The sequence below is a fragment of the Sphingorhabdus sp. genome, from assembly GCF_044374345.1.
In the GTDB taxonomy this organism is placed as follows: Bacteria; Pseudomonadota; Alphaproteobacteria; order Sphingomonadales; family Sphingomonadaceae; genus Sphingorhabdus_B.
The window spans coordinates 1-43,797 of sequence record NZ_JBILOS010000005.1; the positions used below are offsets into that span (position 1 = coordinate 1).

The 43,797-nt window shown below is 55.1% G+C and carries 36 protein-coding genes and 1 pseudogene; 16 read left to right on the forward strand and 21 right to left on the reverse strand.

Annotated features, from left to right (window positions below):
- Positions 1-1,103: NAD(P)/FAD-dependent oxidoreductase (locus ACIQ5B_RS01020; RefSeq protein ID WP_397597385.1), on the reverse strand; the 1,103-nt coding region annotated here is incomplete at its 3' end.
- A gap of 114 nt (positions 1,104-1,217) precedes the next feature.
- Between ACIQ5B_RS01020 and ACIQ5B_RS01025 the strand changes: the two genes are divergently transcribed.
- The 4 genes from ACIQ5B_RS01025 (at position 1,218) to ACIQ5B_RS01040 (ending at position 5,454) form a co-directional block, all read left to right on the forward strand.
- Entirely contained in the window at positions 1,218-1,979 is a 762-nt protein-coding gene (locus ACIQ5B_RS01025) for a uracil-DNA glycosylase family protein (protein ID WP_397597386.1), read from the forward strand.
- 41 nt (positions 1,980-2,020) lie between these two features.
- Complete coding sequence (locus tag ACIQ5B_RS01030) at positions 2,021-3,763, forward strand: lytic transglycosylase domain-containing protein (RefSeq protein WP_397597387.1); 1,743 nt, start codon at positions 2,021-2,023, stop codon at positions 3,761-3,763.
- Between the two features lie 4 nt (positions 3,764-3,767).
- Positions 3,768-4,277: a molybdenum cofactor biosynthesis protein B gene (moaB, locus tag ACIQ5B_RS01035; RefSeq protein WP_397597388.1), complete on the forward strand. Its 510-nt coding sequence runs from the start codon at positions 3,768-3,770 to the stop codon at positions 4,275-4,277.
- Positions 4,278-4,365: 88 nt separating this feature from the next.
- Entirely contained in the window at positions 4,366-5,454 is a 1,089-nt protein-coding gene (locus ACIQ5B_RS01040) for a PA0069 family radical SAM protein (RefSeq protein ID WP_397597389.1), read from the forward strand.
- A gap of 34 nt (positions 5,455-5,488) precedes the next feature.
- Here ACIQ5B_RS01040 and ACIQ5B_RS01045 read toward each other — a convergent pair whose 3' ends face one another.
- The 5 genes from ACIQ5B_RS01045 to ACIQ5B_RS01065 form a co-directional block, all read right to left on the reverse strand.
- Entirely contained in the window at positions 5,489-7,087 is a 1,599-nt protein-coding gene (locus tag ACIQ5B_RS01045; RefSeq protein ID WP_397597390.1) for a long-chain fatty acid--CoA ligase, read from the reverse strand.
- Between the two features lie 65 nt (positions 7,088-7,152).
- Positions 7,153-10,629: a DNA polymerase III subunit alpha gene (dnaE, locus tag ACIQ5B_RS01050; RefSeq protein ID WP_397597391.1), complete on the reverse strand. Its 3,477-nt coding sequence runs from the start codon at positions 10,627-10,629 to the stop codon at positions 7,153-7,155.
- A 62-nt stretch (positions 10,630-10,691) separates the two neighbouring features.
- A complete protein-coding gene (locus tag ACIQ5B_RS01055; protein WP_397597392.1) occupies positions 10,692-11,183 on the reverse strand; it encodes a glutathione peroxidase in 492 nt (163 codons plus the stop codon).
- Between the two features lie 13 nt (positions 11,184-11,196).
- Positions 11,197-11,868 (reverse strand): ABC transporter ATP-binding protein, encoded by a 672-nt coding sequence (locus ACIQ5B_RS01060; protein ID WP_397597393.1) that lies wholly within the window; start codon positions 11,866-11,868, stop codon positions 11,197-11,199.
- Positions 11,861-13,111, reverse strand: a complete 1,251-nt coding sequence (locus ACIQ5B_RS01065) for a lipoprotein-releasing ABC transporter permease subunit (RefSeq protein ID WP_397597394.1) — start codon at positions 13,109-13,111, stop codon at positions 11,861-11,863. Before ACIQ5B_RS01065 ends, ACIQ5B_RS01060 begins: the two co-directional genes overlap by 8 nt.
- Positions 13,112-13,562: 451 nt before the next feature.
- Here ACIQ5B_RS01065 and ACIQ5B_RS01070 point away from each other — a divergent pair, with 451 nt between their 5' ends.
- Positions 13,563-14,048 (forward strand): Hsp20 family protein, encoded by a 486-nt coding sequence (locus ACIQ5B_RS01070; protein ID WP_397597395.1) that lies wholly within the window; start codon positions 13,563-13,565, stop codon positions 14,046-14,048.
- 151 nt (positions 14,049-14,199) lie between these two features.
- Here the strand turns inward: ACIQ5B_RS01070 and ACIQ5B_RS01075 are convergent, their stop codons facing one another.
- From ACIQ5B_RS01075 to tpiA, 3 genes are all read right to left on the reverse strand, one after another.
- Positions 14,200-15,834, reverse strand: a complete 1,635-nt coding sequence (locus tag ACIQ5B_RS01075) for a CTP synthase (protein ID WP_397597396.1) — start codon at positions 15,832-15,834, stop codon at positions 14,200-14,202.
- A 101-nt stretch (positions 15,835-15,935) separates the two neighbouring features.
- Positions 15,936-16,289, reverse strand: a complete 354-nt coding sequence (secG, locus tag ACIQ5B_RS01080) for a preprotein translocase subunit SecG (RefSeq protein WP_395628520.1) — start codon at positions 16,287-16,289, stop codon at positions 15,936-15,938.
- An 84-nt stretch (positions 16,290-16,373) separates the two neighbouring features.
- Positions 16,374-17,120 carry a triose-phosphate isomerase gene (gene tpiA / locus ACIQ5B_RS01085; protein WP_397597397.1) on the reverse strand — a complete coding sequence of 249 codons (747 nt, stop codon included), beginning with the start codon at positions 17,118-17,120 and terminating at the stop codon, positions 16,374-16,376.
- Positions 17,121-17,274: 154 nt separating this feature from the next.
- Between tpiA and ACIQ5B_RS01090 the strand changes: the two genes are divergently transcribed.
- The 9 genes from ACIQ5B_RS01090 to lexA all read left to right on the forward strand — a co-directional run bounded on the left by ACIQ5B_RS01090 (position 17,275) and on the right by lexA (position 26,596).
- A complete protein-coding gene (locus ACIQ5B_RS01090) occupies positions 17,275-19,215 on the forward strand; it encodes a SurA N-terminal domain-containing protein (protein WP_397597398.1) in 1,941 nt (646 codons plus the stop codon).
- Positions 19,202-20,677, forward strand: a complete 1,476-nt coding sequence (locus tag ACIQ5B_RS01095) for an anthranilate synthase component I family protein (protein ID WP_395628513.1) — start codon at positions 19,202-19,204, stop codon at positions 20,675-20,677. Before ACIQ5B_RS01090 ends, ACIQ5B_RS01095 begins: the two co-directional genes overlap by 14 nt.
- Before the next feature lie 35 nt (positions 20,678-20,712).
- On the forward strand, positions 20,713-21,777 hold the full coding sequence (locus ACIQ5B_RS01100) for an alpha/beta fold hydrolase (protein ID WP_397597399.1): 1,065 nt from the start codon (positions 20,713-20,715) through the stop codon (positions 21,775-21,777).
- A gap of 42 nt (positions 21,778-21,819) precedes the next feature.
- Entirely contained in the window at positions 21,820-22,404 is a 585-nt protein-coding gene (locus tag ACIQ5B_RS01105; RefSeq protein WP_397597400.1) for an anthranilate synthase component II, read from the forward strand.
- Positions 22,401-23,396 (forward strand): anthranilate phosphoribosyltransferase, encoded by a 996-nt coding sequence (gene trpD / locus ACIQ5B_RS01110; RefSeq protein WP_397597401.1) that lies wholly within the window; start codon positions 22,401-22,403, stop codon positions 23,394-23,396. The genes ACIQ5B_RS01105 and trpD overlap by 4 nt, the downstream gene beginning before the upstream one ends.
- Complete coding sequence (trpC, locus tag ACIQ5B_RS01115) at positions 23,396-24,178, forward strand: indole-3-glycerol phosphate synthase TrpC (RefSeq protein WP_397597402.1); 783 nt, start codon at positions 23,396-23,398, stop codon at positions 24,176-24,178. The genes trpD and trpC overlap by 1 nt, the downstream gene beginning before the upstream one ends.
- On the forward strand, positions 24,171-24,638 hold the full coding sequence (moaC, locus tag ACIQ5B_RS01120) for a cyclic pyranopterin monophosphate synthase MoaC (protein ID WP_397597403.1): 468 nt from the start codon (positions 24,171-24,173) through the stop codon (positions 24,636-24,638). The genes trpC and moaC overlap by 8 nt, the downstream gene beginning before the upstream one ends.
- Complete coding sequence (locus tag ACIQ5B_RS01125) at positions 24,635-25,816, forward strand: molybdopterin molybdotransferase MoeA (RefSeq protein WP_397597417.1); 1,182 nt, start codon at positions 24,635-24,637, stop codon at positions 25,814-25,816. The genes moaC and ACIQ5B_RS01125 overlap by 4 nt, the downstream gene beginning before the upstream one ends.
- Before the next feature lie 93 nt (positions 25,817-25,909).
- Complete coding sequence (gene lexA / locus ACIQ5B_RS01130) at positions 25,910-26,596, forward strand: transcriptional repressor LexA (RefSeq protein ID WP_397597404.1); 687 nt, start codon at positions 25,910-25,912, stop codon at positions 26,594-26,596.
- Here lexA and ACIQ5B_RS01135 read toward each other — a convergent pair.
- The gene (locus tag ACIQ5B_RS01135) at positions 26,590-28,740 is read right to left on the reverse strand and encodes a ComEC/Rec2 family competence protein (protein WP_397597405.1); all 2,151 of its coding nucleotides are present in this window, start codon (positions 28,738-28,740) and stop codon (positions 26,590-26,592) included. The genes lexA and ACIQ5B_RS01135 overlap by 7 nt on opposite strands.
- 250 nt (positions 28,741-28,990) lie before the next feature.
- On the opposite strand from ACIQ5B_RS01135, the gene ACIQ5B_RS01140 reads away from it, so the two are divergent.
- Positions 28,991-30,277, forward strand: coding sequence for a citrate synthase (locus tag ACIQ5B_RS01140; protein ID WP_397577722.1), 1,287 nt, complete (start codon positions 28,991-28,993; stop codon positions 30,275-30,277).
- On the opposite strand, the gene ACIQ5B_RS01145 is transcribed toward ACIQ5B_RS01140, so the two are convergent.
- The 4 genes from ACIQ5B_RS01145 to ACIQ5B_RS01160 all read right to left on the reverse strand — a co-directional run bounded on the left by ACIQ5B_RS01145 (position 30,278) and on the right by ACIQ5B_RS01160 (position 34,224).
- Positions 30,278-31,624, reverse strand: coding sequence for a sensor histidine kinase (locus ACIQ5B_RS01145; protein WP_397597406.1), 1,347 nt, complete (start codon positions 31,622-31,624; stop codon positions 30,278-30,280).
- Entirely contained in the window at positions 31,621-32,403 is a 783-nt protein-coding gene (locus ACIQ5B_RS01150; RefSeq protein WP_397597407.1) for a hypothetical protein, read from the reverse strand. Before ACIQ5B_RS01150 ends, ACIQ5B_RS01145 begins: the two co-directional genes overlap by 4 nt.
- 224 nt (positions 32,404-32,627) lie before the next feature.
- Positions 32,628-33,854 carry a hypothetical protein gene (locus ACIQ5B_RS01155; protein WP_397597408.1) on the reverse strand — a complete coding sequence of 409 codons (1,227 nt, stop codon included), beginning with the start codon at positions 33,852-33,854 and terminating at the stop codon, positions 32,628-32,630.
- Between the two features lie 58 nt (positions 33,855-33,912).
- Entirely contained in the window at positions 33,913-34,224 is a 312-nt protein-coding gene (locus ACIQ5B_RS01160) for an Hpt domain-containing protein (RefSeq protein ID WP_397597409.1), read from the reverse strand.
- Between the two features lie 69 nt (positions 34,225-34,293).
- On the opposite strand from ACIQ5B_RS01160, the gene ACIQ5B_RS01165 reads away from it, so the two are divergent.
- The gene (locus tag ACIQ5B_RS01165) at positions 34,294-36,582 is read left to right on the forward strand and encodes a hypothetical protein (RefSeq protein WP_397597410.1); all 2,289 of its coding nucleotides are present in this window, start codon (positions 34,294-34,296) and stop codon (positions 36,580-36,582) included.
- A gap of 3 nt (positions 36,583-36,585) precedes the next feature.
- Here ACIQ5B_RS01165 and ACIQ5B_RS01170 read toward each other — a convergent pair whose 3' ends face one another.
- From ACIQ5B_RS01170 to ACIQ5B_RS01200, 7 genes and pseudogenes are all read right to left on the reverse strand, one after another.
- Positions 36,586-36,858, reverse strand: coding sequence for a DUF1467 family protein (locus ACIQ5B_RS01170; RefSeq protein ID WP_397597411.1), 273 nt, complete (start codon positions 36,856-36,858; stop codon positions 36,586-36,588).
- Positions 36,855-38,498: a ribonuclease J gene (locus tag ACIQ5B_RS01175; protein ID WP_397597412.1), complete on the reverse strand. Its 1,644-nt coding sequence runs from the start codon at positions 38,496-38,498 to the stop codon at positions 36,855-36,857. The genes ACIQ5B_RS01170 and ACIQ5B_RS01175 overlap by 4 nt, the downstream gene beginning before the upstream one ends.
- The gene (locus ACIQ5B_RS01180) at positions 38,498-39,280 is read right to left on the reverse strand and encodes a type III pantothenate kinase (protein ID WP_397597413.1); all 783 of its coding nucleotides are present in this window, start codon (positions 39,278-39,280) and stop codon (positions 38,498-38,500) included. The genes ACIQ5B_RS01175 and ACIQ5B_RS01180 overlap by 1 nt, the downstream gene beginning before the upstream one ends.
- 11 nt (positions 39,281-39,291) lie before the next feature.
- Positions 39,292-40,038 (reverse strand): biotin--[acetyl-CoA-carboxylase] ligase, encoded by a 747-nt coding sequence (locus ACIQ5B_RS01185; protein WP_397597414.1) that lies wholly within the window; start codon positions 40,036-40,038, stop codon positions 39,292-39,294.
- Positions 40,005-41,447, reverse strand: coding sequence for an NADH-quinone oxidoreductase subunit NuoN (gene nuoN / locus ACIQ5B_RS01190; protein ID WP_397597415.1), 1,443 nt, complete (start codon positions 41,445-41,447; stop codon positions 40,005-40,007). The genes ACIQ5B_RS01185 and nuoN overlap by 34 nt, the downstream gene beginning before the upstream one ends.
- 2 nt (positions 41,448-41,449) lie before the next feature.
- On the reverse strand, positions 41,450-43,009 hold the full coding sequence (locus ACIQ5B_RS01195) for an NADH-quinone oxidoreductase subunit M (RefSeq protein ID WP_397597416.1): 1,560 nt from the start codon (positions 43,007-43,009) through the stop codon (positions 41,450-41,452).
- Positions 43,009-43,797, reverse strand: a pseudogene (locus tag ACIQ5B_RS01200) (NADH-quinone oxidoreductase subunit L); the annotation flags it as partial. The gene ACIQ5B_RS01195 and the pseudogene ACIQ5B_RS01200, both read right to left, overlap by 1 nt.

Below are 43,797 nucleotides of genomic sequence, written 5' to 3' on the forward strand. Positions count from 1 at the left end.
CTGGTCTGGTAAGCGGTCAATTCGTCATGTTCGCGGCCAGCGGCCAGTGCTTCCACAACGGCATCTGCTGCCAACATGCCGGACTTCATCGCGGTATGCGTGCCCTTGATGCGTGGCACGTTGACGAAGCCTGCGGAGCAACCAATCAATGCGCCGCCTGCGAATGCCAACTTCGGCACCGACTGCCAGCCACCATCGCTGATCGCACGCGCGCCATAGGAAACGCGCTTGCCGCCGGCCAAAATCTTCTTGACCTCAGGATGCGTTTTCCAGCGCTGCAGTTCTTCGAAAGGTGACAGATAGGGGTTGGAATAGTTCAACCAAACCACAAAGCCCAAGGCAACCTGGTTGTTCGCTTGATGGTACAGAAATGCGCCGCCATTTGCGTCGGTCAATGGCCAGCCTTGGCTGTGAATGACGCGGCCTGCGGAGTGTTGTTCCGCCGGAATGTCCCACAATTCTTTTAGACCGATGCCGTAAACCTGCGGCTCGCAATCCTTGTCCAATCCGAACTGCGGCTTAATCAATTTGGTCAGATGCCCACGCACACCTTCGGCAAAGAAGGTATATTTCGCATGCAGCTCCATGCCGGGCATATAATCATCTTTGTGGCTGCCATCGCGCGCGACGCCCATGTCACCTGTCGCCACGCCCTTGACCGAGCCGTCGGCATTATACAGAATTTCTGCAGCCGAAAATCCGGGGAAGATTTCCACGCCCAGATTTTCCGCCTGCCCCGCAAGCCAGCGGCACAAATTGCCAAGCGAACCTGTATAGGTCCCCTTGTTGTGCATGAAACCCGGCGTCAGGAAATGCGGCATGTTAAACTTGCCAGTCTTGGTCATTATCCAATGCTGGTTGTCGTTCACTGGTGTATCCGCCAATGGGCAGCCCATCGTGCGCCAATCCGGAAGCAGCTCGTCAAGCGCCTTTGGATCTATGACCGCGCCGGATAAAATATGCGCGCCAACCTCTGAACCTTTTTCCAATATGCAAACGCTGGTGTCGGGTGATTGCTGCTTAATGCGTATCGCCGCGGATAAACCTGCTGGCCCCGCACCAACAATAACAACATCATATGGCATCGACTCGCGTTCACTCATTGCCTTTATCCTTTACCCGGCATGTAAATCAGGCCATCCGAATTTTCGGACAGCTCGTGGAAATTGCCATGCCAAGCAATTGACCCTGTCGTCAACAAGTGACTGAAGGGATTTATGAAAGACCGAGCAGAAATAGCAGCCTTGGCGGCTGTTGAATCACTAACTGGCTGGTGGACGCTGGCCGGTGTGGATTCTGCCGTGGGCGATGAAACCGTCAACTGGCTGACCGCCGATGAAGTGACGGATCCTGCAAAACCGGCTGTCACGGCCAATAACAGTGCCGCCAATGTCCCTGTTGCACCGCAAGTCCCATCCATTCCATGGCCCAATGATATTGCGTCCTTGCGGCAGATGGTCCTTGATGGCGCACCGCTTCCTGGCAACGGCCTCGGTCCCGTTCATATTCCCCCAATTGGCCCCGAAAACAGTGCGATTGTCATCATTTCGGATTTGCCCGATTTGGCAGATGCCGACGAAGCAACCGCGGGAACGTCTGCGGCGCACATTTTGCTGGAACGTATGTTGGCGGCTATTGGTATCAACATTTCGGATTGTTACCGGACCTGGCTTGCAACCACTGTGCCGGCGACAGGGGAACTGCCAGATCACATCCTGCCGGAATTGGGCAAATATATGCGCCATCAACTCGACCTCATTAAACCCACATCGGTGATTTTACTCGGTTCATCCGCCTGCAAGGCTCTGTTAGACGCCGACCTTATGAACGCCCGTGCAGAATTACGGAATGTTAACGATGACGGCCGCAATATCGCCGCATTGACGACATTCCATCCGCGTACGCTCATCGCGCGCCCTGCCATGAAGGCACAGGCGTGGAGAGATCTGCAGATGTTTGCAAAAAGGGATGCCTTGTGAGCGCCAAGAACGCGTATAGCGCAAACATACGCCTCAGCAGAATGCGCGCGCTTAAGTGGCTTGGCCCACTTTTGGCGCTGTCACCGGTGGCGGCTGCGCATGCAAATACCAGCGAGGGCTTTCGTGCCATCGTTTCTACGCAGGTTGCTCCAACGGTTTTGGATGCCAAGGAAAAGGCGGTTTTTTCGGCAATTTACGACGCAATTCGAAACCAGAAATGGGATGAGGCTGCACGGTTAATCGATGACGCGCCGCAAGGGCCAATGGCCGCGATGGCGCGCGCCGAATTATATCTTGCCCCAGACAGCCCAAAGGTTGAGGTCGCGCAATTGCACGATCTTTTGCAGTCGGCACCCTATCTGCCGCAAGCGGAACAGCTTGCCACGATGGCGCGCAAGCGTGGCGCGGAAATTCTTCCTGAGCGCCCGGGCATCCGCCGTTTCTCATGGCTTGGTGGTGCGCCAAAACGCGATTTGCCCGCAAACGCGGCGAGCGATGCTATTCGCAGCGAGCTTCAACAGTTTATCAAAAACGACCAGTCCTTGGCCGCAGAACAATATCTCGAAACCAAGGTCGAAGAGCTTTCAACGGAAGCATTGACCGAGCTTCAATACCGCGTCGCATGGTCCTATTATATCGAAAATGATGACCAGTCTGCGAAACGTGTGGCGTTACTCGCGCGCAAGGCCGGCGGTGAATGGGGCACACAGGCGGCATGGGTGCATGGCTTGGCATCATGGCGGTTGGGTGAATATGCAGAGGCTTATGAGGCATTTGATGTGGTCTCACGCCTCGCGGCCAATGACGATCTAAAGGCTGCAGGCCTATTTTGGGGCGCACGTGCAGCGATGGCCGCGAAATATCCACAATTTGTGCAGCCAAAAATGCAAAAAGCGGCGCAGCTGCCCGAAACCTTTTATGGTCTGTTGGCGAGCGAAGCGCTCGGCATGGAACCCATTGCCCGCAGATCAGCAAAAGTTGCAAAGCTTGATTGGGCCAGCCTGAAAGATCAGCAGAATGCAATCCTTGCGGTTGGTTTGGCAGAAATTGGCCAAACCAAACTTGCAGATGAAGCGTTGCGCCATCAAGCGCGCATAGGCGACGCGCGTCAGCATACAAATTTGGCGCAGCTGGCCGGATCGCTGAACCTTGCCTCCACCCAATTTTGGTTGGGGCATTATGGCCCCGCACGCAACCAGAGCAACGCCATGGCGCGCTATCCCATGCCCAATTGGGAACCCCTTGGTGGCTGGCGGGTAACGCCGGCACTTGTCTATGCGCACACGTTACAGGAATCCAACTTCCGCACGGACGTGATCAGCCCGGCGGGCGCACGTGGGCTGATGCAGGTTCGGCCCGGCACCGCGCAGGATATTGCGCGGGCGCGGGGCGCATCATTTGCGGCCTCGCACCTTGATCGCCCTTCGATCAATCTCGAATATGGACAATCCTATCTCGAAAAATTGCGCGATTTGCCCGCCACGGGGGGCCTTCTGCCCAAGGTGATTGCCGCCTATAATGCGGGTCCGGTTCCGCTTGCGCGGTGGAACAGCGAAATTCGGGACAATGGCGATCCGCTGCTTTTCATTGAATCCATCCCTTATTGGGAAACGCGCGGATATGTCGCGATTATCCTGCGCAACTATTGGATCTACGAGATGCGGACAAACAAGGCGTCGGGCAGCTTGAAAGGGCTTGCCCAGTATATGTGGCCGAAATTCCCGGACGCCAATGGCACCGTAACCGCGCGCCGCGTCACAGGAGGCTCAATTGCCGCTCGATAACAACATGGCTTTCAAACCCGTCAATATTGCGCTTCTGACGGTATCCGACACGCGTGGACCGGATGATGACACCAGCGGCGATTTATTGGCCGAACGCATCAGGGCGGCGGGGCATAAGATCATCGAACGCGCAGTTTTGCGTGACGATACAGCGTTGATCACCGCCCGCCTGCACAATTGGATCGATGACGAAAATATCGACGTTGTCATATCCACGGGCGGAACAGGACTCACCGGACGCGATGTTACGCCGGAGGCACTGGATCGCGTTAAGACCAAGGATATTCCAGGCTTTGGCGAGCTATTTCGTTGGCTAAGCTTCGCCAGCATTGGTACTTCAACCATACAGTCGCGCGCCTGCGCGGTGCTGGCGCGCGGCACATATATCTTTGCGCTGCCCGGCTCAAACGGCGCGGTGAAGGATGGATGGGACCAGATTTTGGTTCATCAGCTGGATAACCGGCATCGCCCCTGCAATTTTGTCGAACTGATGCCGCGCCTGTCCGAAAGGTAAACGCGGAGGCTACTGCCGTTCATGATGCTATTGCGCTGAACGTACATTTGTTCTTTATATGTTCTCATTCTTATGGCATAAATTGCCTATGGAGAATGCAGTCGAACGCAATATTACAAAGGGCCGTGGGGCGCCCACAAACGCGGTGCCAACGCGATTTAACCTCAATAGCCGTGTTGCCGACGGAGACTGGCTGGACGCGCGCGAAGCGTTAGATGGCGGAAGGCCAGCGCTTAAGACGACGGTGACCGAAGAGCTCGCCAAATCCATACTCTCATTCAACAACTCTCCTGACATCCCTTTTGACCGGTCGGTAAACGCATATCGCGGGTGCGAGCATGGCTGCATATATTGTTTTGCGCGGCCAACGCACGCATATCATGATCTGTCGCCGGGGTTGGATTTCGAAAGCCGTCTTTTCGCCAAGCCAAACGCCGCGGATATCTTGCGCAAAACGATCGCCAAGCCGGGATACCGGCCAGCGCCTATCGCGATTGGAACCAATACAGACCCATATCAGCCGATTGAGCGAACCTATCGCATCACGCGATCAATCTTGGCGCTGATGGTCGAAACGTCGCACCCGATTGTCATCACAACGAAGTCCGCGCGCGTACTTGATGATATCGACCTGTTAAGTCAGCTGGCATCAAAGCAACTGACGGGTGTTGCGATATCTGTGACCTCCCTCGATGCGAAACTCGCACGGACATTGGAACCCAGGGCGTCATCGCCGATGACGCGGCTCGCGGCGGTACGCAAACTTTCCGATGCCGGTATCTATGTGCATGTGAATATCGCACCGATCATTCCGGCGGTAACAGATCATGAGATTGAGGCTATCGCCGCCGCCGCCGCAGAACATGGCGCGACGAGCATCAGTTCGATACCCATCCGCCTTCCGCATGAAGTCGCGCCTTTGTTTTGCGACTGGCTTGACGTTCATTTCCCCGACCGCGCTGCGAAGGTCATGAATATCATTCGCGATATGCGCGGCGGCAAAGACAATGATGCCGAATTTTTCTCACGGATGAAGGGCCATGGTCCTTGGGCCGACCTGATCCGCACCCGTATGCAAATTGCGCGAAAGAAACATGGTCTGGACGGCTCCAAATGGAACGTCAGAACCGACCTGTTCGTGCCGCCAAATATGAATGGGCAGCTGAGCCTGTTTTGAAAATCAGCTGCTCAGCTGCCCAGAATTTTGGATATCAATCCTCTAGAACAAAATCCTTGAACTGCTGGCGCAGCGCAACCTTTTGGATCTTGCCGGTGCCGGTGTGCGGCAGCTCGTCAACGAACAGCACCCGGTCTGGCATCCACCATTTGACGATGCGTTCTGCGAGATATGCTTTCACCGTGGCTTCATCGACCTCAGCGCCGGGTTTCTTAACGGCAATCAGCACAGGGCGTTCATCCCATTTGGGGTGCGGAACGCCAATCGCGCCGGCTTCCGCAATTCCGGGACAGCCAACGGCGATATTTTCCAACTCAACCGAGCTAATCCATTCGCCGCCGGATTTGATAACATCCTTCACGCGGTCCGTGATTTGCATCGTACCATCGGGATGCAGAACGGAAACGTCTCCCGTATCAAACCACTGGTCGGCATCGACCGTATCGGCTTCCGCCTTGAAATAGCGTTTGATGACCCAAGGTCCGCGTATCTGAAGCGCGCCGGATGTCACACCGTCGCGCGGGGCGACATTGCCGTCCTTGTCGATGACGCGCAGTTCGACACCAAATGGCGTTCTGCCCTGCTTACAGACAATGTCGATTTGCTCATCAAGCGTCAATTCGTCCCAATTGGGTGTAGGCGCGCCCATTGTGCCGATGGGCGAAGTTTCGGTCATGCCCCATGCGTGCGATACGCGGACATTTGCCTTCATGAGGCGTTCAATCATCGCGCGCGGCGCAGCGGAACCGCCGATTGTGACAAGGCGCAACTTACCGAGCGACGCATCGCGTCCAGCGGCAGCCTCTGCATCCAAATGCGCGAACATAGCGAGCCAAACGGTCGGCACACCCGCGCTATGCGTGACGCCTTCCTTCAGCATCAGCCCGTGCAAGGTCGCCGCATCATTCGTTGTCGAAAAGACGAATTTAACGCCCGCTGCGGCCCCCGCAAATGGCAGACCCCAGCTCGCCGCGTGGAACATCGGCACGATGGGCAACAAAGCTGCCTGCGGGCTGAGATCGAATATGCTCGGCGCGATTTCGGCCATCGCGTGCAACATCGTCGAGCGGTGCTGATACAACACACCCTTTGGATTACCTGTCGTGCCGCTGGTATAGCAGAGCATGCATGGGTCGCGCTCGTCGCCGGTCGCCCATTCATAATTGCCGTCTTGGCCGTTGATCAATGCGCCATAGCTGTCGTCGCGGTCAAACACGATATAATGTTCAACAGTCTTCAGATGCGGCTTTATCCGGTCGATGATAGGCTGGAACATGGCATCATACATCAACACCTTATCTTCGGCGTGGTTCATGATATAAATCAGGTCTTCGTCGAACAACCGGACGTTGACGGTATGAATGACGCCGCCAAAACCAATGGCGCCATACCAAGTGGCAAGGTGCCGATGGTGGTTCATGGCAAATGTCGCGATCCGGTCCCCTTTTTGCAGACCAAAGCCGGCAAAGGCTTGTGACAGCTTGCGGGCTTCGGCTGCGACACCCGCCCAGCTTGTCCGTTCAAAAGTGCCATCAGCCCAACGCGTTACGATTTCGCGCGTGCCATGCTCTCGCGCTGCATAATCGATTAAATGGGTTACCCGAAGATCCCAATCCTGCATCGTACCGTACATCCAAGCTCTCTCCCTCATCTAACGTCGCCAATATTCTTGGCCTATATTTCCGTGTTTGCTGCTGATCAATGCACCAATGCTAGGCTTGGGCCAATCGGTGAAAGTTCAACATTATCTATGCCTTCAATGCCCTTTACTTGGTCCAGCAAAGACGCGTCTATACGGTATTTGCGGCCCAATATGATCTGCACCCATCGGCCATCGGAAGACCGCGTTTTGATAATGAGTTCGCTCCGCCCGCCTTGCAGCGGTTCAACCATCTCGGCCAAACGTGCAATGGCGGTTTCTTGCGACACATCCAGCTGCATTTTGAGCCGCGATACACTTGTCAGCCCGCTGAGCGCCTTTGCGCTTTTGACGGTGAAGCTGGGCACTTCGTCCCCTGCCCGCATATCCATTTCACAATGCAGCAAAAGGCATTCGGCATCCTTCGCCCATTCGGCCAGTTGACTGCCCACGGCCTCATCAAAGCAGCGTACCGAAAACTGTCCGCTCATGTCCGAAAAATCGGCAATCATGAAGCGTTTGCCCTTGCGGGATTCGCGCCAGCGCACGCCTTCAATGAGCGCAGACATGGTGGCGGCGCGACGAACACCCTCGGGTATGGGCCCACTCTCCAACCAAACGGCATAGGGTTTTGCGCCGTGGCTCGCGGCGAGCGCATCATATTGCGAACATGGGTGGGCAGAGAAATAAAAGCCAAAGGCGTCCTTCTCTTGGTTCATCTGCTCACCCGGCGCCCATGATAGCCGGCCATCAATCCGCAAGGCCGCCATGTCGGACCCGCCCTCGCCAAACAGCCCGCCCTGCCCGCTTTCACGGGAATCACGCGCAGACTGTGCCGCAGCCAAAAGCGTTTCTGCAGCGCCATGCACGGCGGCGCGATTTGGCTCCAGCGCATCAAATGCGCCTGCAGCAGCGAGATTTTCAAGGCTGCGCCGGTTTATCTGACTGGGATCAACACGATTGGCGAAATCATCCAGACTTTTGAAACGCCCTGCCGCGGTCCGTTCCGCCACAAGCACTTCCATAGCGCGTTCGCCGACATTCTTTATGCCCCCCAGTGCATATCGGACGGCATGTTCGCCATGGGCATTCGTCTCAACGGTAAATTCGGCTTCGCTTTGGTTGATGTCGGGCTGATGGCAAACGACATCTAAGCGGCGCATGTCATCCATGAAGATCGCAAGCTTGTCCGTCTGATGCATGTCGAAGCACATGGATGCCGCAAAGAATTCTTCAGGATGATGGGTTTTCATCCATGCTGTTTGATATGCCAGCACGGCGTAAGCCGCAGCGTGGCTCTTGTTGAAACCATATCCAGCAAATTTGTCGATCAAATCGAACAGCTCATTTGCACGGTTGGGCGGAATGGCATGGGTGGCGCAGCCGGTGACAAAACGTTCGCGCTGCGCGTCCATTTCGGCCTGTATCTTCTTACCCATCGCACGGCGGAGCAAATCTGCTTCGCCAAGGCTATATCCCGCCAATATCTGGGCGGCCTGCATAACCTGTTCCTGATAGACGAAGATGCCGTATGTTTCGTTCAATACCGGCTCAAGCAGCGGGTGCGGATATTCGATGCTCTCCTCGCCATTTTTGCGTCGACCGAACATCGGGATATTGTCCATTGGGCCTGGCCGGTAGAGCGATACGAGGGCGATAATATCGCCGAAATTGGTTGGTTTCACCGCAGCAAGCGTCCGCCGCATCCCTTCGGATTCCAGCTGGAACACACCAACCGTGTCGCCGCGCTGCAGCAATTCATACACCGCCGGGTCATCATGTGGCAAAAGTCCAAGATCAATGTCGACCCCGCGCTTCGCCAACATCTGTGACGCTTTTTGCAAAACGGAAAGCGTCTTCAGACCCAGAAAGTCGAACTTAACAAGGCCCGCACTCTCGACATATTTCATGTCGAATTGCGTAACAGGCATGTCCGAACGTGGATCACGATAAAGGGGTGCCAATTCGGACAATTCACGGTCGCCGATCACAACGCCCGCAGCGTGCGTTGAACTGTGGCGTGGCAAGCCCTCAAGTTTCATGGCAAGATCAAACAAGCGCTTCACTTGCGCGTCGCGACGATATTCCTCACGCAATTCGGCGACCCCTGCCAGTGCGCGCTTCAAATCCCACGGGTCAGCGGGAAGGTTTGGCACCTGCTTGCACAACCGGTCCACTTGGCCGTAACTCATTTGCAGAACGCGTCCGGTATCGCGCAGCACAGCGCGCGCTTTCAGCTTACCAAAGGTGATGATCTGCGCGACTTGGCGTGAGCCATATTTTTTCTGGACATAACGGATCACTTCTCCGCGCCGCGTTTCGCAGAAGTCGATATCGAAATCCGGCATGGACACACGATCGGGGTTCAAGAAGCGTTCGAACAGCAAACCAAGCTTGATGGGATCAAGGTCCGTAATGGTGAGCACCCATGCGACGAGCGAACCCGCACCTGACCCACGGCCGGGGCCCACCGCAATGTCTTGGTCCTTTGCCCATTTGATGAAGTCGGCAACGATCAAGAAATATCCGGAGAAGCCCATGGAGCAAATGACGTCCGCTTCAAACGTCAGCCGGTCGAAATAGACTTGGCGCGTTGCTTCATCGGTAATGCCTGCGGTCTCAAGACGCTGCAACAGCCCCAAACGGGCGTCTTCGCGCAGTTGCGCATCCTCGGCCGTCCGATCGCCCGCAAGGCTTGGCAGAATAGGGTTTCGATATGGTGCCAGCGCGGTGCAGCGCTGGGCAATAACAAGCGTGTTGGCCAGAGCCTCAGGCACATCGGCAAACAACGCGCCCATTTGCTTGCCGGTCTTGATCCAAGTGTCAGGGCTGCTCCGCCGCCGGTCTTGGCTTTCGACATATTCGCCATCTGAAATGCACAGCATTGCGTCATGCGCGTCGAAAAAATCCGGCTCGGCAAAAAATGCGGGGTTTGTCGCAACCATTGGAATGTCGCGGGCATAAGCGAGATCAATCAACGCCTCTTCCGCGGCGTCTTCACGGCTGTCGTTACGCCTGCTTAACTCAATGTATAGCCGGTCCGGAAACAAGGCCTGCAAGCGGGACAGATATTCCCCTGCGGCATTGTTTTGGCCGTCGCTCAGCAGTTGCGTGACAGCGCCTTCAGCGCCACCCGTTAGCGCAATCAGGCCATCGGAAAATGGTGCAAGCTGTTCCAGCGCAACATGCGCGTCCAAATCTTCGGGACGGTCAAGATGCGCCATGGAAACCAGACGGCACAGATTATTATATCCGCTTTCGTCCTGCGCGAATAATGGCAACCAATCGCGGATGAACTTGCCATCGCTTGTCGGCCGCCGGACACCAAGGAGCGCGCCAATGATCGGCTGTACGCCCTTTGACTTTGCGCCATCCTGAAATGGCATAACGCCATAAAGACCGTTGCGGTCGCAAATCGCAATCGCCGGAAACCCTAGCTTTTTTGCGGCTTCTCCAATTGCCTTGGGCTCGATTGCGCCTTCCAACATGGTGTAAGCGGAAAACACGCGCAAAGGGACGAAGGGCACATAGGACATAAAGCTACGTTAGATGACTCGCCGGATTCGACAATCCACCATTTCGGCTAATCTGTGGACAATCAAGCAGGCTGCGCAAGAAGCTTTTCGATATCCTTGGCAAGCGCCTCGGGTTTAACTTGCGGGCCATGGCGGGCGACCACCTTACCCTTGCGATCGACCAGAAATTTGGTGAAGTTCCATTTGATCCCGCGCGACCCCAGCAGGCCCGCTTGCTGTTGCTTGAGATAATGCCAAAGCGGATCTTCATTGTCGCCGTTCACGTCAATTTTTGAGGCCAAGGGGAATGACACATCATAGGTCAATGAGCAGAAATTCTTGATCTCTTCCTCGTTGCCCGGCTCCTGCGCGCCGAACTGATTGCACGGGAACGCCAATATCTCCAGACCCTGGTCCTGATATCGCCGATACAGCGCCTCAAGGCCCTTATATTGCGGCGTAAAGCCACATTTCGACGCGGTATTCACGATCAGCAAGACCTTACCCGCATGGGCCGCCATGGCTTCGCTTGCGCCGCCCGGCATTTTGACCGAAAAATCGTAAACTGACATCATCTATCCCCTTAGCTTAAGCTAATTTTCCGTCCTTCAGCCGCACGACGCGGTCCATTTTGGCGGCAAGGCGTTCATTATGTGTCGCGACAATGGCCGATGAGCCTTGCTCACGCACCAATGCCATGAACTCACCCAGCACAATGTCGGCGGTGTGTTCGTCCAGATTACCCGTCGGTTCGTCTGCCAGTACCAGTTTAGGGCGGTTCGCAAGCGCCCGCGCGACGGCAACCCGTTGCTGTTCGCCGCCGGAGAGTTTGGAAGGCCGGTGATGGAGCCGCTGAGAAAGCCCAAGTTGCGTGAGCAAATGGGTCGCGCGTTCAACGGCATCTTCGGGCGTTGCGTCGGCAATCAATTGGGGAAGGACGACATTCTCAAGTGCATCAAAATCGGGCAGCAAATGGTGGAACTGGTACACAAACCCAAGCTTTTGCCGGCGTATTTCGGTTTGACGATCAACGCCTGCCGAACTGACTTCTTCACCATCCAATTTGATGGAACCCGAAAAGCCGCCCTCAAGCAAACCGACCGCCTGAAGCATCGTCGATTTCCCGGAACCAGACGGACCAAGCAACGCCACAAGTTCGCCCCTGCCAACGACAAGGTCGACACCGCGCAGCACTTGTATCGTGACATCGCCCTGCACAAACTTGCGGCGAACGTCGGTAAGCTCAACGACATTATTCATAACGCAACACCTGAACTGGATCGGTACTCGCCGCCTTTAGCGCGGGGTATAAGGTGGCAAGGAAGCTGAACAGCAGCGCCAGCCCACAAATTGCCAGCACTTCGACAGGGTCCGTTCGCGATGGTAGCTCGGTGAGAAACCGGATCGATGGGTCCCACAAATTCTGACCGGTGAGAAGTTGAATGAAATTGACCACCGACTGCCGGAAATACAGGAAGATAGCGCCCAATATCAGGCCAAGCACAATGCCCGACGACCCGATCAGCAAGCCCACCGTCATGAATATCCGCAACAGCGATTTTCGGGACGCACCCATGGTCCGCAATATTGCAATATCCCGCGTTTTGGCCCGCACCAGCATGATAAGCGATGACAAGATGTTGAACACCGCGACCAGCACGATGATCGAAAGCACGACAAACATCGCAACTCGCTCGACGGCCAGCGCCTCAAACAAAGATGCGTTCATGCTCTTCCAGTCTACGATAAGACCTTTGTTTTCCAGTTTGGGCAAGAGCGGCGCCAAAATTTCATTCACCTTGTCGGGATTTTCAGTCTTGATTTCAATCATACCGATTTCGTCGCCCAACAGCATGAGTAGCTGTGCCCGTTCGATGGGCATGATGACGAACGCTTTGTCATAATCATAAACGCCAACTTCAAAGATCGCAGCGACTTCATAAGAAATTTCGCGCGGCACCGTGCCGAAGGGCGTCGTCCGTCCAGCGGGGTTGATGATCGTAATGCTTTGCCCGACCTGAACCCCCAAATTTTGGGCAAGACGCGAACCGATAGCGACCTTGTCTTCATAGGAGTTCAACGCCCGCAAGCTTCCGGCGACCGTTTTTCCTTTTAGCGTTTCGTTTTTAAGGATGTCATTTACCGACATTCCACGCGCCAGAATCGCTTCTACCCGGCCATTGAAGGTCGTGAGCAATGGTTGTTCAATTAACGCAGTGGCGTCGGTCACGCCGGGCGTCTTTTCGACATCGTTCAAAATCTGACGCCAGTCCTGAAGCCGCCCGCCATAGCCTTGAACAACGGCATGGCCGTTCAGGCCAACAATCTTGTCGAATAATTCAGCGCGAAAGCCGTTCATGACACTCATGACGATGATGAGGGCCGCTACGCCAAGCGCCACCGCGACTAAGCTAATACTCGCGACGAGGAAGATGAAACCTTCGCCCTTGCCCGGCAACAGATACCGGCGCGCCACCATGCGTTCATATCGTGACAATATCATGTGCGGTCACTTATCAATGTTTTCGGCATTTTCGGTTCTTAGGTTCCACCACGAGGACTGGCAAGCATTGTTGCAGGGGTGCAACAGCGTTTGAAAAAGCGTTCGGCGGAGTGTGGTTCCAATTGCAAAGCAAAGCCCAAAGGAAGATGACATCATCGAATTCGTCGAGAGCCTGTTAAGGCCGATGGTTCAGGGGGAAAATCAGTCCCGCTGGTGGGGACCGGCAGAGGACTGAAACTAAGCGCTAGCAAAGCTGCAGAGCGAGGCCGTTCGGAAATGTCCGGGCGGCCTTGTTTTTTGTGCCTTTGTTTTGCGATGCATTTTTTCATCTTGCAATTTTGTGGGCACTCCCCATCTGGTTACGCGGAGGCCGAAAGGATCCAAAACGACATAGCTGACCGCTGCTTTTGCGGGGTTGGCACACACCAAATTGCTTGATGGAGAATTTGATATGCAACGTTTTGATTTTACACCGTATCGCCGGAACACCGTCGGTTTTGACCGCTTGTTTGAACTGCTGGAAAACACCGGACGCGCGGCCACAAACGAAAACTATCCGCCTTTCAATATCGAACGCACCGGCGAAAATGACTATCAAGTCACCGTCGCAGTCGCGGGATTCAAATCCGACGAGATTGACATTGTCGCACAGCAGAATTTGTTAATCGTCACGGGCAGCAAGCAGGCTGAAGGCAACGACAATCGCGATTTTCTGCACATGGGAATCGCAAGCCGCAATTTCGAACGTCGCTTCCAACTCGCGGACCATATTCATGTGACCGGCGCCGATATGGCCGATGGTCTGTTGATGATTTCATTAGTGCGCGAAGTGCCTGAAGCCTTGAAACCGCGCAAAATCGCTATCGGCGGCAAAACAGCAACTAATGTCATCGAACACGCAGATAGCGCCAAGAAAAAAGGCACAAATGCAGCCTAAAGTTGTTCGGGGCGGTCGGTAACTCGTCCGCCCCTGCACATCTTATGAGCCCGGGTCGCAATTGGGCCGCACGGGTGTGAACGGCGATTGCACGCTATTTCACGGCGCAGCTTCATTCATTCAAATGCGCCAATGAAAGCGTTTGGAATCGCTACACCAGTCGGCTTTGCTTGACCGCGGCGGCAATGAAGCTAGCAAACAACGGGTGCGGTGCAAATGGCCGCGATTTCAGTTCCGGGTGGAACTGCACCCCGATAAACCACGGATGATCCGGGCGCTCCACGATTTCTGGTAGCTCACCGTCAGGTGACATACCGCTGAACACCAGACCCCCCTGCTCCAACGCGGATTTGTAATGGACATTGACCTCATAGCGATGACGATGCCGCTCAGAAATGTCCTGCGTGCCATATATACCCGCGACATGGCTGTTTCCGGACAATTTTGCGTCATAGGCGCCAAGGCGCATGGTGCCGCCGAGATCACCGCCCGTTTCACGCTTCTGGATGCCCTCTTCGCTCATCCATTCGGTGATAATGCCAACAACGGGTTCGGTGGTCGGGCCAAATTCGGTGCTTGATGCGCCGGCGATACCCGCGGTGTTCCGCGCGCCTTCAATGCAGGCCATCTGCATGCCGAGGCAAATGCCAAAGAAAGGCACTTCGCGCTCACGTGCAAATTTGACGGCCGCAATCTTACCTTCTGACCCGCGCTCGCCAAAGCCGCCGGGGACGAGGATTGCGTTCATCGGCTCAAGCGCTGCGGCAATGTCATGTTCTGATTGCTCGAACAGTTCAGCGTCGATCCACTTGATGTTCACCTTTACGCGGTTCGACAGCCCGCCATGCGTCAGTGCTTCATTCAAGGATTTATATGCGTCGGCAAGGCCAACATATTTACCGACAACGCCAATGGTCACTTCACCTTCGGGGTTTAGCTGACGGTCAATGATATCATCCCAGCGGCTAAGGTCAGGCTCACCGTCTGATTCCAGCCCGAATGCGCGCAGGACTTCATTATCCAAGCCTTCGGCATGATATTGCAGTGGCACCGCGTAAATGCTTTTCGCGTCCAAGGCCGGAATAACCGCCTCTTTGCGGACGTTACAAAATGCAGCGATTTTCGCGCGCTCATTTTCGGGCAATGGATGTTCGCATCGGCACAAAAGAACATCGGGCTGAATCCCCAATGATGTAAGTTCGCGCACGCTGTGCTGCGTCGGCTTGGTCTTCAGCTCGCCTGCTGCCGCAATATAGGGAACAAGGGTAACATGCACAGACAAGGTGCGTTCGCGGCCAAGCTCGTTCCGCAGCTGGCGGATGGCTTCGATGAAGGGAAGCGATTCAATGTCACCGACGGTTCCACCAATTTCGCACAACACGAAATCAAGGTCTTGCGTGTCCGCCTTGGCGAATTCCTTGATAGCATCCGTCACATGCGGGATGACCTGAACCGTCGCGCCGAGATAATCCCCGCGACGTTCCTTTTGAATGATGGTCTGATAAATGCGACCCGACGTTATATTGTCGGACTGCCGCGCAGAAACGCCCGTAAACCGTTCATAATGCCCAAGATCAAGGTCGGTTTCCGCCCCGTCATCAGTCACATAAACTTCGCCATGCTGATAAGGCGACATCGTGCCCGGATCAACATTGAGATAAGGATCGAACTTCCGGATTCGAACGCGGTATCCGCGCGCCTGTAAAAGGGCAGCAAGCGATGCTGCCATAAGACCTTTGCCAAGCGAGGAGACCACGCCACCGGTGATAAAAATGAACCGTGCCATGGGAGAAAAGGCTTAAGACACGTTTGCGGCAAAACACAAGCGAACGAATCCGTTCACGGAAAAATAACCTGTGCAAAAAACGTTTTTTGGTGCCGAAGCGATTATTTATCCAACGGAACTTCGGTTGCTGGTGCCCCCGAAGCTGGAGCCGCTGGTGCAGTCGTCACAGGTGCCGCCGGAGTCGCAGGCACTTCGGTACGTTCAAGGCTGCTATCGATTTCGCCCGTGCCACCTTTTTGCGCAGCAACGAAAGCCAAGGAAATCGAAAGGATAATAAACAAGGTCGCCAAAATGGTGGTGGTACGCGTCAGAAAGTCGGCTGCACCACGTGCGGACATCAATCCCGATGGGCTTCCGCCCATTCCCAAACCGCCGCCTTCAGACCGCTGCATCAAGATAACGCCAACAAGCGAGGCGGCGATAATGGCCTGAACGACGATAAGAAAATGGAAAATGCCCATGATGAATTCCGAATAATGAAAGGCAATAAGTTGCCGGTTGTTGCGCCCACATAGCGAGCGCATCACCGTTCTTCAATGCTATTCGCCGAAAGCTTGCGCTGCGGCTAAAATGGGTTCGAATTTCGCGCAGGTCAGACTTGCCCCGCCAATCAACCCGCCATCGACATTTTCAACCGCCAAAAGCTCGGCCGCATTGTCTCCGTTCATGGACCCGCCGTATAAAATCCGGACACCATCGCCGACCACACCATAACGATCGACCAGTGCGGCACGAATGGCGCCGTGCATTTCGCGTACATCCGCCATTTCCGGAATGCGCCCGGTGCCAATGGCCCAAACGGGTTCGTACGCGACACTCAACCAGTCGCCAGATATGTTCTGGGGCAATGAACCTGCAACCTGTCCCAAAACAATGTTTAGCGCATTGCCTGCGTCCCGCTCGGCAAGCGTTTCCCCGACGCAGATGATGACTTTCAGGCCCGCCTTATGCGCGGCTTGCGCCTTTGCCAGCACGTCGTTGTCCTGCTCATGCTGTGCGGCGCGGCGTTCGCTGTGCCCAACGATTGTCAAAGACGCCCCCGCATCAACCAACATATCCGCCGACACACATCCAGTATGCGCGCCTGAAGGCTGCATGTGGCAGTCCTGCCCCCCGATTGCAAAGCCATGTGCGACATTGCACGCCCTGCTGATGAGAGTTGCTGGCAAACATAATGCGGTTTCGACCGCTGGATAAATGAGCGACTTTTCCGCGATCGCGGCAATTTCGGCCAAGTCGCTTGCCATGCCATTCATCTTCCAGTTTCCGACAACCAACTTGCGCATGCCATTATCCTATCTGCAGGGTTTGCGAATCTTGTTTAGGCTCTGGCATGGTTTCAACAGTCGGAGCAAGTCTATCCCTTGATTGCCAAAGCCTTGCCGCCTAAAGCATCTCGCAACAATCGGCCTAGTCCGTAATATCAGGAAATTTCAGTTCATGATTACCTCCATTCGTTCGCTCATTAACTCCAAATTCGGCGCTATTTTTGCTTTGGGTTTTATCGGGATGATCGCCATTGCCTTCGCGCTTGGCGATGTGACCGGATCAGGCAATTTTGGTGGCTTGAGTGGCGGAAACGTTGCACGTGTGGGCGACCGGAACATCACATTGGGTGAACTGAACGATGCACTTGATAATCGGTTAAAGGCGGAACGTCAGAATAACCCTACGCTGGATATGGCCGGTTTCGTCGAGGGTGGTGGATTGGATTCAACGCTCGACCAGTTGATCAATCGCTACGCCATCACTGTGTTTGGTGAAGAATATGGTGTCGCCGTCAGCAAGCGTCTTGTGGATTCGGAAATTCGCAAAATACCCGGTGCCATGGGACTTGATGGTAAGTTTAGTGCAGACGCCTTTCGCGCCTTTGCCCAGCAAATTGGTGTAAGTGAAAAAGCGATCCGCGATGATCTGACACAGAATTTGTTTGCGCAACAAATCTTGCCGGCTGCGGCAAGCGGTCCGGCGGCGCCCGATGGCATGGCTCTGCCATATGCATCGTTGATGCTTGAGCAGCGTGCGGGACAAATCGCTTCGATTCCAGCCACCGCATTTTTGCCCAAGGTGCCTCCAAGCGCAGCGGCACTCACCAAATTCTATGCAGACAACGCCGCGAAATTCACGATCCCTGAAAAACGGGCAATCAGCTACGCGATCTTTGACAAGACTATCATTGCAGGCCGCGCAAAACCGACGGAAGCAGACATTGCGGCCTATTATAAAGCCAATGCTGCAAAGTTTGCCGCATCGGAAAGCCGCAACATCAGCCAGATGATCGTACCAACCGAAGCTGCAGCAAAGTCGGTTATTAGCCAGGTCGCGGCCGGCAAATCATTGGCCGACGTCGCCAATGGCTTGGGCCTTTCCGTAACGACAACCGCCAACGTCACCAAAAGCAGCCTTGCCAGCACGGCAACCCCTGCGGTTGCCGACGCGGTCTTTGCCGCAAAGCAGGGTACATTGGCAAAGCCAGCCCGCGGCAAGCTGGGCTGGACCGTTGCACGCGTCGATAGCGTGAACAACGTCGCTGCAAAATCACTTGCGGCGGCCCGCGCGGAAATCGAGAAGGAATTACTGCAGACGCGCAGTGAAGAAATGCTGACCGAAATGACTTCGGAAATCGAAGATGCATTTGCGGATGGCGGAACGATAGCTGACATTGCCAAGCAAAACGGCCTGTCGGTGAATACCTCGCCCAAATTGTTGGCGACGGGTCAGGATATCTCCAACCCGGCATATATACCCATTCCGGAAATGCAGGTCATTTTGCCCGCAGCATTCCAAATGGAAACCAGCGGTGAAGCCCAATTGATCGAGTTGGTACCCGGCGAGAAATTCGCGATGATTGCGGTTGCCGATTATGATGAAGCCGCGCCGCCACCACTTAGTGATGTCCGCGTCTTGGTTCAGCAACAATGGGCGTTTTCCGAAGGCGCAAAGGGCGCGCGCGCTGCTGCAGACCGTTTGCGTAAGCTGGTCGATAGCGGCCAACCGCTTCAGACTGCTCTTGCCGCGGCCAATGTCCAGGGCGCGCAGATTGAACGGCTGACCGGGACGCGTGCAGATCTTTACCGCGAGGGCCAGCCCGTGCCGCCGCCATTGTCGCTCATGTTCGCCATGAAAAAAGGCACCGCCAAAATTGTTCAGGCAGGCGGCGAGCGCGGATGGTATGTGGTGTACCTGACCGACGTTATTAAAGGTAACGCCAGCGGCAATGCGGATCTTCTTCGTGCCCGCAAGCAAGAGCTTTCCGGTATATTGCAGCAGGAATATGCCGCACAGCTGATCGTCGCTGCATCGAAAGATGCCGGTGTTGAAAAGAACGAAGACGGGATCGCGGAAGTGCGCACTCGCCTAACCAACCGTGACGGCAACTAAACCTGAACTCATATGGCGCAAGCGCATTGCTGATACCGAAACGCCGGTATCAGCGGCGCTGAAGCTGTTTGTTCCGGAGCGTGGCGATTTCATTCTGGAATCGGTCGAAGGCGGCGAAACGCGCGGACGGCATAGCCTTATCGGCCTCGCACCCGATCTGGTGTTCCGCGCGGCCGGCGATAGCGCCGAAATCAATAGTCAGTGGATGACCGACAGGACCGCTTTTGCGCCCTCTCCTTTGTCATCATTGGATGCGTTACGGGCGCTTGCCGCTGATTGCCGCATGGATGTTCCCGAAGAGCTGCCGCCCGCCCTCGCCTGCTTGGTGGGCTATTTCGGTTACGAGACAATTGGCTTGGTCGAAAAGCTACCGCGCGCACCGCAATCGGCGCTTGAGCTGCCGGACATGCTGTTCGTCCGTCCAACTGTCATATTGGTGTTCGACCGGCTGAAAGACGAAGTGTTCCTCGTCTCGCCAGTTTGGACCGGCTTAGGTGATCCACAGGCAGTGGCATTGGCGAATGAGCGCCTTGATGAGACAGAGCGGTTGTTGAACCTTGGCCAAGTGCCGTCTGCTGGCGCGGTGTCAGTATCCGAAGAACGCGAAATCAAGCTTACGCCTGTGTTGCCCGAGGGCCGCTATGCCCAGATGGTTGCGTCGGCCAAAGACTATATTGAGGCAGGCGATATATTTCAGGTCGTGCTTGCCCAGCGTTTCACCGCACCGTTTGACCTGCCGCCGGTGCATTTATACCGCGCCTTGCGGCGGATTAACCCGTCACCTTTTCTATACTTCATCGATCTTCCCGGCTTTGCGCTAATCGGCTCCAGTCCCGAGATATTGGTCCGCGCGCGCGGCGGCGAGGTAACCATCAGGCCAATCGCTGGAACGCGTCCGCGCGGCAAGAGCAGCATTGAAGACGCTGAAAACCGTGCCTCATTATTGGCTGACCCCAAAGAACGCGCAGAACATCTGATGCTGTTGGACTTGGGCAGAAACGATGTGGGCCGCGTGACCAAAGGTGGCAGCGTCACCGTAACCGACAGCTATATGGTCGAATTTTACAGCCATGTGATGCACATCGTCTCCAACGTTGTTGGGGAGCTTGCTGACGATAAAGACGCCATCGACGCTTTGTTCGCAGGCTTTCCCGCTGGCACTGTCAGTGGCGCACCCAAAGTCCGCGCCTGCGAAATCATTGCCGAACTCGAGCCAGAAACCCGCGGCGCCTATGCGGGCGGCGTTGGATATTTCTCGCCCAATGGCGATATGGACAGCTGCATCGTTCTACGCACTGGCATCGTCAAAGACGGTGTCCTTCATGTACAAGCGGGCGCCGGTATCGTGGCGGACAGCAACCCCGAATATGAACAGCGCGAGTGCGAGGCAAAAGCCGGAGCGCTGATTGCGGCTGCGCGTGAGGCTTTTCGTGTCGCGGGTGAAGCAAAATTCGGACAGTAGCTTGACGACTACGTAAAGGTCGTTAGCTAGTATCCATGCGTAAATTTCTGATAGCTTCACTGGCATTATTGTCCGCAATTCATACTCCGGCCAAAGCTGAAGTTGCGTCCCCCGCAGAGGAAGACGCTGTGTTCGCGAACTTTACCTTTGCGAATGGCGAACGTCTGCCCGAACTGAAAATTCATTATACAACGCTCGGCAAGCCAAAGCGCGACGCTAAGGGTAACGTCACCAATGCCGTGATGATCCTCCATGGCACCGGCGGCACGGGGCATCAGTTTTTTCAGCCTCAATTTGCGGGTGAGCTTTTCGGCCCTAGCCAAGTGCTCGACACAACCAAATATTTCATCATTTTGCCGGACAATATCGGCCACGGAAAATCGACGAAGCCAAGCGACGGGCTTCGGATGGCGTTTCCGAAATATGACTATGCCGACATGATCGCGGCGCAGCACCGGTTGGTGACCGAAAAGCTTGGCGTGAAAAAGCTGAAGTTAATCCTCGGGACCTCAATGGGCTGCATGCATGCGTTTATGTGGGGCGCGACCTACCCCGACGCCGTCGAGAAGCTTGCACCATTTGCATGCCTTCCTGTCGAGATCGCCGGACAAAATCGCATGTGGCGCAAGCTTTCCATGGATGCGATCAAAGCTGATCCGACCTGGAACAATGGTAACTATACAGCGCCGCCATTATCCGGACTGCGCACGGCAGCGAGCCTTAACCTAATAGCGAGCGCAAATCCGTTGGCGTTGCAGGCACAATATCCGACCCGCGCCACTGCTGAGGCGTTTACAGATGAAGCCTTCGCGCGGATCGTTACCCGCAACGATGCAAATGACATTATCTATCAGCTGGATTCTTCGCGGAATTACAACCCTTGGCCAACGCTTGAATCGATCAAGGCTCCGACATTATGGATTAACTCGGCCGATGATTTCATCAACCCGCCCAATTATGGCATCACGGAAACTGCCATGAAACGGATGCCCACGACAAAGTTCATCCTCATCCCTGCGTCTAAAGAAACAAAGGGCCATGGAACGCATAGTTGGGCCAAATTCTGGAAGGAGGAACTGGCAAAATTGCTTGCGCAATAGTGCCTCTTCCAACCACGAGTTAAAGCCGCTAGGGCATCGCCCATGATCCTTGTCATCGACAATTACGACAGCTTTACGTGGAACCTCGTCCATTATCTGATGGAGCTTGGCGCTGAGGTTGAGGTCGTTCGCAACGATGATATGTCAGCGGGACAGGCTCTGTCGTCGGGTGCGGAGGCTTTTCTCATTTCGCCCGGGCCGAAAACGCCGAATGAAGCGGGCGTGAGCCTTGAACTCGTCGCGGCTTGTGCAGAGGCTGGAAAGCCTTTGCTGGGCGTTTGCTTAGGGCACCAGACCATTGGCCAGCATTTCGGCGGCACCGTCGCCCGCGGCGGATTGATGCACGGCAAAACATCGCCGGTCACACATGATGGAAGCGGATTGTTTGAAGGCCTGCCGTCCCCGTTTCAGGCAACGCGTTATCATTCGCTTATCGTCGAAAACGTCCCGTCGAGCCTTGTCATTAATGCAACCAGCGATGACGGCCATGTCATGGGCTTTCGCCACGCGACGCTGCCGATCCACAGCGTTCAATTCCATCCCGAAAGCATTGCCACGGAACATGGCCATGCGATGCTGGCCAATTTTATGCGCATTGCCGGTATGGCCGTGAAGGAAAGAGCATGAACCCCTTCGGTCCCCTGCCCGACCCGCAGCATCTGTTTGACCATGACGAGGCCGCACAGGCCTTTGCGGACATCCTTGACGCACGTGCCTCTGAAGATGAAATACAGGCGTTCCTCGTTGCGCTCACCGCGCGCGGCGAGACTATGGTGGAAATTGCCGCCGCTGCGCAAGCCATGCGCGACCGGCTGATCCCCATTGATGCACCTGAAGGAGCTATCGATGTGTGTGGCACGGGTGGTGACGGGCATCATACGCTTAATGTTTCCACCGCCGTTTCAATCGTGGTTGCGGCGTGCGAGGTTCCAGTGGCGAAACATGGCAATCGCGCCGCGTCATCAAAGGCTGGTGCGGCAGATACGCTTGAAGCCCTCGGCCTCGACATGGAACGCGCCGGACGCATGGCGGAAGAGACGCTGAAAGACTTGGGCATTTGCTTTTTGTTCGCAGCCAACCATCATCCCGCGATGAAGCGGATTCAACCGATCCGCCAACGCATTGGTCAACGCACGATTTTCAACCTGATGGGCCCGCTTGCCAACCCCGCACGCGTAAAGCGCCAGCTGATCGGTATTGCACGGCCTGCCTATGTCCCTGTGTATGCTGAGGCGCTTCATCACCTTGGCACCGAACATTCGCGGATCATTTCGGGCGATGAAGGTCTTGACGAATTAAGCTTGGCCGGCGGCAATGAAGTCGCCGTGGTCGAACCCGAAGGCGTTCGGTACCAACGTACCACCGCCGCTGATGCGGGCCTACCTGTGCATCCGGTTGACGCCATTCGCGGCGGCGATGCGCAGCATAATGCGGCTGAGTTGCGCAAGTTGTTGCTGGGCGAACATGGCGCGTATCGCGACGCCGTATTGTTCAATGCCGCGGAGGCTTTGTTGGTCGCTGGTGTTGTTGAAACCATGCCCGATGGGGTTGAAGAGGCGGCAGAGGCAATCGATAAGGGCCTTGCCAATGCGTTGCTGAACTGTTGGGTGAAATATTGATGGCCGATAAGCTTGCAGAAATATGCGCGACCAAGCGCATGGAAGTGGCGGAACGAAAGCCGAAGGGCGTGTCGCATTGGCCTGCCCCATCCCCGCCGCGTGGCTTCGAAGCGGCGCTGCGTTCCAAAAGCGCATCTGGCATTGCGTTGATTGCGGAAATCAAAAAGGCGAGCCCTTCAAAAGGCCTCATCCGCGCAGATTTCGATCCAGCAGCCCATGCGATTGCCTATCAGGCGGGCGGTGCTGCTTGCCTCTCGGTTCTAACCGACGCGCCTTATTTTCAGGGGCATGAGGATTATCTCATCGCTGCGCGCACCGCCTGCGACCTGCCGGTCATCCGAAAGGATTTCATGGTCGACCCATGGCAGTGCGCCGAAGCACGGCAAATGGGCGGTGATGCCATTTTGATTATCGTCGCGGCATTAGACGATGTTGCCATGGTCGAAATCGAAGATGCGGCTTTTGCCGAAGGGCTGGATGTCCTTGTTGAAGTGCATGATGAGGCCGAATTGGACCGTGCGCTTACGCATCTGAAATCGAAATTGGTCGGCGTGAACAACCGCAATTTAAAGACATTTGAAGTCGATCTGGCGACGACCGAGCGTTTGGCAAAGCTTGTGCCCGCCGACATTTTGCTGGTGTGCGAAAGCGGCATTTCGACGCATGCCGATTGCCAGCGTATGGCATCATCCGGAGTCAACACCTTCTTGGTCGGCGAAAGCCTGATGCGGAACGCCGATGTTCAACTTGCCACACAACGGTTATTGACCGGACATGGCTGATCTCACGCATCTGGGTGCCGATGGCGCCGCACATATGGTCGATGTGTCGGCCAAAGCGGATACCGCTAGAGAGGCGGTTGCTGAAGGACGCATCACTATGTCCGCTGAGGCGCTTGAGGCTGTGCGCGTTGGCAACATCAAAAAAGGCGATGTGCTGGGAACCGCGCGGATTGCTGGCATCATGGCGGCTAAAAAGACGAGCGAACTTATTCCGCTTTGTCACCCGCTCATGCTCTCCAAAATTGCCATCGCTTTTGAATTTGAAGACCATGGCATTCGCGCAGAGGCGCGTGTGCGGTTAAATGGTCCAACGGGTGTGGAGATGGAGGCTTTGACCGCTGTGTCCGTTGCCTTGCTCACGCTGTACGACATGGCCAAGGCGCTCGATAAATCGATGGTGATTTCCGACATACGATTGCTGTCCAAAACGGGCGGCAAATCGGGCGATTGGCACGCATGATTTCGGTCGCCGAAGCGCAGGCCAGATTGTTGGCGCTGGCTTCGCCATTGCCATCTGTCGAACTGGAACTCGCCAAGGCTGCACGGCATTATCTGCACGGCACGCTCCATGCGAAACGCACACAACCTGCGGCCGATCTATCGGCAATGGATGGATATGCTTTATCATCGGCTGCGTTTCCCGGGCCGTGGCATGTAATCGGTGAAAGCGCCGCCGGTCGGCCCTTTGCAAGCGTATTGGAACATAACCAAGCCGTGCGCATCTTTACAGGTGCGCATGTCCCCGCTGGCGCGGATACTATTTTGATTCAGGAAGACGCTGCGCGTGACGGCGACACCCTCATGGCCACGACGAAGGATGCACTTGCGCCGGGCATGCATATTCGCACGGCGGGTGGTGATTTTTCGTCCGGCGATACCGTTCTCGCGAAAGGAACCTTGCTGGAGGCCGGACCGTGCGCGCTGGCGGCTATGGCTGGCCATGGCACCGTTCAGGTTGGCCGTTGGCCGCATGTAACGATTGTTACAACAGGCGACGAGCTCCTGCCTCCGGGCATAGAGTGCAGTCCAGCGCAGATACCATCATCAAACAGCCCGATGCTGCACGCGATGTTATCCAACCTGCCATGTAAAATCACGGATGCCGGCATTATTGCAGACCGGCTGACCGAACTGGAAACAAGGTTGAGTGCGCTTGCATCAACCACCGATATCATCGTCACGACGGGCGGCGCGTCGGTTGGCGACCATGATTTGGTCCAGGCTGCACTGCGCAATATTGGCGCAGATATGGACTTTTGGAAGGTCGCGATGCGCCCCGGAAAACCCGTGATGGCGGGAAAGATTGGCAACACAATAGTGCTGGGCTTGCCGGGCAACCCGTCTTCGGCGTTCGTAACGGCCTTTCTGTTCCTGCTGCCGCTGATACGCCATATGGCGGGCAGCCTGTCGCCCTTACCCGAAGTCTTTGAGGCAAAGGCCAACAACGCATTGTTTCCGGGCGGAAGCAGGACAGAGTATGTTCGCGCCAGGGTCGAAGGCGGTGCCATCACAGCTTTCACCTCGCGGGATAGCGGCTTGGTCTCGCCGCTATCGCACAGCAATGCGCTGATTATCCGTGATGTAGACGCACCTGCCACGCCATCTGGCGCGGTTGTGCAATATCATCGGCTGTTCTGACCGCAACGCGCTTGCAGTGCACAAATGTTCTTGACCTAACCGCATTTGTTCTCTAATCGTTCTTCTCATGTTCAACATGATGGAACCCTGAATATGCTTACAGCCAAACAGCATGAACTGCTTGTGTTCATTAACCAGCGACTTGATGAAAGCGGTATTTCGCCCTCATTTGAAGAAATGAAGGAAGCGCTGGATTTGAAGAGCAAATCGGGTGTGCATCGGTTGATTGGTGCTTTGGAAGAACGCGGCTTTATCCGCCGTCTTGCAAACCGCGCCCGCGCGCTCGAAGTGATGAAACTGCCCGATGGCGGCAACTTGCGTAGCGATAATGTGACCAAGCTTACCCCCGCGGTTGCCAGCAACAAGGCGCAGGTGCATTTGCCGGTGGCTGCAAACGACGTCATGGAAATCCCGCTGCATGGCAAAATTGCTGCGGGTGTTCCGATTGAAGCGTTGGAAGGCCAAAGTTCCTTGTCGGTGCCCATGGCGCTGTTGGGCGCTGGCGAGCATTATGCGCTGGAAGTTTCCGGCGACTCGATGATCGAGGCGGGGATATTGGATGGTGATTACGCCCTCATCCGTAAAGCCACCACCGCGCGCGATGGCGAGATTGTTGTGGCATTGGTTCATGGTGAAGAGGCAACGCTGAAATATCTGCGCCGCGAAGGTCAGAAAATCCGTTTGGATCCGGCCAACAGCACATATGAACCGCAATATTATGCGCAGCATGAGGTTGAGGTTCAGGGTAAGCTAGCGGGTCTATTACGCAGATATCATTGATGTAAATCTGCGTTTTGCTGCGCAGCTTTGGCTGCCTCCACCCATGGCATATGCGCGCGATTTTCGTTGGCGGTTATCACGCGCTGTTCGGCCAAATAGATAGCAAGTCCGCCGGTCTGCTCTAGCAGCCTGCGGTCTGCTTTAATCCATTTCGGTCTGCAGCTTTGCGGCAACCATCGGTCGCTCATGACGATGTCCACGCGCCTGCAGGCCGCAGCCATCTCCATCGCTGGCACTCGATAGGCCGTGCGCGTTGCCAATATCGTCCACGTCCTGTTGTGCGCAGCTATCGATATAATGCAGTTGTCGGGTGTGCAGTTTGCGCCCGGCCATTGTTCTATCGGTGTGGCGACAGCATTGCTTCCCGCTTTTTCGGAGATCATGTCCCGAACAAAGTCGCCTGCCTTTCCACGCAATAGTGCGACTTTTCCGTCGGCTGCGACGAGTGCGAGATGTTTTCCATCACCCGTGACCAATATATCGGGCCGTGGTGCCAATATCATTCCCGCAATGCCGACAAGGAAAATCGGGATACCGACATAACGGATGTGCGTTTGCAGCAAGCCAAAAAGCAATGCCCCTGCCCAGAATGCCGCATAAGACCAGATGGGCATTTCAGGCATCATCGACACCGCGCCGGGCAAACCGCTCACAAAATGTGCCAATGCCAAAATCGCCAAAATCCCTTGTCCGGCGAGCCACCAGAAAGGCCCGCCAAGGCCGACCAAATCGAGGGCAAGTGCCAACGCCTCCAACGGCATAATCACGAATGTCGTCATGGGTATCGCGACGACATTGGCGAAGGCTCCGTAAAGTCCGGCCTTATGAAAATGAAACAACGCGATCGGGGCCAAGACCATTTCGATGGCGAGCCCGGTGAGCACCAGTGAAAGAACGGCCCGGGCAACTCGATATAGCGTCGGCTCGTCCCGCCGTTCGGCAAAGCGCTTCACCAGTGGTAGTTCGTGAAGGATGACAATCGTGGCAACAGCGGCGAAGCTCAGTTGAAAACTTGGACCGGCCAATGCCTCTGGCCAGAATAGCAGGACAATCAACGCGCCAAATGCAACCAGACGCAGGGTCAGCGCGTCCCTGCCCAACGCCAGTGCCACGAGCACCAAAAGCGCAGCAATGCAGGAACGTATCGTTGGCACCTCTGCGCCCGTTAAAAGGGTATAGGCTACTGCCCCCATTGCCGCAGCGGCCGCCGCACAGATCGGCACAGAAATCCGCAAGGCCAGCCATGACGACAATGACAGCAACCGGCTGACCGCGATAAAGATAAATCCAACAACCGCCGTCACATGAAGCCCGCTAATTGAAAGCAGATGCGCCAACCCGCTGTCCCGCATCGCTTGTGCATCCGCCTCGCTTATGTGCCCCTGGTCCCCCGTCACAAGCGCCGCGCCAATGGCACCAGCATTAGGCGGCATGGATGTCAAAATATGCTGCGTGAGTTGCGCCCGCTTTGCCGAAAACATCGCATTGGTCCTTGCGGGCGCAATTAAGGTTACGGTTCCCAATGCAGACCCGGTTGCGCCGATCTGTTGAAACCATGCCCGGCGCGCAAAATCATATCCGCCCGGCAAGGTTGGCCCAGCAGGCGGCATCAACCTCGCCCGCAACCGAATGACCGCGCCCACTTGAAATGTTGATTGATATTGTTCGGGCGAAAGATTTACGCGGACGACCGGAGGCAATCCGCCCCGTGCGTCGGTTGCAAGGCGCAGGCGTACAACCTCCCGTGCCGTAAGATTTTCGACGACTTCAATCCGCCCATAAAAATCACCGATCCAAATCTTGCCCAGCACGGGTTTGTCGACGACCGCCGACTTCAGGCTAATGAGCCCGAAACCAAGCAAAATGGCGACTGCCGCCATCCCGAAAAATTGACGGCTGCGGCTATGCGGTTTCGCCAGCAACGCAAACAGCGCAACCGCAATGGCCATTAACAACAGTCCCGGGGCCGCCGAAGCCCCACCAAATTGCCAAATGACGATCCCGATGCCTATGCCAACCGGCAACCACAAAGGCAGCTGATCGCGCTCCCGATCAAGCCAATTTTCAAGGGCGCTGAACCACCTACGCCCCCCGCCCAAGCGCGGCATATTGTTGAGGGCCAAAATGTCCGATATCCCCACCACAAACGCTACCTACCACCATTATGCAGCGTGGCAAATAACCTCCCAATTTTTGGCTATTGTTTGCCTTGACGGCTGCTAAATTTGCTACCATTGGGCTAGCAACGACAAAGCCATTTTCTCCCCATGAAATAGTGGCATTTGAAGGACCGAAAGCAGTCGCAAACGACGTTTTGAACGTTCTGTGTCTTAAACGGAAATATGCCCGGTTGGGCGGCCCGCTATGTCGGGTAGCAATGTATGGAGTTTGAAAATGGCCGATAATAACGCAACTCTTACCGTTGGCGAAAACAGCTTTGAATTGCCGATCATGAAAGGTTCGGAAGGACCCGACGTAATCGATATCCGCAAATTATATGCAGTGTCAGATCATTTTACGTTCGATCCCGGCTTCACCTCGACCGCAAGCTGCGAATCTGCGCTGACGTTCATTGACGGTGATGAGGGCATCCTGTTGCACCGTGGTTATTCCATTGAAGAGCTTTCGGAACAGTCCAGCTTCATGGAAGTATCATATCTTCTGCTGAATGGTGAACTCCCCAACAAGGCGCAGCTCGATCATTTCAGCCACACCATTTCACGCCACACGATGCTGCATGAGCAGCTGGCGACATTCTACCGCGGTTTCCGCCGCGACGCGCACCCAATGGCGATCATGTGCGGTGTCGTCGGTGCACTATCGGCATTTTATCACGACTCGACGGATATCAGCGACCCAACGCATCGCATGATTTCCAGCCATCGTTTGATTGCCAAAATGCCAACCATCGCCGCAATGGCTTATAAATATTCGGTTGGTCAGCCATTTGTTTACCCGGACAATAGCCTATCCTACACTGGCAACTTCCTGCGCATGACCTTCGGCGTCCCTGCCGAAGAATATGTTGTAAACCCAGTCATCGAACGCGCGATGGACCGGATTTTCATCCTCCATGCCGACCATGAACAAAATGCCTCAACATCGACCGTACGTCTTGCTGGGTCATCGGGTGCCAACCCGTTTGCATGTATCGCAGCGGGCATTGCCTGTCTTTGGGGCCCAGCGCATGGTGGCGCGAACGAAGCTGCGCTCAACATGCTGCGCGAAATCGGCACGCCGGATCGCATTCCGCATTACATTGAACGTGCCAAGGACAAGAACGATCCCTTCCGCCTGATGGGCTTTGGGCATCGGGTCTACAAAAACTACGATCCGCGCGCCTCTGTCATGCAGAAAACGGTGCGTGAGGTTCTGACCGAGCTGAACATTACCGACCCGATCTTCGATGTTGCGATGCAGCTTGAAGAAATGGCGCTAAATGACCCATATTTCATCGAAAAGAAGCTGTTCCCGAACGTAGACTTCTATTCCGGCATCATTTTGTCGGCGATTGGTTTCCCGACGGAAATGTTCACCGTGTTGTTCGCACTATCCCGCACTGTGGGCTGGGTTGCACAATGGAATGAAATGATTTCCGATCCGGCACAAAAAATCGGCCGCCCGCGTCAATTGTACACGGGTCCAAACCACCGCCCATATCCGAGCCTAGACCAGCGTTAATTATTGTGGAAGGCGGAGCGTGAATTTAGCGCCTCCGCCTTTTGCATCCTCAACGGTAAGATCACCGCCCATCGCGCGTGCCAGGCGTCGTGATATATAGAGACCAAGGCCGCTTCCGCCATCACCGGTGCGTCCTAAGCGTTCAAATTTCGCAAAAATACGTTCGTGGTCATCGACGCTAATGCCCGGACCTTGGTCCGACACGGATATATATGCAAATCCATCCTCCGTGCCGACGTCCACCTGAACCTCAGTTCCGTCGGGCGAATATCGGATCGCATTGGTGATAAGGTTCAGCATGATCTGGAGCACGCGCTTGAGCTCTGCTGTGGCCGGCACATATGTTTGGGCGTCAGGCAGCGAGATCGTCATGCGGTGATCTGCAGCCGTTAACGTCAGCAAACCAGCAGCGCGCCGCGCAACATCGCCTAATTCGATATCATCCTTTGCGGTCGAAAAGCCGGGTCGTTCGACGGCTTCCAAATCGCCCAAATCGTCCACAAGGGCCGTAAGATGCCGCGCCGCATTGGCAATGTCGCGGGCATATGCGGCATAATTTTCACGAATTGGCCCCAACAACTCGCTGCCCATCGTTTCGGCATTGGCAATGATACGACCCAATGGTTGCCGAAGAACCGGCGCAAGCTGCTTCCCAAAAAGTGCGCCCGAAGATGATCTATCCGCCTGCGCAAAGTTAGCTACCTCGACCTTCCCGTGTTGGGTAAGGGACAGCGTATAGCCAGAAATCTGCCCTGCGCCGTCACGTTCGGCCTGCCCCGATACCGACATACACATATCGTTGAGTGTACGAACGCTGCGGCGACTGATCGGGAGAAACCTCTCAACATTCTGGAAGGCTGGTGGTGCGTCCTGGCCGAGAAGCCTGCCGAGTATGATTTTAGCTGAAGAGCCAAAATCTGTATTTTTTACAATTTTTTCAACTGGTCCGCTGGCGTCAACAAGGCGCAAGGTTTGATCAAATCTAAGCTTGACCGGTTCTTGACCTTGATCAGGCCATATATCTCGCGACTTTGGCTTGACCGCAACATTACCAATATCGCGCCAGCCCAAGATGGAAAGTTTAACGTCCTTGTTAAAAGGCTCGGCCTCCACCCACAGCTCAAGACTGTTTTGCCCGTCCGCAACGCGAACAGCGCGCGCGAGCCGCATTCGAAGACCTGCGACCATTTGCGTAAGGCTAAGCAAGGCTGGGCACGCCAGCGTACCGCCCAGATTGCCACCTGCCCGAATATGAAGCTGCTGCAACGCGTCGTCCGCACGCAGCAAGATACCCGCAGACGACACCTCACCTGATATAACGCGCGAAAAAGGCGCAGCATCGTTCATGTTTTGCCAAAACTTAAAAACAGTGACCGGGCAGTTGACCAATCGCTGAGTTGCTGTCCGGCCATTTCAGGGGTGAAATGTGCATACTCAGCCTCGAACAGCGCAGCTTCGCGGATAGAGAGTATCTGAGATCGCAAGTCGATCATCGTCTGCAGAGCCACATGCTTTGGAATGCCGGCGGCGGCCAACATGACCATCATCGGAAATGCAGACTCAAAATCTATCAACCGAAGGATATGATCATGCCCGATATTCAAGTCCGTGCCGAGATGGGCAACGAAAAGGTGGATCCCGGCATAATGTGGATTGGACAGCGAGGAACGATCTTCGCCGCTTAAAAAATGCACAATTTTTCGGGCGGATGCCGGTGCTGTCCGCGCTTCGTCATAGCTTGCAATCAACGCGCGCGCGTTATGGATTATCCTATCCGATCGGCTTCCGGATAACAACTCAAGCGCAGCGACAATCCGCCAACACATTTTGTGCAAAAGCTCCGGTGGCAGCGTCAGATAAGACCGGCCCTGCGAACGCAACTGCACGCTATCCGCGGCGAGCAACGCTTGTGCCGCATCGGTCACATGTGTGTCTGCATGGTCGAGCAACTCAACCGCCAATTGGGAAAACCCGCCCCCAAGCCGTGCCATCAAATTGTCTTCAGCAACACGTGCGAGCGCGAAATCAACAAATTCGGATTCCCGCAAAAACCCGGATCGCGCAAGCAATGGTCCGCACATCGATTCCACGGTAGCGCCCTGCAACCTTGCTTCAATGTCACGCACGATCTGCAACAGTTTTACTGAAACTGCGCTTATTGTGGCCTCCGACGGTGTGTGGACCGCTGATGGAAATATAATGGATGCGACGTCGTGGCACAGGGCATCAACATCGCGGGCATGTGCGCACGCGATTGAGAGCAGATCATCTTGGGGACCAAGTAAAGCGTCCAAAGCCTATCCACTAACGTTCGTGGACGCCGTTATAGGTTTTTTCGGTTAACGGCGTTTTAAGGCTGATCCGCCTTTTTATCGGGGCCGCTATCATAGCATGCGAACATAAACGCGCTCAGCTGCGCGACCATGATCCATTGCAGCGCATTGGTGAAGCCGAGACCGGCTGTACCGGCCAAAGCCAAAATGGACAGCAAGGCTGGCGACCGCAGAAGCCCGTCGGCCCAACGCGGCAACACGACATGCATGCAAATCCATGCGATGGAGGCCACCGCAAATGCAGCGAATAGGCCATCATTCGTATAAGACGTATCCATATACGCCGCGCCAAACATCGCAATAACAAGCAACGACAAGGTCACTGCCGTCAGCTTGGGGATTTTACCCTGTCCGTTCAGATCGTCAGTGGTTGCAAGCCGCAGAGAATTGGATGCGACAGCACCAAAGGCCGCGCCAGTTGCTGCTAAATCGAAGCCGGACATGCCAAGCGCCACAGCGCCCAACGCAAAAATCGGACCCGCAAATTTGACGATCTTAAGGCCGATTGGACTTTGCCATAGGATGGGAACCAATTTGGCGGATACTGGCCCCAGAATCCGAGCCTCAACAAAACCCGGCTGACTTAAAACCCGCCTACGTAAAATTTGCTTGTTCAGCTGCACAAAATCCTGCGGACCTTGGACGATGTTCAAGGTTCCGTTGTTAACATGTTGTTGCGACAAAAGTCTCAACGGCACATTCGCGAGGATGGCCTGCCGCAGCAGCGAGGAAATGATGCTCCAGTCTTCGGGTAGATCTTTCAGCATCGCGATCGTGCTCGCGCCCACAATCGAGATGCCTGCCCAGCGCGTATTCAAATCGATGCGCTCAAAAAGGCTATTTTCGTCGCGCCCATCCACCGTAGCCACGAAGTTATCCGGCGATTTCGAAAGCGTTTCGACAAAGTCAGGCTGCACATATAGCTGCCCAGATTGAACCCAAATACGGTCGTCGAGCTTTAAATAGCGCTGAATATCCGCACCTGTGCGGACGAAATCGACGAGGACGTTTTTCTGCCGCCATTGATCGGCCAAGGCCAGCATTGCGCCGTCCATATTTTCCACTTCAACCAGAAACCGTGAAATTCCCGCGCGGAAAAGCGTTTTGATCTGATACTCCACGAGCGAACCGCCCGCCAACTCGGTATTTGGCTTATCCATGGGCGCTCGCGACGCAGACACATCGCCACCGGTAACGGACAGCAACGCGACAGAGAGCTTTTCGGGAACGCGCGCGGATACCATAAGTCAGATATGAAGATTAGATGTCTTTTGCCAATCAAAATCTACAAAAATGGATCAATCATTGCGCAATGAAATGTTCGATATCGCATATAGCATGATTGAGTTTACGAATGACGACAGGATCACCGGGCGCGCCTTCGCTTGCTTCGTCCGCCAGCACCATGAGGTGTGTCGCGCCAAAGCTTGCGGCCAAACCTTTTAAACGCCAGCTGGAATACTGCCAATTTGCGTCGCAACGCGCCCGCGACAATAGGCTGATTTGGCGCTTTACGCTCTCGACGAAAGACACACGCAGTTCCGCCATTAAGGATGCGTCATCCCCCACTGCAGCCTTTAACGCTGTGTCAAATGCACCATAATCCATCGACATTTTTCGGTGTTACAACAGATGGTGTTAAGTTTGCGTTTCTCTCTCGCAATAATGTGGTAAAAAGGATTTATGACCACACGCTCAAAAATCGTCGGCTTGACGCAGCACATCTCGGACCAATCTTCGCACGACGATGTCGCGGCCGAAGCTCATGCGACAGCGGGTTCGCTTCCGGATGCTGCCGACACAGCAAATATTGAAGATACGTATGAATTTGAACAGCCCCAGCGTAGTGTTTTGGCATTTGTGGTGCCGGCGGTGCTTCTCCTCGCATTTGCGTGTTGGACCGCATTTTTCGGACTGACCTATTGGCCTGAGGCGCAAGCAGGCCTCAGCAACAATCGCATTGTTGAGCTCATTGTGCGTTGGGCCGTTCCCGCATTACTGATCGCCGTGTCTTGGTTGTTGGTGATGCGTAACAGCAGCCGGGAAGCAACCCGATTTGGTAACGTCGCAGCGTCGTTGCGCAACGAAAGCGTTTTACTGAGCCAGCGGATGCGCACCGTGAACGAAGAAATCGCGTTGGCCCGCGAGTTTTTGTCGCAAAATGCGCGCGATCTCGAGTCGCTTGGACGCCAGTCGTCCCAAAAATTGATGGAGTCAGCCCAGGTCCTTACCGCGGCGCTCGCCGATAGCGACCAAAAAGCAAAGACACTTGAGACTGTAAGCCAATCCGCAAACACAAATCTTGAGCAGCTCCGCAAGCATTTGCCAGTTGTTACAAGCGCAGCGAAAGATGTGACCAACCAGATCGGCAGCGCTGGCAACAACGCCCAGATGCAGATCAAATCGCTCATTGCGACTTTGGAGCGCGTTCGCGATGCAGGCAAATCGGTGCGCGATTATATCGATGGCGTTGAAGTGCGCGCCGACGATATGGCTGTTAAATTGGAACAGTCGCTGAGCAGCAGTGCAAAATTGCTCGACATGCGGAGTGCAGAGGCGCTTGACCGCAGCGCCGAAATGGCGACGTTGATGGATAGCGCAACGCAAGCCATGTCCAGCGGCATCGCGCAGGCATCGGGTGACATTGGCGCGATCCTCTCCGTTAGTCAGGAACAGATTCAGTCGAGCCTTACCGAATTACGGAAGGCTCTTGGCGACGTTGGTAGCCAAACCGATCAGGAAGAGGCGCGCATCCGTGCAATGATTGCGACGATCAGCGCGCACATTCATTCAAGCGCACAGCAGATTTCAGAGGTTGACCGCGTCGCGACCGACCAGACGTCCAAACTGGCCTTTGCCGTATCCGCTTTGGGCGACAGCACGCGCACTGTTGGTTCGGCGCTGACAGACAATCAACTTGTCACCCAACAGCTGATCGACCAGTCCCATAAGCTGTTGGAGTCGCTTGGTACGGCGAACCATGAAATTAGTGAGACAATTCCTGCATCTATGGATGCCCTCAGCCTACAATTGTCCGATGGCGTCGCGCAGATAAAGTCCGCTTTGACGAACGCGGAATCGCTCGAGCAATTGAGTGGCAGCATGCTTGAGAAGCTGAACGGTCTGGAGCAGATTATTGCGACCCAGCGCGACTCTGTGGACGCACTGATGACGCAGAGCGATGCCCATTTCGCCGCCCGCCATGACCAAGTCGATGCGCTTGGCTCGTCGCTGCGACAGACACAATCGCTACTTCAGGAAATGTCGGATGAGGCAAATGGCCAACTGGTGACCGCATTGCTGCGTGTCCGCGAATCCACACGCGCTGCGGCGGAAAGCAGCCGGAAGATCTTGGATGATGAACTCGCCCATATCTCCGAGCAACTGACCGAACAAAACCGGACTGCACTTGCCAATGCACTGGACGCGCAAGTTGCGTCGATGAACGCTGCCGTTCAGGAAGCGATTGAGCGCAATGTAGAGCTATCCGAAGCTGCGACCGGTCTGGTCGTCAAGCAGCTGGCTGAGCTAGGCGAAATGACGACCACTCTTGAAGGCCGCATTGCCGATAGCAAAAACAGTTTTGAATCGGTTCAAGATGACAGCTTCGCCCGCCGCATGGTGCTGTTGACGGAATCGCTCAACTCAACAGCCATAGATGTCACGAAAATATTGTCGAACGACATCACAGACACCGCATGGGCGTCCTATCTCAAGGGCGACAGGGGCGTGTTTACCCGCCGTGCCGTGCGCCTTATCGATTCAAAAGAAGCAAAGATCATCGCCAATCATTATGGCAACGACAGCGAATTCCGCGAGCATGTGAACCGCTATGTGCACGACTTTGAAGGCATCATGCGCCTGTTGCTCAGCACACGTGATGGCAACGCCATTGGCGTCACGCTTTTGTCGTCCGATATTGGCAAGCTATATGTTGCGCTGGCCCAAGCGATCGAGCGGCTTCGGAAATAAGCCTTAAACAGGCCTATTTATGAGCCAGTCAAAACTGTGCCGGTCGACCCAGCCATACACATAATTGGTGTAATATAGACCAAAGAGCGCTGCGGATAACAATGTTGTCCGCAACAATATGGTGCGCGGTTGGAAGTTCCCGGGAGCGCTGTCGGCTTGTCCTGGTACCTTAGGCAGCCCTAATTCTTCATGCGTACGCACGCCGATGGGAAGGATGACAAACGCGGTCATCACCCAAAAAAGCGCGTAAATGGCTATAATTGATGTCCAGTTCATGCGGTCTCCAATATCATCACATCAACAATCGGTTTTTTGCCGGTCCAACTGACGGCAACACGGCGAACGGCCAAACGAACGGATTCGCGCAGCTTTTCATAATCGCCACGATTATCCTTAATCGCCTTTATCGCAGCTGTCGTGGCTTCGTCGATAAAATCATCCAGATCTTCTTCGATGGGAACGCCATGCAAACGGATTTCCGGGCTTCCCAACAATTTGTCATTCGCACCAAGCGCGAACGCGACCGATATCAACCCGTACCAAGACAGACGCCGGCGTTCGTTCAACGTAGCGCCGTCCGCCGCGATGATGGTGTCTCCATCGAGAATGAGGCGCCCGGTACGTTCCTTGCCAATCGTCTTTGGTTCGCCGGGTGCCAAACGCACGACGTCACCATTTGACTGCACGACAGCCTTTGGAACGCCATGCGCGCGCGCGAAACGTGCTTGCTCTGCCATGTGCCGACGTTCGCCATGCACTGGGACGAGGATTTCAGGCCTGATCCAATCATATAGAGCCGCAAGCTCCGGCTGCCCCGGGTGACCCGATACATGGACATGCGCCTGCTTTTCGGTAACCGTCAGAATGTTGCGCTCGGCCAGCTTGTTCATGATGATGCCAATGGCAATTTCATTGCCCGGTATCTGCTTGGACGAGAAGATGACGGTGTCGCCCTCCTCCAGCTTCACGGGATGATTACCTTCTGCAATGCGCGCTAACGCAGCGCGGGCTTCGCCCTGCCCGCCTGTCGCAACAACCATGACTTCGTGGCGCGGCAGGCTGTCCACTTTTTCCATATCAATGGTTTTGGGCAGGTCTTTCAAATAGCCATTGGCCTGCGCTGCCTCAAGGATACGGTGCAACGACCGACCGGCAAAGCACAAGGTCCGGCCGCTTTCGCGTGCAACTTCGCCCAACGTCTGCAACCGCGCTGCGTTGGAGGCGAAAGTTGTCACAACAACCCGCCCCTTCGCGGCCCTGACGGACTTTAGCAGGTCGTCCTTCACGCTGCCTTCGCTGCCGCTATATTCATTGTTGAAGACGTTTGTGGAATCGCACACCATCGCCAATATGCCGGTGTCCCCAATCGCGGTTAGCGCGTCGGCGGTCGTTGGGCGGCCCAATACAGGCCGTTCGTCCAATTTCCAGTCACCGGTATGGAAAATCTTGCCATAAGGCGTGGTGATCAAACAGGCGCTCATTTCAAGGATGGAGTGCGCCAGCGTCACAAATTGAAAATCGAACGGCCCCATGGAGAATGCGCCTTCCATGGGAATAACATTCAGCTCCACAATATCGGCGATGCCTTCTTCCTCCAGCTTACCGCGAATGAGCGTTGCTGTGAACGGCGTCGCATATAAAGGCACACCAAGGTCGGCTGCAAAATAGGCCACTGCGCCAATATGGTCTTCATGACCATGCGTCAGGACGATGCCCAAAAGGTCTTTTTTACGCTTCTCAATAAATTCCAGATCTGGAAGTACGAGGTCAACGCCGGGATATTCTGAATTGGCAAAGGTGAGGCCAAGGTCGACCATCACCCACTTGCCATCGCAACCATATAAATTGACGTTCATGCCAATTTCATTTGACCCGCCAAGAGCAAGGAAAAGCAGTTCATTTTTTGGGGTCGTCATTATGTAATTTCTCTATTCCTGTACAAAAGCGCGAGCCCCCGCAGCGTCAAATCGGGTTCTACCCGGTCAAATAAATGGCCATGTTGCTGAAACAAGATTGCCAAACCGCCGGTCGCAATAACCGATACCGGTTCACCAATTTCATTTTTCATTCGGGCAATCATTCCCTCGATCATTGCCACATAGCCCCAATAGATACCAATCTGCATTTGTCCAACAGTGGTTGTGCCAATGACACTTTCATTCGGCGGTGGTTCGATTGCAATTCGCGGCAGCATCGCCGCTGCGCCATATAAGGCATCCAGCGACAGATTAACGCCCGGTGCGATGCTTCCGCCATAGTAAGACCCATCGGGCCCAATATGGTCAAACGTCGTAGCCGTGCCGAAGCTAATCACAATCTTATGCCCGTCGGCGAGCGCATGTGCCGCGACGGCATTCACGGCGCGATCTGCGCCAACTGAATGCGGTTCCGCAACACGCAGCTGAATGCCCCACCCAACGGCCCCTCGTCCAGCCACAAGCGCTTCACAGCCAAAATAATGCTTCGCCAACAGCTGCAGATTGTGCAGCGCACGCGGCACGACGGTCGCGATGATTACGGCGTCGATATCAGATCGGCGGAATCCCGCCATCTGGATGAGCTGATCCAGCCAAACCGCATATTCATCGGCAGTGCGGCGCGCGTCTGTGGCGATGCGCCAGCGGTGCAATATCTCGCCGCTGTCATCGACCAAAGCAAATTTCGCGTTGGTATTACCTGTGTCTATTGCGAGCAACATCGCCCACCCCTTTACACTAGAAAAACATCTGCTGCATGAATGGCACGAATTGTGCCGTCCGCCAAGCTAAGCCGCAGCGCACCTTCATCGTCCAAGCCTTGGAAAAGCCCATGCAATTCTTCGCCATCGGGCAATCGCGCCGACAGGGCTGTTCCGCGCGGATGCGCACATTCTTCCCACTGCCGGATAATCGGCCCCGTGCCCGACAGCCGCCAGATCGCCAGGTACCGGGCAAAGGCATCGGCCACGATTTCCACACTCGACTGCGCGTCAGGTGGTGTTGCACCAAGCGCGGCCAAGTCTGACACCTTGCGGTCAAGATTTTCCGGATGCCAAACCAAGTTTAGCCCAATGCCGACAATGACCGCGTCGGCCGATCGTTCCAGCAATATCCCGCACAATTTAGCTCCATCGCGCGAAAGAATGTCATTTGGCCATTTCAGGGAAATGTCGACATGCGGTGCGATCTGCCGGATAGCATCGAACACGGCCAACGCTGTTACAAAAGCCAAGCTGGCTGGCGCCGGGTCGGTATCCCGCAGACGAACAATGGTGCTTGCGAACAGATTGCCCTTTGGGCTTTCCCAGCTGCGGCCCAGACGCCCTCTGCCGCCGTCCTGCGCATCAGCGCGAAGCCATAGTCCTTCGGGTGCACCCTGCGCTGCGCGCGTCAACAAATCCGCGTTCGTTGACCCTGTGCGCGCAACCTCTTCAAATATCAGCGTCAGAACAGCGCCTTTGCCGCAACCGCGGTCCAAACGCCGAGCGCTGGAATGGCAAAATACCCAAGCGGCGAGTTGGCCGCGGCAAGAATGCCACCGGTCCAGACAAGCACCTTATCATCGCTTTCCGCGATAACATCTGCCGCATCATCAAAGTACATCACTTTGACAACCTTAAGGTAATAGAATGCGCCAATGACCGACGCCGAGATGCCGATGACCGCCAAAGGCAGCAGGCCGGCGGCGACAGCGGCATTGAATACCACCAGCTTACCCCAGAAGCCGAACAATGGCGGAATGCCCGCGAGACTGAACATGAAAATGGCAAAGGCTGCAGCAAGTGCGGGACGAGTCTTGGACAGGCCAGCGATATCGGCAAATTCTTCGCGATAGTTGCCGTCTTTGTCCTTCAACTGCATCAAGCACACAAATCCGCCCAAGGTCATGGCCACATAAATAGTCAGGTACACAAGCATGGCAGCAATGCCCTGCTCTGTTCCAGTGGCAAGCCCGATGAGGATGAAGCCCACATTGTTGATCGAGCTGTACGCCATCAGGCGCTTGAGGTTTTGCTGACCAATTGCGCCAACCGCGCCGATGATGATCGACATCAACGCCACCGCAATAATGATTTGCTGCCACACCAGAACCTGCGAACCAAATGCCTCAAGCACAACGCGCATCAACAAGGCGATCGCTGCAACCTTTGGTGCGCTCGCAAAAAATGCGGTGACCGGTGTTGGTGCGCCTTCATAGACGTCGGGCGTCCACATATGAAATGGCGCGGCACTGATCTTAAATGCCAATCCGGATAGGATGAACACGATACCAAAGATCAGGCCAAGGCCGACTTCCTTGTCCATCGCGAGGCCGATTGCGGCAAAGCTTGTCGATCCGGCAAAACCATAGACCAACGATGCGCCGAAAAGCAGCATACCGCTCGCAAGAGCGCCAAGGACGAAATATTTTAGGCCGGCTTCCGCCGAACGGCCATCCGAGCGCACGAAGCTGGCCAGAACATAGGCCGAGAGGCTCTGAAGCTCCAAACCGATATACAAGGAGACCAGGTCCGTCGCCGATACCATAATGCCCATACCGACGCAGGAAAGGACGATAAGAACCGGATATTCAGCGCGCATTGCGCCTGCTTTCTCCAAGAACCGCGGGGCGATGGTCAGAGAAATAGCTGCAGCAATATAAATCAGGAGCTTGGAGAAATTGCCAAAGGCATCATTCACCATCAAACCATCAAAGGCCGACGCGCTGGAGCCCGTACCAAGCGAGCTCGCGGTGAAAGCAGCGGCGGCACCCAAAGCAGCAACAGCCAATATGCTGATAAGGCGGCCAGCCTGATCCATCCAGGCAGCCAACAAAAGCAAGGCAAGCGCGGAGAAGCTGAGAATAATCTCAGGACGCACCAAGGAGAGCGAAGCAGTAAGTTCCATTATTAATGGCTCCCCTCAGCCACGTCTTTTTTAGGTTCATGAACAACGCGAAAGCGCGCTGTGGTCGGGTCGACAGCCATCAATTTACTATCGCCAGCTGGAGCCGCCCGTTCAATACGATCAACGATTGTCGCAACATCGCGGCGAATGGGTGCAAGGAATGTTTCGGGATATACGCCCATCCACAACACAACGACCGCAATCGGTGCGAGCAGCCACATTTCGCGGCCGTCAATATCCTGCATCGCAGCCGCGTCTGCATTGACCTGCGGCCCGAATGCGATCCGACGATAGAGATACAACATATATCCAGCGCCAAGGATGATGCCCGTTGTCGCAATCAGCGTGGCCCAAGTGGACACCTTATAGGCGCCCGCGAGGCTCAGAAACTCCCCGACAAAGCCGCTTGTTCCGGGCAAGCCGACGCTGGCCATGGTGAACAGCATGAACAGCAATGCGTATTTGGGCATATTCACGCTGATGCCGCCGTAACGGCTGATTTCGCGTGTGTGCAGGCGGTCGTAGATCACGCCAACGCAAAGGAAGAGCGCGCCCGATACCAAACCGTGGCTGAGCATCACGATGATCGCGCCTTCAATACCCTGTTGGTTAAAGGTGAAGAGGCCAACAGTCACAATCGCCATGTGGGCGACCGACGAATAGGCGATCAGTTTTTTCATATCCTGCTGCACCAGCGCCACCAGCGATGTGTAAACAACCGCGACCATCGACAGGCCGAACACCAGAGGAATGAAGTTGGCACTCGCCTCTGGGAACATCGGCAAAGAGAAACGCAGGAAGCCATAACCACCCATTTTCAGCAACACGCCAGCCAGAATGACCGAACCCGCCGTCGGCGCCTGAACGTGCGCATCGGGAAGCCATGTGTGCACGGGCCACATCGGCATCTTGACCGCAAAGGATGCAAAAAATGCCAACCACAACAATGTCTGCGCCTGCACAGGGAAATCTGTGTTGAGCAACGTCGGAATGTCGGCGGTGCCGGCGAACTGGATCATCCACAACATCGCGATCAGCATCACCACCGACCCAAGCAAGGTGTAGAGGAAGAACTTGTACGACGCGTAAATGCGGTCCTGACCACCCCAAATGCCAATGATGAGATACATCGGGATCAAACCGGCTTCAAAGAAGATGTAGAACAGCAACAAGTCCTGCGCCGCGAATACGCCGATCATCAGCGTTTCCATCAACAGGAAAGCCGCCATATATTCGCCGACACGCTTTTGAATGCTGTTCCAGCTGGCGCCGATGCAAATGGGCATCAGGAACACCGACAGCATGATGAGCGTCAACGAGATGCCATCAATGCCAAGTTTCCAGCCAATCGGGCCAAACAACTGCGCGCTTTCGGTGAACTGCCACTGCGCGCCAGCGGGATCATAGCTAATCCACAGCACCACACCCAGAATGAAGTTGACGAGCGTCGCGCCAAGCGCAATCGGGCGCGCCAATTCGGCACGAACGAACAAGCACAATGCAGCCGCCACCATCGGAATGGCTAGCATGATTGAAAGGACAGGTATATCTGCGGCGTTCATTATGTTCTCACCATCATCCAGCTAACCGCTGTGACAAGGCCCAAAAGCATCACCAGCGCATATGTATAAAGATAACCCGACTGCATTTTGACTGCGAGCTTGCTGCCAAAGGTAACGACAGCAGCCGAACCGTTCGGTCCAAACCGGTCAATGATACCAATGTCGCCCTGCTTCCAGAACAGGCGTCCAAACCAAAAGGCCGGGCGGACGAAGACCGCATCATATAGTTCGTCGAAATACCATTTGTTCAGGAAGAAACGGTACAATGGTGCAAAGGCAGTCGCCAAGCGCTGCGGCGCATCCTTTGACTGCTGATACATCACATAAGCAACCAACAATCCGGTCAGCATGGCCACTGTCGACGACAGCTTCACCCACAACGGCACCTCATGCATGGCGTGCATCAAATGTTCATTGAAGGACAATGTGCTGTTCGCCCAAAATGCCTTGCCAGTTTCGGCGTCAATGAAGCCACCGTGGAATACAAAACCAGCGAAAATCGCGCCCAATGTCAGCACGCCCAACGGGATAAGCATGGGCAAAGGACTTTCATGTGGATGATAGCCAGCGGTGCCGTCATCGTGCTCGGCATGGGCATGGGCATGGGCATGGGCATGCGCATGTTCATCATGATCGCCATGGTCGTGCATCGCATGTTGAATATGCTCCGACTGTGCCCAACGCGGCGTTCCGAAGAATGTGAGGAACATCAGGCGCCAGCTGTAGAAGCTGGTCAACAATGCCGCCAGAACGCCAATGCCAAACGCATACATATGGAAGGTCGAGTG

Bases quoted from the DNA above. Each gene is read 5' to 3' on its own strand.
- ACIQ5B_RS01170 (WP_397597411.1), bottom strand. From the start codon at position 36,858: ATGAACTGGACATCAATTATAGCCATTTACGCGCTTTTTTGGGTGATG.
- ACIQ5B_RS01065 (WP_397597394.1), bottom strand. From the start codon at position 13,111: ATGATATTGTCACGATATGAACGCATGGTGGCGCGCCGGTATCTGTTG.
- dnaE (WP_397597391.1), bottom strand. From the start codon at position 10,629: ATGTCCTATGTGCCCTTCGTCCCTTTGCGCGTGTTTTCCGCTTACACC.
- lexA (WP_397597404.1), top strand. From the start codon at position 25,910: ATGCTTACAGCCAAACAGCATGAACTGCTTGTGTTCATTAACCAGCGA.
- ACIQ5B_RS01045 (WP_397597390.1), bottom strand. From the start codon at position 7,087: ATGTACGGTACGATGCAGGATTGGGATCTTCGGGTAACCCATTTAATC.
- ACIQ5B_RS01075 (WP_397597396.1), bottom strand. From the start codon at position 15,834: ATGGCACGGTTCATTTTTATCACCGGTGGCGTGGTCTCCTCGCTTGGC.
- ACIQ5B_RS01145 (WP_397597406.1), bottom strand. From the start codon at position 31,624: ATGAACGATGCTGCGCCTTTTTCGCGCGTTATATCAGGTGAGGTGTCG.
- ACIQ5B_RS01160 (WP_397597409.1), bottom strand. From the start codon at position 34,224: ATGTCGATGGATTATGGTGCATTTGACACAGCGTTAAAGGCTGCAGTG.
- ACIQ5B_RS01090 (WP_397597398.1), top strand. From the start codon at position 17,275: ATGATTACCTCCATTCGTTCGCTCATTAACTCCAAATTCGGCGCTATT.
- moaB (WP_397597388.1), top strand. From the start codon at position 3,768: ATGGCTTTCAAACCCGTCAATATTGCGCTTCTGACGGTATCCGACACG.
- ACIQ5B_RS01025 (WP_397597386.1), top strand. From the start codon at position 1,218: ATGAAAGACCGAGCAGAAATAGCAGCCTTGGCGGCTGTTGAATCACTA.
- moaC (WP_397597403.1), top strand. From the start codon at position 24,171: ATGGCTGATCTCACGCATCTGGGTGCCGATGGCGCCGCACATATGGTC.
- ACIQ5B_RS01100 (WP_397597399.1), top strand. From the start codon at position 20,713: ATGCGTAAATTTCTGATAGCTTCACTGGCATTATTGTCCGCAATTCAT.
- trpC (WP_397597402.1), top strand. From the start codon at position 23,396: ATGGCCGATAAGCTTGCAGAAATATGCGCGACCAAGCGCATGGAAGTG.
- ACIQ5B_RS01155 (WP_397597408.1), bottom strand. From the start codon at position 33,854: ATGGTATCCGCGCGCGTTCCCGAAAAGCTCTCTGTCGCGTTGCTGTCC.
- ACIQ5B_RS01175 (WP_397597412.1), bottom strand. From the start codon at position 38,498: ATGACGACCCCAAAAAATGAACTGCTTTTCCTTGCTCTTGGCGGGTCA.
- ACIQ5B_RS01030 (WP_397597387.1), top strand. From the start codon at position 2,021: ATGCGCGCGCTTAAGTGGCTTGGCCCACTTTTGGCGCTGTCACCGGTG.
- ACIQ5B_RS01165 (WP_397597410.1), top strand. From the start codon at position 34,294: ATGACCACACGCTCAAAAATCGTCGGCTTGACGCAGCACATCTCGGAC.
- ACIQ5B_RS01105 (WP_397597400.1), top strand. From the start codon at position 21,820: ATGATCCTTGTCATCGACAATTACGACAGCTTTACGTGGAACCTCGTC.
- ACIQ5B_RS01180 (WP_397597413.1), bottom strand. From the start codon at position 39,280: ATGTTGCTCGCAATAGACACAGGTAATACCAACGCGAAATTTGCTTTG.
- ACIQ5B_RS01040 (WP_397597389.1), top strand. From the start codon at position 4,366: ATGGAGAATGCAGTCGAACGCAATATTACAAAGGGCCGTGGGGCGCCC.
- nuoN (WP_397597415.1), bottom strand. From the start codon at position 41,447: ATGGAACTTACTGCTTCGCTCTCCTTGGTGCGTCCTGAGATTATTCTC.
- ACIQ5B_RS01195 (WP_397597416.1), bottom strand. From the start codon at position 43,009: ATGAACGCCGCAGATATACCTGTCCTTTCAATCATGCTAGCCATTCCG.
- trpD (WP_397597401.1), top strand. From the start codon at position 22,401: ATGAACCCCTTCGGTCCCCTGCCCGACCCGCAGCATCTGTTTGACCAT.
- ACIQ5B_RS01055 (WP_397597392.1), bottom strand. From the start codon at position 11,183: ATGATGTCAGTTTACGATTTTTCGGTCAAAATGCCGGGCGGCGCAAGC.
- tpiA (WP_397597397.1), bottom strand. From the start codon at position 17,120: ATGCGCAAGTTGGTTGTCGGAAACTGGAAGATGAATGGCATGGCAAGC.
- ACIQ5B_RS01125 (WP_397597417.1), top strand. From the start codon at position 24,635: ATGATTTCGGTCGCCGAAGCGCAGGCCAGATTGTTGGCGCTGGCTTCG.
- ACIQ5B_RS01140 (WP_397577722.1), top strand. From the start codon at position 28,991: ATGGCCGATAATAACGCAACTCTTACCGTTGGCGAAAACAGCTTTGAA.
- ACIQ5B_RS01070 (WP_397597395.1), top strand. From the start codon at position 13,563: ATGCAACGTTTTGATTTTACACCGTATCGCCGGAACACCGTCGGTTTT.
- ACIQ5B_RS01060 (WP_397597393.1), bottom strand. From the start codon at position 11,868: ATGAATAATGTCGTTGAGCTTACCGACGTTCGCCGCAAGTTTGTGCAG.